The sequence below is a fragment of the Frateuria sp. genome (assembly GCF_035695185.1).
GTDB lineage: Bacteria > Pseudomonadota > Gammaproteobacteria > Xanthomonadales > Rhodanobacteraceae > Frateuria_A.
Genome location: NZ_DASSES010000090.1, coordinates 1 through 56268 on the forward strand (window position 1 = coordinate 1; position 56268 = coordinate 56268).

The 56268-nt window shown below is 69.4% G+C and carries 51 protein-coding genes, 1 tRNA gene and 2 pseudogenes (1 of these 54 only partly in view); 33 read left to right on the plus strand and 21 right to left on the minus strand.

Going from position 1 to position 56268, the window contains the following annotated elements; all coding sequences use genetic code 11:
* Nucleotides 1-250: 250 nt before the first annotated feature.
* Genes VFH59_RS06545 through VFH59_RS06560 form a run of 4 tightly spaced genes read left to right on the plus strand, consistent with a single transcriptional unit; the run spans nucleotide 251 to nucleotide 2696 of the window.
* Nucleotides 251-1015, plus strand: a complete 765-nt coding sequence (locus VFH59_RS06545; RefSeq protein ID WP_325164087.1) for a pseudouridine synthase — start codon at nucleotides 251-253, stop codon at nucleotides 1013-1015.
* Between the two features lie 9 nt (nucleotides 1016-1024).
* Nucleotides 1025-1447, plus strand: coding sequence for an alternative ribosome rescue aminoacyl-tRNA hydrolase ArfB (arfB, locus tag VFH59_RS06550; protein ID WP_325164088.1), 423 nt, complete (start codon nucleotides 1025-1027; stop codon nucleotides 1445-1447).
* Nucleotides 1444-2061: a 1-acyl-sn-glycerol-3-phosphate acyltransferase gene (locus tag VFH59_RS06555; RefSeq protein WP_325164089.1), complete on the plus strand. Its 618-nt coding sequence runs from the start codon at nucleotides 1444-1446 to the stop codon at nucleotides 2059-2061. Before arfB ends, VFH59_RS06555 begins: the two co-directional genes overlap by 4 nt.
* Nucleotides 2061-2696, plus strand: coding sequence for a LysE family translocator (locus VFH59_RS06560; protein WP_325164090.1), 636 nt, complete (start codon nucleotides 2061-2063; stop codon nucleotides 2694-2696). The genes VFH59_RS06555 and VFH59_RS06560 overlap by 1 nt, the downstream gene beginning before the upstream one ends.
* Before the next feature lie 4 nt (nucleotides 2697-2700).
* Here VFH59_RS06560 and VFH59_RS06565 read toward each other — a convergent pair whose 3' ends face one another.
* Nucleotides 2701-3657 carry a LysR family transcriptional regulator gene (locus VFH59_RS06565; protein WP_325164154.1) on the minus strand — a complete coding sequence of 319 codons (957 nt, stop codon included), beginning with the start codon at nucleotides 3655-3657 and terminating at the stop codon, nucleotides 2701-2703.
* 209 nt (nucleotides 3658-3866) lie between these two features.
* Between VFH59_RS06565 and aceB the strand changes: the two genes are divergently transcribed.
* Nucleotides 3867-5486, plus strand: a complete 1620-nt coding sequence (aceB, locus tag VFH59_RS06570; RefSeq protein WP_325164091.1) for a malate synthase A — start codon at nucleotides 3867-3869, stop codon at nucleotides 5484-5486.
* A gap of 99 nt (nucleotides 5487-5585) precedes the next feature.
* Nucleotides 5586-6881, plus strand: a complete 1296-nt coding sequence (aceA, locus tag VFH59_RS06575; protein WP_325164092.1) for an isocitrate lyase — start codon at nucleotides 5586-5588, stop codon at nucleotides 6879-6881.
* A 495-nt stretch (nucleotides 6882-7376) separates the two neighbouring features.
* On the opposite strand, the gene VFH59_RS06580 is transcribed toward aceA, so the two are convergent.
* Both VFH59_RS06580 and VFH59_RS06585 read right to left on the minus strand, forming a co-directional pair.
* On the minus strand, nucleotides 7377-8879 hold the full coding sequence (locus VFH59_RS06580) for a YifB family Mg chelatase-like AAA ATPase (RefSeq protein ID WP_325164155.1): 1503 nt from the start codon (nucleotides 8877-8879) through the stop codon (nucleotides 7377-7379).
* 261 nt (nucleotides 8880-9140) lie between these two features.
* Nucleotides 9141-9395, minus strand: coding sequence for an accessory factor UbiK family protein (locus VFH59_RS06585; RefSeq protein WP_325164093.1), 255 nt, complete (start codon nucleotides 9393-9395; stop codon nucleotides 9141-9143).
* Nucleotides 9396-9568: 173 nt separating this feature from the next.
* Between VFH59_RS06585 and glnK the strand changes: the two genes are divergently transcribed.
* Nucleotides 9569-9907: a P-II family nitrogen regulator gene (gene glnK / locus VFH59_RS06590; RefSeq protein WP_325164094.1), complete on the plus strand. Its 339-nt coding sequence runs from the start codon at nucleotides 9569-9571 to the stop codon at nucleotides 9905-9907.
* 34 nt (nucleotides 9908-9941) lie between these two features.
* Here glnK and VFH59_RS06595 read toward each other — a convergent pair whose 3' ends face one another.
* The gene (locus tag VFH59_RS06595) at nucleotides 9942-10463 is read right to left on the minus strand and encodes a DUF1453 domain-containing protein (protein ID WP_325164095.1); all 522 of its coding nucleotides are present in this window, start codon (nucleotides 10461-10463) and stop codon (nucleotides 9942-9944) included.
* 166 nt (nucleotides 10464-10629) lie between these two features.
* Nucleotides 10630-11373 (minus strand): 2,3-diphosphoglycerate-dependent phosphoglycerate mutase, encoded by a 744-nt coding sequence (gpmA, locus tag VFH59_RS06600; protein WP_325164096.1) that lies wholly within the window; start codon nucleotides 11371-11373, stop codon nucleotides 10630-10632.
* A 139-nt stretch (nucleotides 11374-11512) separates the two neighbouring features.
* Between gpmA and VFH59_RS06605 the strand changes: the two genes are divergently transcribed.
* Nucleotides 11513-12157 (plus strand): hypothetical protein, encoded by a 645-nt coding sequence (locus VFH59_RS06605; RefSeq protein ID WP_325164097.1) that lies wholly within the window; start codon nucleotides 11513-11515, stop codon nucleotides 12155-12157.
* Between the two features lie 60 nt (nucleotides 12158-12217).
* Here VFH59_RS06605 and hemF read toward each other — a convergent pair whose 3' ends face one another.
* From hemF to VFH59_RS06620, 3 genes are all read right to left on the minus strand, one after another.
* Nucleotides 12218-13120: an oxygen-dependent coproporphyrinogen oxidase gene (gene hemF, locus VFH59_RS06610; RefSeq protein WP_325164098.1), complete on the minus strand. Its 903-nt coding sequence runs from the start codon at nucleotides 13118-13120 to the stop codon at nucleotides 12218-12220.
* An 86-nt stretch (nucleotides 13121-13206) separates the two neighbouring features.
* The gene (locus VFH59_RS06615) at nucleotides 13207-13620 is read right to left on the minus strand and encodes a hypothetical protein (RefSeq protein WP_325164099.1); all 414 of its coding nucleotides are present in this window, start codon (nucleotides 13618-13620) and stop codon (nucleotides 13207-13209) included.
* Between the two features lie 84 nt (nucleotides 13621-13704).
* On the minus strand, nucleotides 13705-14406 hold the full coding sequence (locus VFH59_RS06620; RefSeq protein ID WP_325164100.1) for a YdcF family protein: 702 nt from the start codon (nucleotides 14404-14406) through the stop codon (nucleotides 13705-13707).
* Between the two features lie 214 nt (nucleotides 14407-14620).
* Between VFH59_RS06620 and VFH59_RS06625 the strand changes: the two genes are divergently transcribed.
* Genes VFH59_RS06625 through VFH59_RS06640 form a run of 4 tightly spaced genes read left to right on the plus strand, consistent with a single transcriptional unit; the run spans nucleotide 14621 to nucleotide 19088 of the window.
* Nucleotides 14621-15826: a beta-ketoacyl-[acyl-carrier-protein] synthase family protein gene (locus tag VFH59_RS06625; protein WP_325164101.1), complete on the plus strand. Its 1206-nt coding sequence runs from the start codon at nucleotides 14621-14623 to the stop codon at nucleotides 15824-15826.
* Nucleotides 15823-16620 (plus strand): beta-ketoacyl synthase chain length factor, encoded by a 798-nt coding sequence (locus VFH59_RS06630; protein ID WP_325164102.1) that lies wholly within the window; start codon nucleotides 15823-15825, stop codon nucleotides 16618-16620. Before VFH59_RS06625 ends, VFH59_RS06630 begins: the two co-directional genes overlap by 4 nt.
* Entirely contained in the window at nucleotides 16617-17414 is a 798-nt protein-coding gene (locus VFH59_RS06635; protein ID WP_325164103.1) for a glycosyltransferase family 2 protein, read from the plus strand. The genes VFH59_RS06630 and VFH59_RS06635 overlap by 4 nt, the downstream gene beginning before the upstream one ends.
* 57 nt (nucleotides 17415-17471) lie before the next feature.
* A complete protein-coding gene (locus tag VFH59_RS06640; RefSeq protein ID WP_325164104.1) occupies nucleotides 17472-19088 on the plus strand; it encodes an NAD(P)/FAD-dependent oxidoreductase in 1617 nt (538 codons plus the stop codon).
* Between the two features lie 126 nt (nucleotides 19089-19214).
* Here the strand turns inward: VFH59_RS06640 and VFH59_RS06645 are convergent, their stop codons facing one another.
* Nucleotides 19215-21539, minus strand: coding sequence for a S9 family peptidase (locus tag VFH59_RS06645; protein ID WP_325164105.1), 2325 nt, complete (start codon nucleotides 21537-21539; stop codon nucleotides 19215-19217).
* A gap of 133 nt (nucleotides 21540-21672) precedes the next feature.
* Between VFH59_RS06645 and VFH59_RS06650 the strand changes: the two genes are divergently transcribed.
* From VFH59_RS06650 to VFH59_RS06700, 11 genes are all read left to right on the plus strand, one after another.
* Entirely contained in the window at nucleotides 21673-22416 is a 744-nt protein-coding gene (locus VFH59_RS06650) for a glutathione S-transferase family protein (protein WP_325164106.1), read from the plus strand.
* A 173-nt stretch (nucleotides 22417-22589) separates the two neighbouring features.
* Entirely contained in the window at nucleotides 22590-24461 is a 1872-nt protein-coding gene (ctaD, locus tag VFH59_RS06655) for a cytochrome c oxidase subunit I (protein WP_325164107.1), read from the plus strand.
* Entirely contained in the window at nucleotides 24458-25099 is a 642-nt protein-coding gene (locus VFH59_RS06660; RefSeq protein WP_325164108.1) for a cytochrome c oxidase subunit 3, read from the plus strand. Before ctaD ends, VFH59_RS06660 begins: the two co-directional genes overlap by 4 nt.
* Nucleotides 25096-25485, plus strand: coding sequence for a hypothetical protein (locus tag VFH59_RS06665; protein ID WP_325164109.1), 390 nt, complete (start codon nucleotides 25096-25098; stop codon nucleotides 25483-25485). Before VFH59_RS06660 ends, VFH59_RS06665 begins: the two co-directional genes overlap by 4 nt.
* Nucleotides 25482-25853, plus strand: a complete 372-nt coding sequence (locus VFH59_RS06670; RefSeq protein WP_325164110.1) for a c-type cytochrome — start codon at nucleotides 25482-25484, stop codon at nucleotides 25851-25853. The genes VFH59_RS06665 and VFH59_RS06670 overlap by 4 nt, the downstream gene beginning before the upstream one ends.
* A 2-nt stretch (nucleotides 25854-25855) precedes the next feature.
* Nucleotides 25856-27772 (plus strand): PQQ-dependent dehydrogenase, methanol/ethanol family, encoded by a 1917-nt coding sequence (locus VFH59_RS06675; protein WP_325164111.1) that lies wholly within the window; start codon nucleotides 25856-25858, stop codon nucleotides 27770-27772.
* Nucleotides 27756-28610: a substrate-binding domain-containing protein gene (locus VFH59_RS06680; protein WP_325164112.1), complete on the plus strand. Its 855-nt coding sequence runs from the start codon at nucleotides 27756-27758 to the stop codon at nucleotides 28608-28610. The genes VFH59_RS06675 and VFH59_RS06680 overlap by 17 nt, the downstream gene beginning before the upstream one ends.
* A 3-nt stretch (nucleotides 28611-28613) precedes the next feature.
* Nucleotides 28614-29081, plus strand: coding sequence for a c-type cytochrome (locus VFH59_RS06685; RefSeq protein ID WP_325164113.1), 468 nt, complete (start codon nucleotides 28614-28616; stop codon nucleotides 29079-29081).
* A 4-nt stretch (nucleotides 29082-29085) separates the two neighbouring features.
* Nucleotides 29086-30111, plus strand: a complete 1026-nt coding sequence (locus VFH59_RS06690; protein WP_325164114.1) for a cytochrome c oxidase subunit II — start codon at nucleotides 29086-29088, stop codon at nucleotides 30109-30111.
* Nucleotides 30112-30125: 14 nt separating this feature from the next.
* Nucleotides 30126-30938, plus strand: coding sequence for a GlcG/HbpS family heme-binding protein (locus tag VFH59_RS06695; protein ID WP_325164115.1), 813 nt, complete (start codon nucleotides 30126-30128; stop codon nucleotides 30936-30938).
* Between the two features lie 86 nt (nucleotides 30939-31024).
* Nucleotides 31025-32116, plus strand: coding sequence for a beta-propeller fold lactonase family protein (locus VFH59_RS06700; RefSeq protein WP_325164116.1), 1092 nt, complete (start codon nucleotides 31025-31027; stop codon nucleotides 32114-32116).
* On the opposite strand, the gene VFH59_RS06705 is transcribed toward VFH59_RS06700, so the two are convergent.
* Complete coding sequence (locus VFH59_RS06705) at nucleotides 32113-33024, minus strand: LysR family transcriptional regulator (RefSeq protein ID WP_325164117.1); 912 nt, start codon at nucleotides 33022-33024, stop codon at nucleotides 32113-32115. The genes VFH59_RS06700 and VFH59_RS06705 overlap by 4 nt on opposite strands.
* 118 nt (nucleotides 33025-33142) lie before the next feature.
* Here VFH59_RS06705 and VFH59_RS06710 point away from each other — a divergent pair, with 118 nt between their 5' ends.
* From VFH59_RS06710 to VFH59_RS06720, 3 genes are all read left to right on the plus strand, one after another.
* Nucleotides 33143-34135, plus strand: a complete 993-nt coding sequence (locus VFH59_RS06710) for an aldo/keto reductase (RefSeq protein ID WP_325164118.1) — start codon at nucleotides 33143-33145, stop codon at nucleotides 34133-34135.
* 60 nt (nucleotides 34136-34195) lie between these two features.
* A complete protein-coding gene (queF, locus tag VFH59_RS06715; protein WP_325164119.1) occupies nucleotides 34196-35020 on the plus strand; it encodes an NADPH-dependent 7-cyano-7-deazaguanine reductase QueF in 825 nt (274 codons plus the stop codon).
* Nucleotides 35021-35120: 100 nt separating this feature from the next.
* The gene (locus VFH59_RS06720) at nucleotides 35121-35717 is read left to right on the plus strand and encodes a hypothetical protein (protein WP_325164120.1); all 597 of its coding nucleotides are present in this window, start codon (nucleotides 35121-35123) and stop codon (nucleotides 35715-35717) included.
* Nucleotides 35718-35877: 160 nt separating this feature from the next.
* On the opposite strand, the gene VFH59_RS06725 is transcribed toward VFH59_RS06720, so the two are convergent.
* Complete coding sequence (locus VFH59_RS06725) at nucleotides 35878-36324, minus strand: PA2169 family four-helix-bundle protein (protein ID WP_325164121.1); 447 nt, start codon at nucleotides 36322-36324, stop codon at nucleotides 35878-35880.
* Between the two features lie 152 nt (nucleotides 36325-36476).
* Between VFH59_RS06725 and VFH59_RS06730 the strand changes: the two genes are divergently transcribed.
* Complete coding sequence (locus VFH59_RS06730) at nucleotides 36477-36968, plus strand: DUF488 domain-containing protein (protein WP_325164122.1); 492 nt, start codon at nucleotides 36477-36479, stop codon at nucleotides 36966-36968.
* Between the two features lie 34 nt (nucleotides 36969-37002).
* Here VFH59_RS06730 and VFH59_RS06735 read toward each other — a convergent pair whose 3' ends face one another.
* Entirely contained in the window at nucleotides 37003-37962 is a 960-nt protein-coding gene (locus VFH59_RS06735) for an alpha/beta hydrolase (RefSeq protein ID WP_325164123.1), read from the minus strand.
* Between the two features lie 15 nt (nucleotides 37963-37977).
* The gene (locus VFH59_RS06740; protein ID WP_325164124.1) at nucleotides 37978-38547 is read right to left on the minus strand and encodes a hypothetical protein; all 570 of its coding nucleotides are present in this window, start codon (nucleotides 38545-38547) and stop codon (nucleotides 37978-37980) included.
* A 298-nt stretch (nucleotides 38548-38845) separates the two neighbouring features.
* Between VFH59_RS06740 and VFH59_RS06745 the strand changes: the two are divergent.
* From VFH59_RS06745 to VFH59_RS06755, 3 genes and pseudogenes are all read left to right on the plus strand, one after another.
* Nucleotides 38846-39463: pseudogene (locus VFH59_RS06745) on the plus strand (response regulator); the annotation flags it as partial.
* 97 nt (nucleotides 39464-39560) lie between these two features.
* Nucleotides 39561-40850 carry an ATP-binding protein gene (locus tag VFH59_RS06750; RefSeq protein ID WP_325164125.1) on the plus strand — a complete coding sequence of 430 codons (1290 nt, stop codon included), beginning with the start codon at nucleotides 39561-39563 and terminating at the stop codon, nucleotides 40848-40850.
* Nucleotides 40851-41033: 183 nt separating this feature from the next.
* The gene (locus tag VFH59_RS06755) at nucleotides 41034-43241 is read left to right on the plus strand and encodes an ATP-binding protein (RefSeq protein ID WP_325164126.1); all 2208 of its coding nucleotides are present in this window, start codon (nucleotides 41034-41036) and stop codon (nucleotides 43239-43241) included.
* 39 nt (nucleotides 43242-43280) lie between these two features.
* On the opposite strand, the gene VFH59_RS06760 is transcribed toward VFH59_RS06755, so the two are convergent.
* The 3 genes from VFH59_RS06760 to VFH59_RS18490 form a co-directional block, all read right to left on the minus strand.
* Nucleotides 43281-43946 carry a dihydrofolate reductase family protein gene (locus VFH59_RS06760; protein ID WP_325164127.1) on the minus strand — a complete coding sequence of 222 codons (666 nt, stop codon included), beginning with the start codon at nucleotides 43944-43946 and terminating at the stop codon, nucleotides 43281-43283.
* Between the two features lie 893 nt (nucleotides 43947-44839).
* Nucleotides 44840-45349 carry a hypothetical protein gene (locus VFH59_RS06765; RefSeq protein ID WP_325164128.1) on the minus strand — a complete coding sequence of 170 codons (510 nt, stop codon included), beginning with the start codon at nucleotides 45347-45349 and terminating at the stop codon, nucleotides 44840-44842.
* A complete protein-coding gene (locus VFH59_RS18490) occupies nucleotides 45346-45678 on the minus strand; it encodes a tlde1 domain-containing protein (protein WP_414655860.1) in 333 nt (110 codons plus the stop codon). The genes VFH59_RS06765 and VFH59_RS18490 overlap by 4 nt, the downstream gene beginning before the upstream one ends.
* Here VFH59_RS18490 and VFH59_RS06770 point away from each other — a divergent pair.
* Nucleotides 45649-45732: pseudogene (locus VFH59_RS06770) on the plus strand (integrase core domain-containing protein); the annotation flags it as partial. The gene VFH59_RS18490 and the pseudogene VFH59_RS06770 overlap by 30 nt on opposite strands.
* 325 nt (nucleotides 45733-46057) lie before the next feature.
* On the opposite strand, the gene VFH59_RS06775 reads toward VFH59_RS06770, so the two are convergent.
* The 3 genes from VFH59_RS06775 to VFH59_RS06785 form a co-directional block, all read right to left on the minus strand.
* Nucleotides 46058-46134, minus strand: a tRNA-Arg gene (locus VFH59_RS06775).
* A gap of 299 nt (nucleotides 46135-46433) precedes the next feature.
* A complete protein-coding gene (locus VFH59_RS06780; RefSeq protein ID WP_325164156.1) occupies nucleotides 46434-48287 on the minus strand; it encodes a M61 family peptidase in 1854 nt (617 codons plus the stop codon).
* Between the two features lie 160 nt (nucleotides 48288-48447).
* The gene (locus tag VFH59_RS06785; protein WP_325164129.1) at nucleotides 48448-50346 is read right to left on the minus strand and encodes a M61 family peptidase; all 1899 of its coding nucleotides are present in this window, start codon (nucleotides 50344-50346) and stop codon (nucleotides 48448-48450) included.
* 204 nt (nucleotides 50347-50550) lie between these two features.
* On the opposite strand from VFH59_RS06785, the gene VFH59_RS06790 reads away from it, so the two are divergent.
* On the plus strand, nucleotides 50551-51702 hold the full coding sequence (locus tag VFH59_RS06790) for a PQQ-binding-like beta-propeller repeat protein (RefSeq protein WP_325164130.1): 1152 nt from the start codon (nucleotides 50551-50553) through the stop codon (nucleotides 51700-51702).
* Between the two features lie 72 nt (nucleotides 51703-51774).
* Here VFH59_RS06790 and VFH59_RS06795 read toward each other — a convergent pair whose 3' ends face one another.
* Both VFH59_RS06795 and VFH59_RS06800 read right to left on the minus strand, forming a co-directional pair.
* Nucleotides 51775-53304: an amino acid permease gene (locus tag VFH59_RS06795; RefSeq protein WP_325164131.1), complete on the minus strand. Its 1530-nt coding sequence runs from the start codon at nucleotides 53302-53304 to the stop codon at nucleotides 51775-51777.
* Between the two features lie 198 nt (nucleotides 53305-53502).
* Complete coding sequence (locus VFH59_RS06800; RefSeq protein WP_325164132.1) at nucleotides 53503-54789, minus strand: sterol desaturase family protein; 1287 nt, start codon at nucleotides 54787-54789, stop codon at nucleotides 53503-53505.
* 325 nt (nucleotides 54790-55114) lie between these two features.
* Between VFH59_RS06800 and VFH59_RS06805 the strand changes: the two genes are divergently transcribed.
* A protein-coding gene (locus VFH59_RS06805) for a TonB-dependent receptor (RefSeq protein ID WP_325164133.1) crosses the window boundary here: on the plus strand, nucleotides 55115-56268 show its 5' end (the start). It continues 1849 nt past the right edge of the window; the window shows 1154 of its 3003 coding nt (coding positions 1-1154); its start codon is at nucleotides 55115-55117; the stop codon falls past the right edge of the window.

Consider the following 56268-nt stretch of genomic DNA (forward strand, 5'->3'; position numbering starts at 1 on the left):
GGCGTCGCGCGCTGCTGGGCGGGCTGTTTGGCGCGGCGCTGCTCGGCTGCGCCACGCTGCTGTGGATCGCCGGCGGGCCGGACGGCTCGGACTGGGTCGCGCTGGGCTGCCTGGTGGCCGCCCTGCTCGCCTTCCTCGCCAGCGCCCGCCGCTGACCACCACCCACTTCGCAGCGCCCGCTTGTGGGCGTTGCTCCGATGCTCCGGAACCAGGGCCTCGCCCACCCCGTGGGCTCCTGCCAAAACTTTCCATGCTCGACATCCTCTACCAGGACGACGCCCTGCTCGCGGTCAACAAACCCGCAGGCCTGCCCGTGCACCGCTCGAAACTGATCGGCCCCGCCGACGCCTTTCTGGTCGACCTGCTGCGCGAGCAGGTCGGCGGCGAGCTGTTCCTCGCCCACCGGCTCGACCGCGCCACCAGCGGCGTGCTGCTGGTCGCGCGCTCGGCCGCCGTGGCCGCGGCGCTGGGCGAGCAGTTCATGGGCCGCGAGGTGCACAAGCAGTACCTGGCGGTGGTGCGCGGCTGGCCCGAGCCGACCGAGGGCCTGGTCGACTATCCGCTGCCCGGCTCGCGCGAGACCGGCCCGCGCCGCGAGGCGCGCACGCACCACCGGCGCCTGGCCACGGTCGAGGTGCCGATTGCGCTCGGCCGTTATCCGCAGCAACGCTACGCGCTGGTGCTCGCCGAACCGGAGACCGGCCGCTTCCGCCAGATCCGCAAGCACATGGCGCACATCCATCACCCGGTGATCGGCGATTGCCAGCACGGGCGCAGCGACCACAACCGCCTGTACAAGCAGCATTTCGGCTGCCATCGCATGCTTCTGCACGCGTGGCGGCTGCAGTTCGCGCACCCGGTGAACGGTGCGCCGATGGCCCTGGAGGCTCCGCTGGACGCGACGTTCCAGGCGGTACTGGAGCGCTTCGGCTGGAGCACCGCGACCGAGACCCCCCGGGCCGGACCACCGCACGATCGCGAGGCGGGCTTCAGCCGACCCTCGGCGATCCCCTAAACTGCGCCGATGCTGCACATCAGCCGCACCCTCGCCCTCCCCGATACCGAACTGACCGAGCGCTTCCTGCGCGCGGACGGCCCCGGCGGGCAGCACGTCAACCGCACCGAAAGTGCGGTCGAGCTGCGTTTCGACGTCGCCTCCTCGCCCTCGCTGCCCGAGCCGGTGCGCGCGCGCCTGCTGTCGCGGCGTGACCGGCGCATGACCGAGGAGGGCGTGCTGGTGATCCAGGCGCGTCGCTTCCGCGAGCAGGCGCGCAACCGCGACGACGCGCGTGAGCGGCTGGCCGAGATCGTGCGCGGTGCGCTGGTGGCGCCGAAGAAGCGCGTGCCCACCCGTCCCACGCGCGCCTCGCAGGAGCGCCGCCTGGCCGGCAAGCAGCAGCGCGGCAAGCTGAAGCAGAACCGTTCGCGCGACTGGAGCGGCGAATGAACGGACCCATCCTGCCGCCGGTGCCGCCGCAGGCACCGCGGTTCGAGAACCGCTTCTGGCCGTGGGTGATGCGCGGCCTGCTGCGCCTGTCCGGCTGGCGCCTGCTCGGCGAACTGCCGGACTGCCCGAAGCTGATCATCATCGGCGCCCCGCACTCGTCCTACTGGGACGGCGTGTGGGGCCTGATGATGAAGGTCGCGATGCGGCTGGACATCAAGATCATGATCAAGCGGGAGGTGCTGGACAGTCCGCTCGGACTGATGCTGCGACCGCTCGGCATGATCGGCATCAACCGCAAGGCCGCGCTCAACGTGGTCGGGCAGATGGTCCGTCGCTACGCCGACCATCCGCGCATGTGGCTGGGGATCACCCCGGAAGGGACACGCAAGCACGTGGTGCACTGGAAGAGCGGGTTCCTGCGTATCGCGCGCGAAGCCGAGGTGCCGATCCTGCCGGTATTCCTGGACTACCCGACCCGCACCTTCACCCTCGGCGCGCTGCAGTACGCCACCGACGATCCGGAGGCCGACATGGCGCGCATCCGGGCGCTGTTCCACGGCTACCGTGGCAAGCACCGCAATACCGAACAGGCGCAACCGGAACAGGATCTGTAATGGCCACACTCGGCATCGCGCACTTCGGCGCCTTCCTGCTCGCCTGCCTGGCGCTCAACCTCACGCCGGGGCTGGACACCTTCTACATCCTCGCCCGCAGCGGGCGCGAGGGGCGCGCCGTCGGCTTCGCCGCGGCGCTGGGCATCAACGCCGGCTGCCTGGTGCACACGGCAGCGGCGGTGTTGGGCGTGTCGGCGGTGCTGATGACTTCGGCACTGGCGTTCAGCCTGCTCAAGTACCTGGGCGCGGCCTATCTGGTGTGGATCGGCCTGCGCATGCTGCTCTCGCGCACGGCCGAGCGCGCCCCCGCGGCGACCCGTGGCCGGGGCATGGACGCGGCGTTCCGCCAGGGTCTGCTGACCAATGTGCTCAACCCCAAGGTGGCGCTGTTCTACCTGGCGTTCCTGCCGCAGTTCGTCGCGCCGCAAGGCGGCCAGCCACAACTGGCGTTGCTGGTGCTGGGCGTGAGTTTCATCGGCACGGGCCTGAGCTGGTCGCTGGTGCTGGCGCTGCTGGGCGGGCGCATCCACCGGTTGCTGCTCGCCCGGCCGCGACTGGGCGGCTGGATGGATCGCGCCTGCGGGGCGGTGCTGCTGGGTTTCGGCCTGCGGCTGGCATTGCAGCGGCAGGCCTGATCGCCTAGCGACCCGAATGGCCCGGCTCGTCGTGCTCGCGATGGGTCAGCAGGCCCGGCCTGACCATGTCGACGAAGGCGCGCGCCTCCGGGCTGAGAAACTTGCCCTTGCGCATGACCACCCCGTAGCTGCGCTGGGGAAAGTAGCGCTTCATGTTGCGCACGGCCAGGCGCGCGTGATCGGCCGCGGTGATGCAGATGCCGGTGACGATCGAAATGCCGAGCCCGGAGGCGACGTACTCCTTGATCACCTCCCAGCCGCCCACCTCGATCGCCACCTGGTAAGGCACCTGTCGCTGCTGGAACACCAGGTCGACCAGCCGGTAGGTGGACAGCCGCTGCGGCGGCAGGATCAGGCCGTAGGGCGATAGGTCCTCCAGCGCCACGTCCGGCTTGTGCGCCAGCGGGTGGTCCAGCGGCGTGATCAGCAGCGGATCGAAGTGCCGCAGCGGCGCCCAGGCAATGTCGTTGGGGACGTCCAGCATCGAGCCGACCGCGAAGTCGGCCTCGTCCGCGCGCAGCAGCGCCAGGCCGTCGCGGCCGGTGACATTGGCCAGCTGCAGGTGCACCGCCGGGAACGCCTCGCGGTAGCGGCGCACCAGGTCCGGCAGCAGGTACTGGATGGTCGAGGCGCCTGCGGCAATGGTCAGCCGTCCGGCCGTGAGGCCCTTGACCCGCGCCTGGAAGTCGCGGTCCAGGTTTTCCCAGCCCTCGATCAGCGGGCGCGCCAGCTCGTACAGCGCCTCGCCGGCGTCGGTCAGATTGATACGCCGGCGCCGCCGTTCCAGCAGCGGCACGCCGAGTTCACGCTCCAGAGCCTGCAATTGCAGGGTGACGGTCGGCTGGGAGAGGAACAGCGCCTCGGCCGCGCGGGTGAGCGTCCCCAGCTTGACGATGCTGACGAAGGCACGCAGCTGTTTGTGGCGGTTGCCCTTGTAGTAATAGCGCTCGGCGGCTTCCACCGCGCCCTGACCCTTGGCAACCGTCTTGCGGGCCCCTGCGCGACGTACCTGACTCGTTCGGTTCACGGTCGTTGAGCTCCCGGGCTGGCGGATTGGCGCACTTTTGCCGACTACTTTGGTTTTCTCAATAAGAAAGATTGAAACATTCGCTTTGTCAAAGGCGAGCATGCCGTCCTAGCGTGGATGCACCCCCTCACGGAGCTCCACCCATGGCCGTCCCGCAGGAACGACTCGATCCCGGCCCGCTCACCGTTCGCGGCGACGTCACCGCCCACGCCGACCTCCTCACCCACGATGCGCTGGCCTTCCTGGCCGACTTCCACCGTCGCTTCGATGCCCGTCGGCGTGAACTGCTGGCGGCCCGCGCCGAACGCCAGGCCGGCTGGGATGCCGGTGCCCTGCCGGACTTCCGCGCTGACACCCGTGCCATCCGCGAGGCCGCCTGGCAGGTGGCGCCGATCCCTGCCGCGCTGCGCGACCGCCGCGTGGAGATCACCGGCCCGGTCGAGCGCAAGATGATCATCAACGCGCTCAACTCGGGCGCGAAGGTGTTCATGGCGGATTTCGAGGACGCCACCACGCCGACCCTGGCCAACCAGCTGGACGGGCAGCAGAACCTGGTCGACGCGGTCGCCGGCACCATCGCCTGGCGCTCGGCCGACGGGCGCGACTACAAGCTCGGCGCCGACCCGGCGGTGCTGGTGGTACGCCCGCGCGGATGGCACCTGCCCGAACGCCACTTCGAGGTCGATGGCGAGCCGATGGCCGGCGCGCTGGTCGACTTCGGCCTGTTCGCCTACCACAACGCCCGCGCCCTGCAGGCCCGGGATCGGGGGCCGTACTTCTACCTGCCCAAGCTCGAGGCCATGGAAGAGGCCGCGCTGTGGGACGAGGTGATGGCGCACGCCGAAAGCCGGCTCGGCCTGCCGCACGGCTGCATGAAAGCAACGGTGCTGATCGAGACCCTGCCGGCAGCGTTCCAGATGGACGAGATCCTGCACGCGCTGCGCGAGCGCGCGGTCGGCCTGAACTGCGGGCGCTGGGACTACATCTTCTCTTATCTCAAGACACTGCGCGGGCACCACGACCGCCTGTTGCCCGAGCGCGGCCAGGTGCAGATGACGGTGCCCTTCCTGAAGGCCTATTCGGAGCTGCTGGTCAGGACCTGCCACCGCCGTGGCGCCTTCGCCATGGGCGGCATGGCGGCACAGATTCCGATCAAGGGCGACGAGGCAGCCAACGAGGCGGCACTGGAGAAGGTCCGTGCGGACAAGCTGCGTGAGGTCCATGCCGGCCACGACGGTACCTGGGTCGCGCACCCCGCGCTCGTCCCCGTGGCGCAGGAGATCTTCGACCGCTACATGCCAGAGGCCAACCAGCTGCACGTGCTGCGCGAGGACGTGAAGGTCAGCCGCGACCAGCTGCTGGCGCCGGCCTGCGGCACCATCACCCGCGCCGGGTTCGACAACAACGTCGAAGTGGCGCTGCGCTACACCGCGGCCTGGCTCGACGGCCTGGGCTGCGTGCCGATCCACCACCTGATGGAGGATGCGGCCACCGCCGAGATCGCCCGGGCGCAGCTGTGGCAGTGGCTGCACTACGCCGGCGACGTCGTCTCCGATTGCGTGCCGCTGGAATTTCCCGACGGCGCGCCGATCGACATGGCGCTATTCGACCGGGCGCTGGCGGCCCACACGCATCGCCTGCGCGAGAGCACGCATCCGGGCGCCCACCGCGCCGACGACGCCGCCCGGCTGCTGTCCGAGCTGACCCATGCCGACCAGCTCGGCGCCTTCCTCACCCTGCCCGCCTACGCCCGACTGGCCTGACCGCCGCCTTTGTCGGAACGCACTATGTGCGACCCGCGGAATCACGGTCGCGCATCGGTGCGCTCCTACGGGATCCCCGCTCACGGAGCCTAGCAACCCATGAAAACCACTCTCCCGACCGCCGAACAGATCACCCTGGACTGGACCAACAACCCGCGCTGGGCGGGCGTACGCCGCAATTACAGTGCCGAGGACGTCGCACGCCTGCGTGGCACGGTGCCGATCGAGCATTCGCTGGCCCGCCATGGTGCCGAGAAGCTCTGGCACCTGCTGCACAAGGAAGACTTCGTCAATGCGCTGGGTGCGCTGACCGGTAACCAGGCGATGCAGCAGGTCAATGCGGGCCTGAAGGCGATCTATCTCTCCGGCTGGCAGGTCGCGGCCGACGCCAACCTCGCCGGCGAGATGTATCCGGACCAGTCGCTCTACCCGGCCAACTCGGTGCCACAGGTGGTCAAGCGCATCAACAATGCGCTGCTGCGCGCCGACCAGCTGCACCACGCCGAAGGCAGCGACGAAATCGACTGGCTGGCGCCGATCGTGGCCGACGCGGAGGCCGGCTTCGGCGGTGTGCTCAACGCGTTCGAGCTGATGAAGGCGATGATCGAGGCCGGCGCCGCCGGCGTGCACTTCGAGGATCAGCTCGCCGCGGTGAAAAAGTGCGGCCACATGGGCGGCAAGGTGCTGGTGCCCACCCGCGAGGCGGTCGACAAGCTCACTGCCGCGCGCCTGGCCGCCGATGTCTGTGGCGTGCCGACCTTGCTGGTGGCACGCACCGACGCCGACGCGGCCGACCTGCTCACTTCCGACGTCGACGACAACGACAAGCCCTTCCTCACCGGCGAGCGCACCGTGGAGGGCTTCTTCCGCGTCAGGCCCGGCCTGGACCAGGCGATCAGCCGCGGCCTGGCCTACGCGCCCTATGCGGACCTGGTCTGGTGCGAGACCAGCAAACCGAACCTCGACGACGCGCGGCGCTTCGCCGAGGCGATCCGCGGCAAATACCCGGACAAGCTGCTGGCCTACAACTGCTCGCCCAGCTTCAACTGGCGCAAAAACCTGGACGACGCGACCATCGCCAGGTTCCAGCGCGAGCTCGGTGCCATGGGCTACAAGTTCCAGTTCATTACCCTGGCCGGCTTCCACAGCCTCAACTACGGCATGTTCGAACTCGCGCACGGCTATGCGCGCCGCCAGATGAGCGCCTTCGTGGACCTGCAGGAGCAGGAGTTCGCGGCCGCCGAGCGCGGCTTCACGGCCGTAAAGCACCAGCGCGAAGTCGGCACCGGCTACTTCGACCAGGTGACCCAGGCGATCCAGCAGGGGCAGTCCTCGACGGTCGCCCTGAAGGGCTCGACCGAGGAAGCGCAGTTTCAGCGCGCCTCCGCGGCCTGACCCCGGCGCCGTTGCCTCCGTCTCTCCTCCGGGGAGAGGGAGGCAAGGCTCGCCGGGAGCCGGGAAGAACACGTCGATCGCGCGGGTGCCGGAAACAGGCGCCAGGCACCGACCGCCGGCGGGTATCAACGCGATCGCCGGCCAGACCGCTTTCAGTTGCGGCAACCGCAGGCGTCGTCCGCCAGCACCACGCGAGAGCCGGCGTCGGCCAGAACCACGCGGCGGGTGCCGTGGCTGCGGTAGCCGGGCGACCCCGTTCCACGGACCCGCCCCCTCACCGACCGGTGGAGAGCCGGCTGCGCGGAACCGGATACGCCCGCTCCTCTAAGGATCGGGCAAACGGGGGGTGTATCGGGAGGAGAGGCCGGCCCCGGTATCGGGCGAGGGGGGGAGGGGTACCGATACCGGGGCGGCGGGCCGGATGCAATTAAGTACCGGCGAGTGCAGATATTAGACCTCGCCCGGGCGAAGTCAATACCCATCAGTTCAGTAATCTCAGAAGCGGCGGTATTGCAGTGCCTCGGCCAGGTGCGACCGGTCCAGCAGGGCCGACCCACCGTCGAGGTCGGCGATCGAGCGCGCCACGCGCAGGACGCGGTGGTAGGCCCGCGCCGACAGCCCCAGCCGCTCCAGCGACGCCTCGAACCAGCGCCGCTCGGCCGCGCCGAGTGCGCAGTCCCGTTCCAGCTCGCGGGTATTGATCTCGGCATTGGGCCGCCCGGCCCGGGCCAACGCCCGCTCGCGTGCCTGGACTACGCGGGCACGTACGGTGGCTGAGTCCTCGTCGTACACGCTTCGCGGTGCACCCAGTTCGGCAAGCGGCACGCGCGGCACTTCCACGCACAGGTCGATGCGGTCGAGCAGCGGCCCGGATATGCGGCCCCGGTAGCGCTGGATCTGGTCGGGCGTGCAGCGGCAGCGCTCGCGGGCGTCGCCGGCATAGCCGCACGGGCACGGGTTCATCGCCGCGACCAATTGGAACTGGGCCGGGAAGGTCGATTGCCGGGCGGCGCGCGACACCAGAATCTGTCCCGACTCCAGCGGCTCCCGCAACACCTCGAGTACGTGCCGGGTGAACTCGGGCAGTTCGTCCAGGAACAACACGCCGTTGTGCGCCAGCGAGATCTCGCCCGGGCGCGGATGCGAACCGCCACCGACCAGCGCCACCGCGGACGCGGTGTGGTGCGGTGCGCGGAACGGCCGCTGGCGCCAGCGCGCCGGATCCACACGTTGACCGGCGACGGACAGCACCGCGCATGTTTCCAGGGCCTCGCTCTCGCCCAGCGGTGGCAGGATGCCAGGCAGGCGCTCGGCCAGCATCGTCTTGCCGGTGCCGGGCGGGCCTATCAGCAAAAGGTGGTGGCCGCCCGCAGCAGCGATTTCCAGGGCCCGGCGCGCCTGCAACTGGCCGCGCACGTCGACCAGGTCCGACACACCCGGATCGATCGCCTGCCCGTCGTCGGCAGGGCCCGGCAAGGCCAGTTCCCGTGCGTCGCGCAGCCAGCCGCAGACGTCGGCCAGGGTATCGGCCACCAGCACGTCCGCCTCCGGCACCAGCGCAGCCTCGGCAGCATTGGCGCGCGGCACCACCACGCGCCGGCCGCGCGCGCGCGCGCGCAACAGTGCCGGCAGCACCCCGGAGACACCGCGCAGGTCGCCCGACAGCGCCAGTTCACCGAGGAACTCGCATTCGTCCAGTTTCTCGCGCGGTACCTGGCCACCCGCGGCAAGGATGCCGAGCGCAATCGCCAGGTCGAAACGGCCGCCATCCTTGGGCAGCTCGGCGGGTGCCAGATTCACCGTGACCTTGCGGTTGGGATATTCGAACGCGGCGTTTTGGATCGCCACGCGGACGCGATCGCGCGCCTCGCGCACTGCCGCTTCCGGCAGCCCGACGATATGCGTACCGGGCAGGCCACCAGAGAGATGCACCTCGACCATCACCTGGGGCGCGGCGACACCTTCCTGGGCGCGACTGAGGGTGACGGCCAGGCTCACGTCGCCACCGGCACGGGCCAGTACGTGCGTGAACACCACGGGCGGACAATTCCGGTTGGGGTGCCCGGCCGGCCGGCGATGCGGCGGGCAGACGGTCGCACGCTCGCATATGGCGCGTGCCGGCCGTACCGGCCGGAGGCAATGGGGTCGCCAGGATGCATGGTGGAACGCGACTCCATCGACGTCAGGCAAAAAATAACCGCCCCCGATCGCTCTCGGGGTGAGGGTGACGGATCGGGGGCGGCTCCCGGGAGCTGGCGATCAGAGTCCGCGGGCCGCGTCGGCCTCCAGTTCAGCGACGCGCTTTTCCAGCTCGTCAACCTTGGCGCGGGTACGTGCCAACAGTTGGCTCTGGACCTCGAACTCCTCGCGGGTGACCAGCTCGAGGCGACGCAATCCTTGCATCAGGACATCGTGGAAGTTGGTTCGCAAATCCTGCTGCGCCTGTGCCAACCCTGGCGGTACCAGCGACACGAGTCGCAGGGCAATTCGGTCGATTTCCTGCCGATCCATCATGGACGGCGCCTCGAGCGGGTCGGAAGAAAGTCTAGGCAACGTGAACGGGGGTGCACCATCGGCCGGCTCCGCCAGAGAATGTAGGAATTGTCCTACACGTTCGACCGGGGCGACAGGCCGTGGACCGGCAGGCACAATGACGCGAGTGCGGATAAAGCGAGCGAGGAGCAACCATGAAGCTGGTCGTGGCGGTCATCAAGCCGTTCAAGCTCGACGACGTGCGCGAGGCGCTGGCGGAAGTCGGCGTCCAGGGCATCACGGTGACCGAGGTCAAGGGTTTCGGCCGGCAGAAGGGCCACACCGAGCTCTATCGGGGGGCCGAGTACGTGGTCGACTTTCTGCCCAAGATCAAGCTGGAGGCCGCGGTGGCCGACGACCAGCTTGAGCGGGTGATCGAGGCGATCCAGCAATCCGCGCGCACCGGCAAGATTGGCGACGGCAAGATTTTCGTCAGTCCCCTGGAGCAGGTCGTCCGCATCCGCACCGGTGAACTGGACAACGACGCGTTGTAGTCGCCAGGGCACTCCGCGCCCGCCCGCTGCGGCCTCAGCCCTGGGCCCGCTGGAACCGCCGGTGATGCACCAGCAGGCCGGCGTAGTAGCTGAGGTAGTAGCCGATCATCAGGCCGATGACCAATAGCGTCAGTGGACTGCTTCCCGGTTGCTGCAAGCCCGGCGCCACCGGCGCGAAGGCACCCGCTTGCGGCATCAGCACCAGGAAGCGCCATGCCAGCCGGCCAACCAGCAGGGCCGTGACGGTCGCACCGATCCATGGGTTGGGCAGGTACAGGTCGCGGCCATCGGCACCGCGCTCGAAGCGGGTCAGGCGCAGCCCGAGCAGGCCCAGCGCAACCCCACCGAGCAGGCCGGCAAGCAGGCCTTCGAGGAGTCGCGGATCACGCAGGCCGGACAGCGAAAGCACGCCAGCCAGCACGGCGAGGATTGTCACCCGGGCAAGCATCGCGCCACGACGCACGGGCTGGCGGCCGAACTGGCGGCGCGCCCGGCGCCACACCATGAAGGCGAGTACCGGCGAGACCAGAGCCGGCGTGAGCAGATTTGGCGCCATGGTGCGCTCCCGCGGAAATGGTGGTGGAAGCCTAACCACCCGGCAAGCCCGGCGCGATGGGCGGTAGACAGCCGCCGGGGATGACAGGTGTCAGCCACAGGGCGCCGGCTGCCAGGTGTGCCCGGGCGTACCGGCCGGATTGCCCGGCCCCGGGTGCCTTCCGGGGCTACCTGGCCTTGCCCTGGTTCGCCACGGCGGCCATCTTGGCCGCGATCGCGTCGGCATCACCCAGGTAGTAGCTGCGCAACGGCTTCATGGCGTCGTCGAATTCGTAAACCAGCGGCACGCCGTTGGGTACGTTCATCTCGACGATGGCTTCGTCGGAGATATTGTCCAGGTACTTGATCAGCGCGCGCAGCGAGTTGCCGTGCGCGGCCACCAGCACGCGCTGCCCCGAAGCCACCGCGGGCGCCAGCACGTCGTGCCAGTACGGCAGCACGCGGGCGACGGTGTCCTTCAGGCACTCGGTGTCCGGGATCATCGAGGGATCGAGCAGCGCGTAGCGTGGGTCACGCAGCGACGGGTTCTCCTCGCGCGCCAGTGGCGGCGGCGGGATGTCGTAGCTCCGGCGCCAGATCTTGACCTGCTCTTCGCCGTACTTCGCTGCCGTCTCGGCCTTGTTGAGGCCGGTGAGGCCGCCGTAGTGGCGCTCGTTGAGGCGCCAGTCGGTGACGACCGGGAGCCACATCAGATCCATGGCGTCGAGCACGCCCCAGAGTGTCCGTACAGCGCGCTTGAGCACCGAGGTATGCGCCAGGTCGAAGCTGTAGCCGGCCTCCAGCAGCAGGCGGCCGGCTTCCTTCGCCTCGACCATGCCCTGCTCGGTGAGGTCGACGTCGGCCCAGCCGCTGAAGCGGTTGTCGAGGTTCCACTGGGATTGGCCGTGGCGGATCAGGACGAGCTTGTGCATGGCGGGAACCTGGCGCGGAAAACGCGAAATGGTGGGGCGGCCTCGCGACGGCGTCAAATCCGGCCCCTGCCGAAGGTCACGCTAAACCGCGCGGCTCGCCCTGGCATCTGAACGATCATTCCCACGAAGGAGCACCACCATGCGCCACTTGCTCATCGCCCTCGCCCTGACCCTGCCGCTGGCGGCGGTCGCCTCGGACCTCGATGTCGACAAGGTCAACGGCGACATCCGCATCGCCGCCGGCCAACGTGCCGGCGAACTCAGCACCGTCAACGGCGACATTTCCCTTGCCGACGGCGCCGGCGCGCGCAAGGCCGACACGGTCAATGGCGGGATCACCCTGGGCGAACGCACCACCGTCGGTTCGCTCAACACGGTCAATGGCGGCATCGAACTGCGCAGCAACGCCAAGGTCGACGGCGAAATCGAGGCGGTCAACGGGGCTATCGAGCTGGCCAGGGGCGCCGACGTGCGCGGCCATGTGTCCAACGTCAACGGGCACATCGCGCTGGATGCCGCGCACGTCGGCGGCGGGCTGGAGACGGTCGCTGGCGACATCGACGTCGGCGCCAACTCGCACGTCGAGGGCGGCATCCTGGTGGAGAAGCCCAACGGTGGCTGGTTCCACCACAGCCGCACGCCGCACATCGTGATCGGCCCGCATGCGGTTGTGCAGGGCACGCTGGACTTCCGCCGCGAGGTGGTGCTCCAGGTCAGCGACAGCGCGCAGATCGGCCCGGTGAAGGGCGCCACGCCGGTGAAGTTCAGCGGCGACCGGCCGTAAGTCCTGGCCGGGCAGGCCTGGGCGCGACTGGCCTAATCCGCGGTCGCGCCCGGTGCGCTCCTACACCCAATCGCGCGGCTTCAGGTAATCCTGCAACCGCGCCTCGGGCGAGCCGGGTTCGGGGGCATAGCCGTATTCAAAGCGCACCCGCGGCGGCAGACTCATCAGAATGGATTCGGTGCGCCCGCCCGATTGCAGGCCGAACAGCGTGCCGCGGTCCCATACGAGGTTGAACTCCACGTAGCGTCCACGCCGGTACAGCTGGAACTCGCGCTCGCGTTCACCGTAGGGCATGCCGCGGCGGCGATCGGCGATCGGCAGGTAGGCATCGAGGAAGCCTTGCGCCACATCGCGGGTAAAGGCGAAGCAACGCTCGAAACCGCCCTCGTTGAGGTCGTCGTAGAAGAGCCCGCCGACCCCCCGCGTTTCGTCGCGGTGCCTGAGGTAGAAGTAGTCGTCGCACCAGCGCTTGTAGCGTGGATAGAGGTCCTCGCCGTAGGGCGCGCACAGATCGCGCGCGACGGTGTGCCAGTGGCGCACGTCCTCGTCGAACGGGTAGAAAGGGGTCAGGTCGAAGCCGCCGCCGAACCACCACACCGGCTCCACGCCCGGCTTGCTGGCCTCGAAGTAGCGCACGTTGGCGTGCGTCGTCGGCACATAGGGATTGTTCGGGTGCAGCACGAGCGATACGCCGGTGGCGATGAAACTGCCGCCGGCCAGCTCCGGGCGGTGCGCAGTGGCGCTGGGCGGCAGGGTATGGCCGTGCACGCGGGAGAAGTTCACCCCCGCCTGCTCGAACAGCGCACCGTCGCGGAGTACGCGGGTGCGCCCGCCGCCGCCCGCCTCGCGGGTCCAGCGGTCCTCGACGAAGCGCGCGTCGCCATCGAGGCACTCGATCGCACGGCAGATGCGGTCCTGCAGTTCCAGCAGGAAGGTTTCGGCCTGGTCGGCTTGCTGGCTCATCGACATGTCGTTGCGGAGGAAACGGCCGCAGAGCTTAGCAAGCGGGCCCACGCCGGCACTGTGGCGCGTCGACGCGGGCCCCCGGCTCAGCCAGCCGTGGCGGAGATCAGCTCGAGGTTGCGGCCGATGTCGCCGGAGAGGTACTGCATCCAGCCCATGTAGTTGGAATGGATAAGGCGGGTGCCGTCGCGCTCGACCTCGTACTTCAGGTTCTTGCTGTCGACGTAGCGGATCTGGACATGCTTCGTGTCGAAGTCGACGCGGATCTTCGCGACCCACTCGTCGCGGCTGAGCTGGGCGCTGGTGCTGCCGGCCTGCTCGTCGGTGACGGTCCAGCCACGACCGAGCAGCGCGGCCTTGACCGCCTTGCCCACCTGCACATCGTTCATGCCCGCGGGCACGGCGATCGGCGGCGGATCGACCAGCGGCGACTGGCGGAATGCCATCGTCAGCAGCAGAAGCGGGAGCAGCAGGACCAGCAGGAAACGGTTACGGAACATCGGGACTTCCCCTGTCATCGAGTTTGCCGCAAAGCGCGACGCGGCGAGTCTGCCGTGCCCGCCCGAGTCGCACAAGGCGGCGTTTCAGCTGATCCGCGCGGCCATGCGACGGTGACCGATCAGGCCTGCCCAGCGCACGCCCAGGTCGATCCACATCAGGTAGGTCGCCTCCATCAGCAGCAGCGCGATATAGCGCGGCGTGCGGGGCAAGGCATCCTCGGCCGCCACGGGATGGCCGTCGAAGCCCAGCCGCTGCGCCAGCAGCAGGCAGCGCGCCAGGTGATAACGGCTGGTCAGCAGCGCGACCGGGGGCAGCACCTCGGCACGGTCGCCGCCCTGCAGCAGGCCGCGTGCATGCCGGAGGTTCTCCAGCGAGTCGACCGATTCCTGCTCCAGTTCCACCTGGGCATCGTCCGGCAGCCCTTGCCGTTGCAGCCAGGCACGGCCGGCTTCCGCCTCGCTGCGCGTGCCGCCACTGCGTCCGCCGAGCAGCAGTACGCGGCCGGCCATCCGTTGGCGCAGCAGCACCAGCGCGCGGGCCAGCCGGCCGCGATAGTCGCGCTCGGGTTCGTTGGCGACCAGCTGCCGCCCGAACACCAGCACGACCCACCGGCCCGGCAGCGTGGTCGGCGCCCGGCCCGCGATGCGCCATACGTGCACGACGTAACCGATCCAGACCAGGCCCGCGCTCAGCACCACGGCGAGCAGGGTCACCACGGCCGCATGCAGCACGTCCGCATCGCGCAGGTAACGCCAGGGATTGCGTTGGGGTGGAGGCGGCGGCACGGCGGGTTCGGCGAGGACGGAACGCCCAGTGTGCGCAGCCCGGTGCATCGCTGCAAACGCGGTGGCCTCCGCCCGCTGAAGCAAGCGGGCCGCTTCCGTCCGCCGGTGCCGCCCCACCGCGGGCACCGGCGCGGTCCAGGGAAGCGGCGGCCCTTGACTCCGCCATCACGACGCAAGGCTAGGCAAGCCCGTGGCCCGCCGCTAGGCTGATTCGATGTTGGAACCCATCATCCCCCTGGCGGTCAGCGCCTACACCGCCACTTCGGCCCTGGGCCACGGGCTGGAGGCGCACCGTCGTGCCCTCGAGCAGGCCCGTACCGGCCTGCGACCGAATGACTTCAGCCTCGACCCGCTGCAGTGCTGGGTCGGCCGCGTCGACGACATCGAGCAGGCTCCGCTGCCCACGCCGTTCGCCGCCTGGGAATGCCGCAACAACCGGCTGGCCTGGCTGGGCCTGAACCAGGACGGTTTCCTCGACGCCGTGCGCGCTGCGCGGGCGCGCTACGGCGCGACCCGGGTGGCGCTGCTGATGGGCACGTCGACCGCCAGCATCGGCGCCACCGAGGAGGCCTACCGGCGGCTGGACCCCGACGGGGGTTTTCCGGACGACATGCTGCGCCTGGCGATCCACGCGCCGCATTCGCTGGCCGGCTTCCTCGCCGAGGCGCTTGCGCTGGAAGGCCCGTGCCTGACCGTTTCCACCGCCTGTTCCTCCAGCGCCAAGGTTTTCGCCAGCGCCGAGCGGCTGATCCGCCTGGGCGTGGTCGACGCCGCGGTGGTCGGCGGGGTGGACACGCTGTGCGAAAGCACGCTGTTCGGCTTCAACGCCCTGGAACTGGTGTCGCGCGAACCCTGCCGGCCGTTCGACCGCGCCCGCAGCGGTATCTCGATCGGCGAGGCCGCCGGCTTCGCACTGCTGGAACGCGTCGAGGCCGCGCCGGGCGCCCCACGCCTGCTCGGTTATGGCGAAGCCAGCGACGCCCACCACATGTCCACGCCGCACCCGGAAGGCCTCGGCGCGGAGCTGGCGCTGCGTGACGCCCTGGCCCGGGCGGGCCTGGAACCGTCGCAGGTCGACTACATCAACCTGCACGGCACTGCCAGTCTGAAAAACGACGAGGTCGAGGCGGCGCTGATCGGCCGGCTTTTTCCTCCGACCACGCGCGCCAGCAGCACCAAGGGGTTCACCGGCCACACGCTCGGTGCCGCCGGCATCGTCGAGGGGGTGGTTGCCCTGCTCGCGATCGAGCACGGCCTGGTGCCCGGCAACCTGGGTGGCGGTGACCCCGACCCCGCGTGCGGCCCGCATTTCGCCTGGCGCAACGAATCACGCCCGGTCGGGGTGGCGCTCAGCAATTCGTTCGGCTTCGGCGGCAACAACGCCTGCCTGGCCTTTGCCCGGGCGGAGCGCATCGCATGAGCGCGCTGGCCGTCTACGTCGAGGGCATCGGGCTGTGGTCGCCGCAACTGCCCGACTTCGCCGCACTGCGCGCCACCCTGGCGGGCGAAGCCGTGGCGCCGCCGCCGGCCCGCCCACCGGCCGCCCTGCTGCCGGCCGGCGAGCGCCGACGCGCGCCGGAGAGCGTGCTGCTGGCCGTCGAAGTGGCCGGCCAGGCGGTGACGATGAGCGGGCGTGATGCTGCCACGCTGCCCTGCGTGTTCGCCTCCTCCCATGGCGACCAGCCGATCATGGACTACATGTGCGCGACGCTGGCCAGCGCCCCTTCGGAGCTCTCGCCCACGCGCTTCCACAACTCCGTGCACAATGCGCCGGCGGGCTACTGGACGATCGCCACCGGTTGCCACGCCCCCTCGAACGCCGTGTGCGCCCAGCGCGCCAGCGTCGGGGCCGGCCTGCTCGAGGCGGCAAGCCTGGCGCTTGCCGACGGCCAACCGGTGCTGCTGGTCTGCAGCGACACCGCCGGCAGTGGCCCGCTGACCGAAGTGACTGCCAGCACCGCGCCCTTCGGCTGCGCCCTGGTGCTCAGCCCGCAGCCTGGCGCTTCCACGCTGGGCCGACTTGTTCTGCACCTTTGCCCCGGTAGCATCGTCGATGCACCGGTCGTGCCGGGGGTGCCGGCCGATTGGATCGCCAGCAGTCCGGCGGCCGTGGCGCTGCCGCTGCTGGCGCTGCTCGCGCAGGGCGAGGGCCGCTGCCGGCTGATGGCCGCCGGCTCGCTCGGCATGGATGTCCACCTGGAGGAACGTGCGTGAAACCCAACCCGCCCCGCTGGTGCGTGCTGATCCCCTGCCTCAACGAAGAGGCGGCGATCGAGCAGGTGGTGCAATCGGCGCTAGCGTTGAACGTGCCGGTGATCGTGGTGGACGACGGCTCGGACGACCGCACCCCGGAGATCGTCGGCGCGCTGCCGGTCACGCTGTTGCGCCATCCGCAGCGGCGCGGCAAGGGCGAGGCGCTGCGGCACGGTTTCCGCGAAGCGCTGCGCCAGGGTTTCGACGCGGTGGTGACGATGGACGGGGATGGCCAGCACCTGGCCAGCGACGTGCCGCGCATCGTTGCCGCGGCGCAACGTTATCCCGACCACATCGTGATCGGCGCGCGCCTGCTCGAGCGCGAGCAGCAGCCGAAGGGGCGCCGCCGCGCCAACGCCGTGGCCGACTGGGGAATTTCCTGGGGCTGCGGTCTGCCGGTCGCCGACACGCAGAGCGGCCAGCGCTGGTATCCGCGCGCGGCGCTGGAGCTGGTCGACCTGCCGGCGGAGAACTTCGTGTTCGAGGCGGCGATCCTCATCGCCGCCTGCCGCGAGAAAGGCCTGGGCGTGGTCTCGGTGCCGATCGCCTCGCGCTACCACGGCAGCTTCCGGCTCAGTCATTTCAGCCCGGTCCGCGACGTGGTGCGCATCACCGCCTATACCTTCGGCCGTGTCGTGCACTACGGACGCATCGTGGACAGTTACCGCCGCTCGCACGACACGCCGCCGGTCGTGATCGACGACGAGGGCCTGCTCGCGATCGAAACGGGCGAACCGGCACGCGCCAGTCGCTGACGCGGACCGGCCGCCGGGGGGCGGCCTGCCGGGCACATCAACCGCAGGGGGGGCCGCATGTCCGAAGCCAACGTCGTGCACGACGCCGTCATCCTGGGCGGCGGCCTGGCCGGGCTGTGCCTGGCACTGCAGCTGCGCGGCGAGTTTCCGGACCTGGATGTCGTGGTGCTCGAGCGCCAGCGGCATCCGCTGCCCCCGGCGGCGCACAAGGTGGGCGAGTCGACGGTCGACATCGGCGCGCACTACTTCCGCGAAACGCTCGGGCTGCGCGAGTACCTGCACCGCGAGCAGATCTTCAAGTTCGGCCTGCGCTACTTCTTTTCCGACGGCTGCACGGACATCGGCCAGGCGACCGAACTAGGCCCGAGCGAGGCGTTTCCCGCGCCCAGCTACCAGCTCGACCGCGGTCTGTTCGAGACCTTCCTGGGCGAGGAGGCCCGGCGCCGCGGCGTGGACCTGCGTACCGGCGTGACGGTGCGCCAGTTCGATGTCGGCCGGGACGGCGCACCGCACGCGGTGCGCTACACGGATGGCGAGGGCCGGCGGCACCAGCTGCAGGCGCGCTGGCTGCTGGATGCCTCCGGCCGCGCGGCGTTGCTGCGCCGGCGCTTCGGCCTCACCCGCGACGACGGCCACCACGCCAATGCGGCCTGGTTCCGGCTGGACGCCCGCCTCGGCATCGACGACTGGTGCGAGGACGCCGCGTGGCGCAGCCGCTGCCGGCCACCCGAGCGCTGGCGCTCGACCAACCACCTGTGCGGGCCGGGCTACTGGGTGTGGCTGATCCCGCTGGCTTCGGGCGCGCACTCGGTGGGCATCGTGGCCGACGCGGCGATGCACCCGCTGGAGAGCTATCGCGACTTCGACCGGGCGCTGGCATGGCTGGCCCGCCACCAGCCGCAGGTCGCCCGCGAGGTGGCGCGCCATCGCGACGCACTGCTCGACTTCCGCTTCCTGCGCGGCTACTCGCACGGCTGCAAGCAGATGTTCAGCGCCGATCGCTGGGCGCTCACGGGCGAGGCCGGTGCCTTCCTCGACCCGTTCTATTCCCCCGGCAGTGACTTCATCGCGCTGGCCAACACCTTCATCTGCGAGCTGGTCCGGGCCGACCGGGCCGGCCTGCCGCTGGGCCCGCGCGTGCGGCAGAGCGAGCGGCTCTACCAGTCCTTCTATGCCAGCATGCTGGCGATCTTCCGCGAGCAGTACCCGCTGTTCGGCAACGCCGCGGTGATGGCCTGCAAGATCGTCTGGGACCAGGCGTTCTACTGGGGCGTGCTGTGCCAGCTGGTGTTCCAGCGCCGGCTGGCCGATACCGCACTGTTCGCCGAACTGGGACCAGCGCTGGCGGAGGCGCAGCAGCTCAACGAACGCGTGCAGGCGCTGTTCCGCGACTGGCACGCCACGGCGCCCGCCGGAAGGCCCGCGGTGATGCTCGACCAGCGCCGGCTGGACTGGTTCCGTGAACTCAACGAAGGCATGCACGCGCCGCTGGACGATGCAGGCGTGCGAACACGATTGAAGACCAACCTCGCATTATTGCGCGACGTCGCCGCCGCGATCGCCGCCCTGGCGGCGCGCGATGGCGCCTCCATCGACGGCCTCCCCCGCTGCCCGGGCGCCGCACCGGCGCTGTTCGACCTGGCGCCGGCCGCGATCCCGGCATCGGCGGCCTAGGCCCGCCAACGGGCCAGGCCCACCCTTGCGCGACCGGGATGAACGCTGTCGCGCAAGGGTGCGCTCCTGCAGGGACGGCCCCGGCCGCGACCGCAACACCGCCGGCCGCAGCCGGAACCGGGACCTTCAGTCCTTCGGCACCGTGATCCGGAACTCCTTCGGCGGCGTGTCTCCCGCCAGGTGGGTCACGAAGTAGTCCCAGCGCCGGCGCATCGCGTAGGCACCCTTCTCCTGGCCGTAGCCATGGTGCACGTTCGGAACCATCAACAGGTCGAAGTCCTTGTTCGCCTTGATCAGCGCATCGGCGACCAGCAGCGTGTTGGACGGCGGCACGTTGTCGTCGATCGTGCCGTGCACCAGCATCAGCCTGCCCTTGAGGTTGGCCGCGTGGTTCTGGTTGGCCTGGTCGTCGTAGTTGGTGGTGCCGTCCTTGCGGGTGACCAGCGGACCCTGGTACTTCTCGGCCCAATCGTCCTCGTAGTTGCGGTTGTCGTGGTTGCCGCTCTCGGACCAGCCGACCTTGAAGAAATCGGGATAGCGGAACATCGCGTCGGCCGTGGCGTTGCCGCCGCCCGAATGGCCCCAGATGCCGACGCGGCCGAGATCGATCCAGGGGTAACGTTTGGCCAGTTCCTTGATGGCGATGACCTGGTCGGGCAGCGTGTTGTCGCCCATGTTGCCGTAGTACGCGTCGTGGAACGCCTTGGAGCGCCACGGCGTGCCCATGCCGTCGATCGCCACCACGATGAAGCCCAGCTCGGCCAGTGCCTGGTTGTCGCCCCGCGCGGCGAGGAAGCTGCGCCCGCGCACCGAACCGGTCTGCGGACCGGGATAGATGTAATCGACGATCGGATATTTCTTGTGCGGGTCGAAGTGGCTCGGCTTGAACAGCATTCCGTACAGGTCGGTCTTGCCGTCGCGCGCCTTCACCGTGACCGGTATCGGCGGCACCCAGCCGGCCGCACGCAGGCGGCTGATGTCGGCCCGGGCGACGGTGGCGAGCGTGTGCCCGTCACCGCTGTCACGCAGTACGGTCACCGGCGGCGCGGTCGGCGTCGAGTATGTGTCGACGAACGCGTGGCCGTCCGGCGAAAGCGTGATCTCGTGGTTGGCCGCCTCCGGCGTCAGCAGCACCGGCTTCCCGCCATCCAGGCCCACCTTGAAGAACTGCTGGTAGTAGGGGTTCACGCCCGGCACGCGGCCGACGGCACGAAACCACACGGTACGCGTCTTCGGGTCGACCTTGAGGACTTCGGTGACATTGCCGTTGCCGGCGGTGATCGCATGCTTGAGCTTGCCGGTGTCGAGGTCGTACAGGTACAGGTTGCCCCAGTTGTTGCGCTCGGAGAACCAGATCGCCTCGTGGCTTGCGGGCAGGTAGAACCAGTTGACCTGGCCATTGCCGCTCTCGTAGTAGGTCGGCACCTGCTCCTCGAACACCGTGCGCACCGCGCCGGTGTCCGCATCGGCGATGCGGAACCATTCGTGCTTGTGGTAACGCGAGGTGGAGACGAAGGCCAGTGTCCTGCCGTCGCCCGCCCACTTGACGTCGTCCCAGCCGCCCGCGGGGCCGCAGCTGACGTCGTCACACAAAGTCGAGCGGTGCTGGTCCGGCGGCATCCTGAGGCGCACGACCTCTTTCGACGGCACGTCGATGACGACGCGCTCGATCATGGTCACGTCCTTGTCGCCGGCCAGCGGGCCCTTCCAGTGCAGCAGCTCGTCGTGGCCGACCTGCGTCTTGAGCAGGTACATGTCACCGGTCTTGCGCTGGTCCTGCTGGAAGGTGGCGATCTTCTTCGAGTCGGGCGACCACACCAGGATGGCGTTGTCGGTGTGCTTCCAGCCCGCGTTGTCGGTGGCGTAGCCGAAGTTCTCCACGCCGTCGGTGGTCAGCTGCGTTTCCTTGCCGGTGGCCACATCGCGCAGCCACAGGTTCCAGTCGCGGATGAAGGCCTCGCTCTTCTTGTCCGGCGAGAGCACGCCCGGCTCCTTGCCGACCTTCTTCACCACGCATTCGCCCTGTGCCGGCTTGAGGTCGCAGAGGTAGTGCGTGCCTTTCACCTGGACGTCCAGACGGCCATCGGCCGCGACCACGTATTCGCGGATGCCGAGCTTGTCGGCCTTGAACGGCCTGGCCAGGGCCTTGCCCAGCGCGGCGGCGAGGCGGGGCTGGTCGAACGCGTCGGACGCCTTGCCGGTGGCCGCGTCCATCACGCGATAGTGGTCGCCCCTGGCATCGTGATCGACATACCAGAAGTGGCCATCGTCCAGCCAGGTCACGCGCTGGATCGCGTGGTCGACCAGCGGCGCCGAGTTGGGACCCAGGTAGCGCTCCGCGCGTGCATAGTCGTCCCTGGTCAGCGTGTGGCCCTGCGCCAGTGCGCCGGTGGCCACCAGGGCCAGTGCCAGCGCGCCGGCCAGGCGCGGGCTGCCGATCATCGATCCCATCGTGTTCCCCTTTGAGTACTGCGAGCCGGTCGATCCTACCGTGCCTAAAGTCATGGCACCCATGCCATTAGTGGGGGCGTTGACGGCATGGGCGGGCACCGGCACGCTCGCGCCTTCCCGTCCGGAGCGCGCCATGGCCCTTACCGTGATCGGCAACTACGTCTCGCCCTACGTGCGCAAGGTACTGGTGTGCATGGAGCTGAAGGGGCTGGACTACACGGTCGACCCGATCGCGCCGTTCGTCGGCAACGACGCCTTCGAGCGCATCAGTCCCCTGCGCCGTATCCCCGTGCTGCTGGAAGGCGAACGGGTCTTCAACGATTCCTCGGTGATCTGCCAGTACCTGGAGGACACCCATCCGCAGCCGGCGCTGTACCCGACCGATCCGGTCGATCGTGCGCGGGCGCGCTGGCTGGAGGAATACGCCGACACCGCGCTGGCCGACGCGCTGATCTGGCGATTCTTCTACCAGAAGGCGATCCGCCGCCACGTGTTCGGCGAGACCCCCGACGAGGGCGTGGTGCAGGAGGCCCTGGCGATGCACATTCCGCGTGCACTGGATTATCTGGAAGGCGAGCTCCCGACCCGCGGCTTCCTGTTCCAGGCGTTGTCGATCGCCGACATCGCCATCGCCTGCATGTTCCGCACGGCCAGCTTTGCCCGCTTCCACATCGATGCCGAGCGCTGGCCTCGCAGCGCCGCGTACGTGGCGCGCGTGCTCGCGCTCGAACCCTTTTGCAGGCTCGCCGCCCTGGAGGACGCGATGCTGCGCCTGCCGCTGGCCGAACAGCGGGCCGCACTCGCCGCCGCCGGCGCACCGTTGACCGCGCAAAGTCTCGGTACCGCCACACCCCGGCACGGCCTGCCGCGCGGTTGATCCCGGGCCGGTACGCCGGCCCCTGCCGCCACGACCGCTCATCGCAGGTTCTTGCGATGGACGGCCGCACGCCGACTTTTCCCTGACGCCAAGAACGCGCGCCGTTTATGAACGGCCGCTTATGTTGGATGGAGTCCTGCAGGGGGAAACCGGATCGCGGGGAGGCGGTCGGCATGCACGAGGTGGTGCACTCGCGTCTGGAAAAGCTCTGGGAAACGCCGCACACCCTGTACGGCAAACTGTCGTCGGTCGACCACAAGACCATCGGCAAGCGTTACCTGGTCACTGCCATGGCGTTCCTGCTGGTCGGCGGGATCGAAGCGCTGTTCATGCGCCTGCAGCTCAGCCGCGCAAACATGCAGTTGTTCTCGCCGGAGGCGTACAACCAGCTGTTCACCATGCACGGGGTGACGCTGATCTTCTGGTACGCCGCGCCGATCCTGTCCGGTTTCGGCAACTACCTGGTGCCGCTGATGCTCGGCTCGCGCGACATGGCGCTGCCGCGGCTGAACGCCTTCAGCTACTGGACGTTCCTGTTCTCCGGCATCTTCCTCTACGGCGGCATGGTCATCGGCCAGGCGCCGCACGCCGGCTGGTTCGCCTATGCGCCGTACACCGACAAGCCGTTCTCGCCCGCGCTGGGCATGGACTTCTACGCGCTGGCGCTGATCTTCCTGACCATCTCGACCACGGTCGGCGCGGTCAACTTCCTGGTCACCATCTTCCGCCTGCGCGCGCCCGGCATGACGCTCAGCCGGATGCCGCTGTTCATGTACTCGACCGGCACCACCTCGATGCTGTCGGTGCTGGCGCTGCCCTCGCTCACCGCCGCCTGCATCGCGCTGGAGCTGGAGCGCAACTGGGGCTTCCACTTCTTCGACGCCGCGCGCGGCGGCTCGCCGCTGCTGTGGCAGCACTTCTTCTGGTTCTTCGGCCACCCGTGGGTGTACGTGATCTTCCTGCCGGCGACCGGGATGATCTCGATGATCATCCCGGTGATGGCCCGGCGCCCGATCGCCGGCTACAACTACGTGGCGCTGGCCACGGTGATGACCGGCGTGATCGGCATGGGCGTGTGGGTGCACCACATGTTCGCCACCGGCATGAGCCAGGTCGCGATGAGCTTCTTCGCTGCGGCGAGCATGACGATCTCGGTGTTCAGCACGATCCAGGTGTTCGCCTGGCTGGCCACGCTCTGGCACGGCCGGCTGGTGATCACTACCGCCACGCGCTTCGCGGTGGGTTTCATCGCGGTGTTCATCATCGGCGGCCTCAATGGCGTGATCACCGGCTTCATTCCGTTCGACTGGCAGCTGACCGACACCTACTTCGTCGTCGCGCACATCCACTACGTGCTGATCGGCACCAACCTGTTCCCGGTGATGGCGGCCTTCTACTACTGGCTGCCCAAGATGACCGGCCGGCTGATGAACGAGCGCGCCGGCCAGTGGAGCTTCTGGCTGATGTTCGTCGGCTTCAACCTGGGCTTCCTGCCGATGCACATCCTCGGCCTGATGGGCATGCCGCGGCGCATCTACACCTACCCGGCCGGGATGGGCTGGAGCGTGGTCAACCTGATCGTGACGATCGGTGCGTACCTGCTTGCGTTCGGCCTGCTGGTGAGCATCGTCAACATCCTGGTGAGCATCCGCCGCGGTGCGCCGGCCGGCCCCAACCCGTGGGCCTCGGACGGGCTGGAGTGGTCGATGCCCTCGCCGCCGCCGGTGTATGCCTTCGAGCGCATCCCCACCGTGGCCAGCCGCCACCCGCTGTGGGACGAGCACGACGAATTCGCCGATCCGTACGACGAGCGTCGCCTCGACCACGTGCGCTGCACCGTCGCGACCACCGCGCTGGATGCCGCGCCGGTCGCACTGAGCAAGATGCCGGAGGACACCCTGATGCCGTTGCTGCTGGCGCTGCTGCTGACTGGCGTGTTCACCGCCGTCCTGCTCAAGACGCTGGTGATCGCGCTGGTGGTGGTCGGGCTGTGCCTGCTCACCACCGCCGCCTGGCTGTGGCCCGAAGCGGAGAAGCACGCATGAGCGAGCTGGTGGTCCAGGCCGGCGAGGAGCCGCAGTCGCTGCCGGTCGAGTACGTCCGGGTCGCCGGGCTGCCGTGGGACCAGAAGCGCGGCACCCGCGCGATGTTCCTGTTCATCCTCACCGAAGCGATGCTCTTCGTGGCGATGTTCTTCGGCTACTTCTACCTTGGCGCGGGACAGCCGCACTGGCCGATGGACGATCCGCCGAAGCTGCCCAAGGCGCTGTGGATGCTGGCCACGCTGCTGGCCAGCTCCGGCGTGCTCTACACCGGCGAGCAGTTGGGCAAGCGCGGGCACGCGTTCGCCGCGCGCGTGCTGGTGGCGCTCACGCTGTGCCTTGGCGCGCTGTTCATCACCATCCAGGTGTTCGAGTACCGCGACCACCTCAGGACCCTCAAGCCGTGGGACGACGCCTATGCGTCGGTGTTCTACACGATCACCTCGATCCACGCGGTGCACGTGATGACCGGCATGGCCTTCCTGCTGTTCACGCTGTTCCTGCCGCGCCCGGAGCACACCGACCGGCCGCCCTACAAGGCGCTGCACAACGCCGGCATGTACTGGCACTTCGTCGACCTGGTGTGGGTGTTCATCGTCGCGCTGCTGTACGTGCTGCCGCACCTGGAGCTGGCCAGATGAGCCGCGTGCTGCCCGGACAACCGTCGCGCGCCCTGCTCTGGTTCGGCGTGCTCGGCGCGCCTGCCGCCTGGGCGCTGCAGGAGATGCTCGGCTGGTACTTCGCCAGCGCCCCGTGCAGCACCTACATCGCCAACCGGCACTTCCACGGCCAGCCGACCGGGTGGCTGGTGGCGATCCACCTCGTGCTGATCCTGGTCACCGTCATCGCCTTCCTCGCCAGCCTCGCCTGCTGGCGTCGCGCGCGCGTGCTCGACCCGGTGCTGGCGGTGCTGGTCGACCGCTACCTGGGGATGATCGGCATGGTCGTCGCGCTGATCGTCATCGCCGCGCTCATCTGGGGTGGGCTGGGCACGGTGATGCTGACCCCTTGCGAGAACATGCGATGAAGCGCGCGCTGCTCGCCCTGCTGCTGCTGCCGCTCCTGAGCGCCTGCGAGGGTGGGCGCGATACCGGCACGCCGACGCTCGGCCTCCAGGGCAACCCCGCGCGCGGGCAGCGCCTGATCCGCCAGTACAACTGCGGCAGCTGCCACACCATTCCCGGCGTCTACGGCGCCCACGGCGAGGTGGCGCCGCCGCTGTACTGGTTCTCGCGCCGCAGCTTCATCGCCGGGGAACTGCCCAACACGCCGGCCAACCTGCAGCGCTGGCTGCTCGACCCGCCTGCGGTGGAGCCGGGCACGGCAATGCCCAGGCTCGGCCTGAAACCCGACGAGGCGCGCGACATCGCCGCCTACCTATCCACGCTGAGGTGAAGATGAGTCCCGTACGCGACATGGCGCTCGCCGCCGGCCTGCTTGCCCTGCTGGCAGGCGTACCCGTGCACGCGGCACAGCAGGACAAGCAACCGGACCGGCAGCACACCAGCCGCCACCCCGAGCGGAGCAAGACCGCCGCGGAAAAGGACAAGGAGCTGCCGATGGAGTGGCACACCGGCGGCACCGTCACCAGCCCGCCGCCGAAGATCCGCACGATTTCGCCACTGCCCGACGGCGAATGGAAGCTGCCCGCCGGCGACCTGGCCAACACCCGCTACAGCCCGCTGGACCAGATCAACACCGCCAACGTCTCCAAGCTGGTGGTCAAGAGCACGCTCGCCACCGGCATCCCGCACGGCCACGAGGGCCAGCCGCTGGTGGTCGGCCACGTGATGTACATCGTCACGCCCTTCCCCAACAACCTGATCGCGGTGGACCTGACCAAGCCGGGCGGCGCGCTGCTGTGGATCTACCAGCCGCACCCGAACCCCAAATCGGTCGGCATCGCCTGCTGCGACGTGGTCAACCGCGGCGCCTCGTACGCCGACGGCAAGATCATCTACAACACGCTGGACGGCCAGACCGTCGCGGTCGATGCGATCTCCGGCCATGAGGTGTGGCGCGCGAAGCTCGGCGACATCAATGTCGGCGAGACGATCACCATGGCGCCGCTGGTGGTCAAGGACAAGGTGATCGTCGGCAACTCCGGCGGCGAGCTGGGCGTGCGCGGCTGGATCCAGGCGCTGGACGTGAAGACCGGCAAGCCGGTGTGGAAGGCGTACAACTCCGGACCCGACAAGGACGTGCTGATCGGTCCCGACTTCCATCCCTACTACAAGAAGGACCAGGGCAAGGACCTGGGCAAGACCACCTGGCCGCCCAACCAGTGGAAGCTCGGCGGGGGCACCGTGTGGGGCTGGGTTTCCTACGATCCGGAAAGCAACCTGATCTATTACGGCACCGGCAATCCGGGCGTGTGGAATCCGGACGTGCGGCCCGGCGACAACAAGTGGTCCTCCTCGATCATCGCCCGCGATGCCGACACCGGCCAGGCGAAATGGGCCTGGCAGATCTCCGAGCACGACGCCTGGGACTACGACGAGATCATGGAGAACGTGCTGGTCGACATGGAGTGGGGCGGGCGCATGCGCAAGCTGCTGATCCATCCCGGCCGTACCGGCTTCGTGTTCGTGCTCGACCGCATCACCGGCGAGCTGCTCTCGGCGCAGAAGTTCGAGCCGACCAACTGGGCCGACGGCTATGACCTGAAGACCGGCAAGGCGAAGGAGAACCCCGAAAAGCGCACGCACTATGGCACCAACACCCGCTTCATCTGCCCCTCCTCGACCGGCGCCAAGGACTTCATCCCCTCTGCCTTCTCGCCCCGGACCGGACTGCTCTACATCCCGGCGCACAACACCTGCATGGACTACGCCGGGATCGAGGCCAACTACATCGCCGGCACGCCCTACCTCGGCGCCGACGTGCACATGTATCCGGGGCCGGGCGGCTACCAGGGCGAACTGGTCGCCTGGGACGTGGCGCACGCCAAGCCGGTGTGGAGCATCCGCGAGCGCGACCTGCCGATCTACAGCGGCGTGCTCGCCACCGGCGGCGACCTGGTCTTCTTCGGCACCATGGACGGCTGGTTCAAGGCGGTCGACGCGCGCTCCGGCGCCGAGCTGTGGAAGAGCAAGGTGGCCTCCGGCATCGTCGGCGACCCGATCACCTTCCTCGGCCCGGACCACCACCAGTACGTGGTGGTCTACGCCGGCGTCGGCGGCTGGATGGGGGCGGTGGCCTTCCCGTCGGTCTCCGCCGACGACCCGACCGCCGGCCTGGGCGTGGTCGGCGCGATGAAGAAGATCAAGCAGTACACCGGCCCGGGAGACGTCGTCTATGTATTCGGTTTCTGAGCGCCTGCGCGCTGCCGTGGCGGTACTGGCGATCGGCCTGGCGGCCGGCGCGCCCGCGGCGGTGGTGGATCGCCCGGCCGCCTCGCCCGCGCCGCTGCGGGTGTGCGCCGACCCCAACAACATGCCCTTCTCCAACGACGCCGGCCAGGGCTTCGAGAATGCGATCGCGCGGCTGCTGGCCGACGACCTGCAGCGCCCGCTCGCCTACGCCTGGTGGCCGCAGCGGCGCGGCTTCATCCGCCAGACGCTCAAGGCGCACCGCTGCGACGTGGTGATCGGGGTGCCCGACCACTACGGCCTGGTACGCACCACGCGGCCGTACTACCGCTCCAGCTACGTGTTCATTACCCGCCGCGCCGACCACCTGGACATCGACGACATCGCCGACCCGCGCCTGCGCACGCTGCGCATCGGCGTCCACGCAATCGGCGACGACTACGCCAACGTCCCGCCGGCCATCGCGCTGGCGCGCCGTGGCGTGATCGACAACATCCGCGGCTACAGCATCTACGGTGACTATTCGAAGCCGGAGCCGACCCGCTCGCTGATCGACGCGGTGGACGACGGGCAGATCGACGTGGCGATCGCCTGGGGCCCGCTGGCCGGCTACTTCGTACAGCACGAACCACGGCCGCTGGCGATGCAGCCGGTGCAGGGCGAGAACGACCCCGCACTGGCGATGAGCTACGCGATCGCGATGGGCGTGCGCAAGGACGATGCCGCCATGCAGCGCACGCTCGACGGCTTCATCGCCCGTCGCCACGCCGACATCGACCGGGTGCTGGACCGCTTCGGCGTGCCGCGGCTGCCCGTGCAGAGCAACGACGGAGGGCCCTGACCGATGCACGCACCACGGCACGTCTGGCTGCTCGCCGCGCTGTGCCTGGCAGGCACCGTGCTGGCCGGCTGCCACAACCGGGACCAGGAGGGCGGCGACCAGGCGGTCGGCACCGCGCCACAGGCGCCTACCGGCCCGGTCCCCGGTCCCGGCACCTCGCCCGAGCGCTATGCCGGCCCCTACGACAGCGACCCGGTCGCCCTGCAGGAAGGACGCAAGCTGTTCGTCCAGTACAACTGCAGCGGCTGCCACGGCGGCCGCGCCGGCGGCGGCATGGGTCCGAGCCTGCGCGACCAGGACTGGATCTACGGCCACGGCGCGGGCGACATCTTCGACTCGATCACCCAGGGCCGCGCGCACGGCATGCCCGCATGGGGCACCCGCATCACGGACGACCAGGCATGGAAGCTGGTCGCCTACATCCACTCGCTGCGCACCCCGGCCGAACCCGACCCGCCCGAGGAGCACTGAACGCATGGATCGCGTCCGCCATCGCCCCCTGCGCGCATCCGGCGCCGCCGCACTTGCCCTGTTGCTCGGCGGCTGTGGCGCGCCGCAGGATTTCCTGTTCCCCGAAGGCCCGGCCGCCCGTCGCCTGGCCGAGCTGGGCTGGACCGCGCTGATCGCCTTCAGCGCGGTCACCGTGATCGTGTGGATCCTGCTGGTGGTGGTGATCGCGCGACGGCGCGGCAGCTTCAGCGAGCACGCGCCGATCGATACCGCACCCCAGGGCATCGGCTGGATCCTGGTCGGTGGCCTGATCGTGCCGGTGGCGGTGCTCGGCGCGATGTTCGTCTTCACGCTGCACACGCTGGGCCAGTTCCCGATGGGATCGCACTCGAGCGCCGCGGACATCCGGGTGGAGGGCCGCCAGTGGTGGTTCGACGCCGTGTACACCGACCAGGGGCCCGCGGGGCAATTCCATGTGCCGAGCGAGCTGCATATCCCGGTCGGCAAGCCGGTCACCATCGAGCTGGTCACCCGCGACGTGATCCATTCGTTCTGGGTACCCAAGTTGCACGGCAAGGTCGACCTGGTGCCCGGGCTGGACAACCACATCCGCCTCCAGGCCGATCGCCCGGGCGTCTACGAGGGCGAGTGCGCCGAGTTCTGCGGCGCCCAGCACGCGCACATGCGGCTGCGCGTGTTTGCCGACACGCCGGCCGACTACGCGCGCTGGCGTGCCGCGCAAATGGCCGGCGCGGCGCCGCCGCGCACGCCCGCCGCGCGCCGCGGCTACGCCGTGTTCATGGCGGCACCGTGCGCGGCCTGCCACACCATCCGCGGCACCCCCGCGCAGGGACAGGTCGGCCCGGACCTGACCCACGTGGGCAGCCGCACCCGCATTGCCGGCGGCTCGCTGGTCAACGACACCGCCAACCTGGAGGCGTGGATCGTGCACGCGCAGTCGCTCAAGCCGGGCGCGCGGATGCCGGACATCGACAAGCTCACCGGCGCGCAGCTGCGCGACCTGACCACCTATCTGCAAAGCCTCAAATGACCGTGGAGGTTGCCATGACCCGCCCGACCCCTCTTGCCGCCGCCCTGATCCTGGTGCTCGGACTGGCCGCCTGCAGCCACGACAACGACTCGACCGCCGCCGCCCCGCCCTCGGGCAAGGGCACCACCCAGGCCGGCGCCGCCGGCGGCGTGGCCATGCCCGGCCAGGGCGGCCCCAGCAGCTGCAAGGACCTGCCCGACGCGACCCAGCTCAAGCAATGGCTCAACCAGGTGCCGGCCGAGGCCGAGGTCGGCGGGCTCGCCGGCGGGCGCCACGAGTGGGCGGTGGTGGTCGATCGCGAGGGCCGCCTGTGCGCGATCACCGAGACCGATCCGGATCCGACCATGCCCTGGCCCGGCTCCAAGGGCATCGCGATGGCCAAGGCGTTCACCGCCAACGCGTTCAGCAGCGACAAGACACCGATGTCGACCGCGCGGCTGTACACCATGAGCCAGCCGGGCCGCTCGCTGTGGGGCGCCGGGGCCGGCGATCCGTTCAACCCGCAGTGCCTGGAGGCGCCCGACACCAGCAAGGCGGTCGGCAAGGTCTGCGGCGGCGTGATCACCTTCGGCGGCGGCCTGCCGCTGTACCGCGGCAAGACCAAGGTCGGCGGCCTGGGCCTGTCCGGCGACACGCCCTGCGCCGACCACGAGATCGCCAAGCGCATCCGCCACGCGGCCAGGCTCGACCCGCCCGGCGGCGCCACCGTCGACGACATCACCTACAGCAGCAAGGACGGCGCCTCGGTCTACACCCACCCGCTGTGCCCGAACACCTGGCGCAACGGCCAGAAGATCGGCACCGCCCCGCCCGCCCAGGGCTACTGATCACCCGCTGGGGCGTGCGGGGACCGTCCCGCAGGCCACGCGCCGCAGCCCCACAGCGCTTCGAATACAGCCACCGGATACCCCGCATGCCATCGACCCGTCGCCTCCTCGCCCTGCTCGCCGGGCTGCTGCCCATCGCGGCCGCCCAGGCCATCACCCATCCGCGCCAGGCCATCTACGCCACCAACGAGGCGGACGGCACGCTCAGCGTGATCGATGCGCGGACGCTCCAGGTGGTCGACACCATCCCGCTCGGCAAGCGTCCGCGCGGCCTGCAGCTGTCGCCCGACCAGCGCCTGCTGTTCGTGGCGCTGAGCGGCTCGCCCGTCGCCGGCCCCGGCGTGGACGAGAGCAAGCTGCCGCCACCGGACCACGCCGCCGACGGCATCGGCGTGGTCGACCTCGCCCGGGGCAAGGTGGTGCGCACGCTGCGCGGGGTGTCCGATCCGGAGCAACTGGCGCTGAGCCGGGACGGCGCGCACCTGTACGTGGCCAGCGAGGACTCCGGCAAGCTGGCGGTGTTCGACGTCGACTCCGGCCACATCGTGCGCACGCTCGCCGTCGGTGGCGAACCGGAGGGCGTCGGCACCAGTCCGGACCAGCGATGGGTCTGCGCCACCTCCGAGACCGCCGGCACCGTGGCACTGATCCGTGCGCTCACGAACACCGTCGTACACACGGTCAAGGTCGGTGGCCGACCGCGCAATTGCCGTTTCGCTGCCGACAGCCGCCGGCTCTACGTCCCTTCCGAAACCGACGCCACGCTGAGCGTGGTGACCGTGCCCGACGGCAAGGTCGAGCGCGTGATCAAGCTGCCGGGCGCCGGCACCCGGCCGATGGGGCTGGTCCTGTCGCCCGATGGCGGTACCGCGTTCGTCACCACCGGCCACGGCGGAAGCGTGCTGGCGGTGGACCTGGCGCAGGGCCGGGTGCGTGCCGCTGCGCGCGTGGGCGAGCGGCCGTGGGGACTGGCGCTGTCCGCCGACGGCAAGCGGCTGTTCACCGCAGACGGGCCGTCCGACACGGTGTCGGTGGTCGAGGTCGATGGCATGCGCACGCGCACGGCGGTCAAGGTCGGCGGCAAGCCATGGGGCGTGGCCACCGGCCCGCTCGTGCTGGATCCCAGGCAGGCGCACGGCGGCAGCCACGGCACGGCGGCAGAGCCGGCGACCCGCTAGCGCGGGCGACCGAACTGCGCGGCGGCCCGTTCGACCAGCCAGTCGATGAACACGCGCAGCCGCGCCGGCATCTGTTTCTGCGGCGGATAGAGCACGGTCATCGGCAGCGCCGGTGGCCGGGTCTGCGGCAGCAATTCGCACATGCGCCCGTCGGCCAGCTCGTCGGCGATGCGGTAGTGCGAGAACTGCGCGATGCCCAGCCCCGCCCGGCAGCAGGCGAGATACGCATCGGCACCGTTGACCGTGATCCGCCCGGGCAGCCGCAACTCGCGCCGCCGCCGGCCGACCACGAACTCCAGCGGCTCGGGCCGGCGCGTGGTCGGCGAGGCCCAATGCACCGCGTAGTGCCCTTGCTGGAGCTCGGCCAGCGTCTTCGGCTTGCCGTGCCGGCGCAGGTAGCCGGCGCTGGCCACGGTGATCTGCGGCAGCATGGCGATCCGCCGGCCGACCATGCCGGTGTCGCCCGGGTCGCCCACGCGCAGCGCGCAGTCGACGCCCTCGCGCACCAGATCGACGAAGCGGTCGCCGGTGCCCAGGTCCAGCTCGATCTGCGGAAAGCGGGCGAGGAACTCGGGCAGCGCCGGGATCACCATCAGCCGCGCCAGCGCCGCCGACAGGTCCACCCGCAGCCGGCCGCGCGGCACGACCGAGGCCTCGCGGAAGTTGGTTTCCACCTCGTCCACGTCGGCCAGCAGGCGCACGCAATGCTGGTAGTAGGTCTGGCCCTCGCTGGTCACGCGTACGCGGCGCGTGGTCCGCTGCAGCAGCTGCGCGCCCAGCCGCGACTCGAGCGCCTTGATGGTGTGGGTGACGGTGGCGCGCGGCAGCGCCAGGTCGTCGGCCGCCGCGGTGAAGCTGCCCAGCTCGACGATGCGGGCGTACAGGCGCATGGCGTGCAGACGGTCCATTGTTGATCCTGCTTGAAAGGTGTTGGTGATTATTGAGCATTTATCGATGCGCCGCCGGCGCGCACGATGCGCATACCTTCCACGGCGCAGGTTCGCCACTTTTCGAGGAGTACACCCTATGCAAACGCGCACGCTCGGCCGCAACGGCCCGCAGGTTTCCGCCCTCGGCCTCGGCTGCATGGGCATGAGCGACTTCTACGGCGCGCACGACGATGCCGAATCGATCGCCACCATCCACCACGCGCTCGACCGCGGCGTCACACTGCTGGACACCGCCGACATGTACGGGCCGCACACCAACGAAGAGCTGGTCGGCCGCGCCATCAAGGGGCGCCGCGAGCAGGCATTCGTCGCCACCAAGTTCGGCATCGTGCGTGACCCGGCCAACCCGCAGTCGCGCGGCGTCAGTGGCCGGCCGGAGTACGTGCGCGCCGCCTGCGAAGGCAGCCTCAAGCGCCTGGGCATCGAGACGATCGACCTCTACTACCAGCACCGCGTCGACCCGTCCGTGCCGATCGAGGAGACCGTCGGTGCCATGGCCGAGCTGGTCAAGGCCGGCAAGGTCCGCTACCTGGGCCTGTCGGAGGCTTCCGGACAGACGCTGACGCGCGCCTGCACCGTCCATCCGATCGCAGCGCTGCAGAGCGAGTTCTCGCTGTGGACGCGCGACCCGGAGGAGAACGGCATGCTCGCCGCCTGCCGCCGGCTCGGCGTGGCGCTGGTCGCCTACTCGCCGCTGGGCCGCGGTTTCCTCACCGGCGCCATCCGCTCGCCGGACGACTTCGAGGCGGACGACTTCCGCCGTCAAAACCCGCGTTTCCAGGGCGAGAACTTCGCGCGCAACCTGGCGCTGGTCGACGAGGTGAAGCAGCTGGCCGCCGACAAGGGCTGCTCGCCCGCGCAACTGGCGCTGGCCTGGGTGCTGGCGCAGGGCGAGGAGGTGCTGGCCATCCCCGGCACCCGCCACCGCTCGCGGCTGGACGAAAACCTGGGCGCGCTGGACGTGCAGCTTTCCACCACCGAGCGCGCGGCGATCGATGCGGTCTTCCCGCCCAACGCGGCCGCAGGCGCGCGCTATGCCGGCCCCTCGATGCAGATGGTCAACGCCTGACCCGGCTCTGGCCCCCTCTCCCCGACGGGGAGAGGGGGCAAAGCCTCTACACTTGGCGCCATGAGTACCCCCGAACATTCCCCCCTCGGCAAGGCCACTGTCTACGCCGACCGCTACGACCCGTCCCTGCTGTTTCCCATCCCCCGCCAGCAGAAGCGCATCGAGATCGGCGTCCTCGAGCCGCTGCCTTTCAGCGGCGTGGACATCTGGAACGCCTACGAACTGTCCTGGCTCGACGCGCGCGGCAAGCCGCAGGTGGCGTTGGCCGAGTTCCGGGTGCCCGCCGACTCGCCCAACATCATCGAGTCGAAGTCCTTCAAGCTTTACCTGAACGGCTTCTCGCAGGAGAAAACCGATACCGCCACCCTGCGCGAGACGCTGGCGCACGACCTCTCCGCCGCCGCCGGCGCCACGGTGACGGTCGCGCTGGCCGCCCCCTCCGCGCTGGGCCACGCCATCACCGACCTCCAGGGCGAACTGCTCGACGAACTGCCGCTGGAGATCGACGACTACGGCCCGCCCCATGCCGGCTATCTCAGCGCCAACCACAACGCCGCGCCGGTGGAGGGGATCCTGCTCTCGCACCTGCTGCGCTCGAACTGCCCGGTTACCGGCCAGCCGGACTGGGGCAGCGTGCAGATCGCCTACCGCGGCGCGCCGATCGACCGGGCCGGCCTGTTGCGCTACCTGGTGTCCTTCCGCACCCACAACGAGTTCCACGAGCAGTGCGTGGAACGCATCTTCGTCGACCTGATGGCGCGCTGCGCACCCGAGCGGCTGAGCGTGTACGCGCGCTACACCCGTCGTGGCGGGCTGGACATCAACCCGTTCCGCAGCACCGACCCGGCCGCCGTGCCGGCCAACCTGCGCGCGGCGCGCCAGTAGCACCCAGGCGGGCGCCCGGTAATCGTCGCTTCAGATCGGCGGCGCTAGCCTTTTCCGACCGGCCGCGCCGCGGCCCCGGACGATCGCACGGAATACCGCCATGAAGATCCAAGCACGCTCGCTCGCCCTGCACGGCGTCGCCCTGGCCGGCCTGCTGCTGCTCGCCGCCTGCGGCAAGCACGAGAACGAGACCGCCACCACGCCACCGGCCGCCGCCAGCGCCCCGGCACCTGCCGCCGCGCACACCGCTCCGGCGCCGGCCGCCACCGCGCCGGTCCCGGCGACCAGCGGCACCACCGCCGCCCCGGCCACCGCCGGCACCAGCGCCTCCGCCGCGCCCTCGGCCACCGATGAGGTGTTCAAGGTCGACCAGGTGCAGATGGGCGAAGCGGTCACCGCCGGCTACAAGATCGCCAAGCCGACCACGACGTTCGACGCCTCGCAGAACACCATCTACGCCAGCGTCGCCACCACCGGCAGCACCCCCGGCGCCACCCTGAGCGCGCACTTCAGCTACCTGGAGGGCAAGGGCCAGGACGTCACCACGATCAGCCAGACCATCGCCACCGACGGCCCGGCCACCACCACCTTCAAGCTGCGCAACCCGAACGACTGGCCGGCGGGCAAGTACAAGGTGGAGATCGCCATCGACGGCAAGCCGGCGACGAGCCAGACCTTCGAGGTGAAGTCGGCCTGACGCCGGACAAGTACGGCGCTTTGCACTCGCTCCTCTCCCCTCCGGGACGAGGATCGAGCTGAGGGGCCGGGGCTCGCGGGAAACCACACCGCAGCCAGGCTTCTAACCCAGGCCCCCGCAGAAGCCACCTTTCAGCCCTCGAAAAAAAGCCGCCGCCGGTTCAATGCGCACGGTGCGCAGCCCGCTTGAGGCCGCGCATCTGGTCGTGCCCCGCGCGCACCGATCGAAAGGTATCGGCGATCAGCGCGCGGGTCGGCGGACTGACGTCATCGTCGTCCAGTGCGTCCTCGAACTTGTGCTTGATGTGGTCCTCGCCGCGCTCGACCTCGTCGATGACCGCGGTGTCGTCATGCAGGCTCTTGCGCAGGTTGGTGAACATGCGGTGCGCGGAGGCGAGCACGCTGCCCTCGTCCTCGGGCGTGCCACCCAGCTCCTCCACCTTCTGCTGCAGGCGCGTGGCCACCAGCCGGCGTTCGCTGGCGCGTTCGTGGAAAGTCACGCTGTAGCGGGGACTGGGCGTTTCGCGGGCGGCCTCGGCATAGCCTTCGGCGCTGTCGATGGTCGTTTCGATCAGGTCATTGAGCACGCGGATGTCATGGTTCTGCATGGGGGGAACACTCTCGTCATCGGATGGGCGGGGAAGCGGGCGTCGATGAACGACGGGGATGCCGCCAGGTCATCGTAAGAACCCGCGGCGATGGCCCCGTGAACCGACACACCGTCGCGCGACAGCCACACGCACGGGTGCATGCTTCGTTCATGCAAGACGATCCGCTTCCGCCGGTTTTCGGCATCGGTCACTCCACGCACTCGCTGGAGGCGTTCGTCGCGCTGCTGCAAATGCATGCCATCGCTTGCGTGGTCGACGTGCGGCGCCTGCCCGGTTCGCGGCGCCACCCGCAGTTCGACGGGCCGGCGCTGGCCGCCTCGCTGCAGCCGCGGGGCATCGGTTACCTGCACCTGGCCGCGCTCGGCGGCCGCCGCGGCCGCAGCCTGCCGGCGGGCACCTCGCCCAACGGCTTCTGGCAGAACGCGAGCTTCCGCCGCTACGCCGACTACGCCATGGGCGGCGACTTCCAGGCCGGGCTGGCGGAGCTGCTGGAGCTGTCCGCGCACCGGCGCTGCGCGCTGATGTGCGCCGAGGTGCTGTGGTGGCGCTGCCACCGCCGGATCATCATCGACTACGTGCTGGCCGCCGGCCGCGCAGCCTGCCATATCGACGGCAACGGTCGCGCCGACCGGCCCGGATGACGCCGGCGGCCCGGCCCGCCGGCGCGCACCTGGTCTATCCACCCGTGCCCTGACGGCCGTTGAGCCGCCGCGCCACCACCGGGTCGAGCGAGGCGAGGAAGGTTTCCACCTGCGCGGTGTAGTCACCGGGCGTGCCGAGTTGCTCGTTGATCTGCCGGTGCGAGAGGTCCTCGCCCAGCACCTGCGCGCGCATGTGCAGTCCGTTGGCCTTCATCGCGAAGTTGCGCGCCTGCGGACAGGACTCGCGCCGTCGCGTCGAGCACACCGCCAGGAACGGCGCGCCGCGCGTCTTCAGCTGCTGCAGCGGCGAGGCCGCGCGCCAGTACGCCGGATCGTCGCCGAACGCAGCGTCGTACAGCGGCAGGTGCGGGCCCTGCATGATCGCGACCACATCGAGCGCGGCGCTGTCCAGCGATACCGTGCCCAGCCACGGCAGGGCGCCACGGTCGAAGGCCAGCTCCGGCTCGGCCCCCAGCAGGCCCACCAGGTGCGCCCCGGCCGAGTGCCCCATCAGGATGAAGCGGTCGCGGTCGGCGCCCCAGCCGGCGGCGCGTCCCTGCGCCACCGCCAGCGCGCGCGCCACGTCGCGCGCCTGCTCGATCGGACGTGTGCCGGGCAGCATGCGGTAGTTGGTCGAGATGAACACGAAGCCCCGCGGCACCCAGCGTGCGACCTTGTTCTCGACCACGCTGCGCATGGCCTTGTCGCCCCGCGCCCAGCCCCCGCCGTGCACCATGAAGATCACCGGCGCATGCGCCGCGCCCTGTGCCGGCAGATAGACGTCCATCCGCTGTGCCGGGTCGCCGCCGTAGGAGACGTCGCGCAACACGCGCACGCCGGGCGGCAGGGTCGCCGGCGTGGTGTCCTCGGCCTGCAGGCCCGCGCCGGCGCGACGCTGGGCGAGGCGCTCGCGCAGGCTGCCGGCCGCTGCCGGCACGCAAAGGGAGACCAGCAGCGCGGCCAGCAGGCCCGTGCGCAAAGGATTCGGCTTCATCGTGTCCACTCCCTGTCACTTGCACTCGAAGGTCCGGCCCTGCGCGTCGGTGCAGGTGCCGGTATGGCTGAGGCCCTCGCCACGCGTGAAGCGGGTCTGGCCCTGATAGGTATTGCCATTGGCGCCGGTGATCGTGCTGTCGTGGTCGAGCGTGCCGTCGGCGCGGGTGGTGCTGCCGGCATAGCTGCCGCGCGCGCCGCTGGCCTGGGTCTGGCGGCTCGCCATGCGCTCGCCGTCCGCGCTGCGCGTGCGGCTGCCACTCCGGCTGATGCTGCCGCCCGCGGCGCCCTGCATGCTCACCGCGTAGCCGGCCTGCAGCGAGCCATCCGGATGGCGCTGCACGCTGCGCCCGCCCCGCACCGTGCCCCCGTTCGCCCCCTGCGCCACGACACCACCCTGGCGGGTGATCGTACCGTCCGCGCCCACCACGGTGTGGTGCCCCGCGGCGGCGTGGCCGTCCGGGCCGGCCACGCCAGCGGCGCGTGCGTGGACGAGGGTGCCCTCGCCATCACGCGCGGCGCCGCCGGCGTGCCAGGCACGGCGCCCGTCGGGACCGCTGGCGAGGCTGGCGTGGGTGCGCACCACGTTACCGTCGCCGCGGTGCACCGCCGCACGATGGTGGACACTGGCTGGCGAGGGCGGGGCGACGAGCAGACAGGCAAGACCGAGCGATACGATCGACAGGCGCATGGCAGGCTCCTTGGGCCGGGGCGTCCGGACGGGACGTGTGGCGGATCGTCCGCCCGCCGCGCGCCGCAGGTGTTTCGCGCGGGCACGCCGATGTGAGCAGGTGTTGCCCGGGCCCGCCGCGGAAACATCCGCTTACACATCCACCCCCCGCCCGCTTGCCGCCTGCCCCGGCACCACGCGATAGTCCGCGCCCATGGACCCGGCCCACATCCTGGTCGTCGACGACGACCTGCGCCTGCGCGACCTGCTCGAGCGCTACCTCGTGCAGCAGGGCCTGCGCGCCACTGGTGCCGCCAACGCCGCCGGCATGCGCCGGGCGCTTGCCGCGCACCACCTGGACCTGATCGTGCTCGACCTGATGCTGCCCGATGCCGATGGCCTGGCGCTCTGCCGCAGCCTGCGCGCCGAGGGGGTGGACACGCCGATCATCATGCTCACCGCCAAGGGCGATGACGTCGACCGCATCGTGGGCCTGGAACTGGGCGCGGACGACTACCTGCCCAAGCCGTGCAACCCGCGCGAGCTGGTCGCGCGCATCCGCGCCGTGCTGCGGCGCCGCCCGCGCGCGCCCGTCGGCGCGCCGCAGAACGGGCAGGCATCCTTGCGCTTCGGCCGCTTCGTGTTCGATCCGGCCACGCGCCAGCTGCTCGACGGCCAGACGCCGGTGAAGCTCACCAGCGGCGAGTTCGCCGTGCTCGCCGCGCTGGTGGCGCATCCGTTCCAGACGCTCAGCCGCGAGCGCCTGATCGCCCTGGCGCGCGGGCGCGGCCACGAGGCCTTCGACCGCAGCATCGACGTGATGGTCTCGCGCCTGCGCCGCTGCCTGGAGGACGATCCGCGCCAGCCGCGCTGGCTGCAGACGGTGTGGGCGAGGGCTACGTGTTCGTACCCGACGACGATCGCACGGCATGAAGCGCGCGCCGTCCACCTTCGCGCTGGTGCTGGTGCTGGTGGCCGCGGCGCTCCTGCTGGCGCTCGCGCTGTCGGGCGCGTTGCAGCGGCGCTTCGGGCGACAGGTAGTGAGCGACAGCTACGGCCGCCTTGCACTGGCCACCGTGCTGGCCACCGACGAACTCGCGGCACGGCCGCAGGATCCGGCGGCGCGCCAGGCGCTCGATGCGCTGCGTCGGCTCGGTGTCCAGGTCAGCGATGCGCAGCCACCCGCGCCGAGCGTGCGTCGCCTCGCGCCCGCACTGACGGCGGTGGCACACACGGTCGGCAGCTGGTTGGGCGACCCGTCGCGGGTGGTCGCCACACAGACGCCCGACTCACAACTGTGGGTGCGCAGCGCGCGCGATCCGGACCGCTGGATCGTGTTGCGCACGCCCAGCTACCGCCCTCGCCTGCTCGACTCGGCCCTGCTGCTCAGCGCCCTCGCGGGGCTGATCGCACTGGCCGCCGCGGGGCTCGCCGCGCGCCTGCTGACCCGCCCGCTCGAACGGCTTGCCGTACAGGCGCCGGCGTTGCTGGCCGGCACATCCACCGACCCCGGCCTGGATGGCAGCCCGCGCGAGGTACGCCGCCTCGCCGGCGCGATCGGCGAGGCCGGCGAGCGCCTGCGCGCCGCCGCCCGCGAGCGCGAACTGATGCTTGCCGGCATCTCGCACGACCTGCGCACGCCCTTGGCGCGGCTGCGGCTGGCGCTGGAACTGGGCGACGCCGCCGACACCACTCGTCGTGCCGCCATGATCGCCGACCTGGAGGAACTCGACGGCGCACTCGAGCAGTGCCTGGCCTTCGTCCGCGAGGGTCGCGACGAGGTACTGCGGCCGACCGATCTGGCGACCCTTGCCGGCCAGCTGCTGGCCTTGCGCCTGCAACCGGACGACTGGCAGCTGGACGGACCCGCGGAGCTCACCGCCCCGGTGCGCCCGAGCCTGCTGCGCCGCGCCGTGGGCAACCTGATGGACAACGCCGAACGCTATGGCCGGCCGCCGTTCGCCGTGGAGCTGGCCCGCGACGCGACCACCCTCCGGATCGGGATCACCGACCAGGGCCCGGGCGTGCCGCCGGCGTTGCTGGCCCGGCTCGGCCAGCCCTTCCTGCGCGGCGATGCCGCCCGCGCTGGCGGTGGCAGCGGCCTGGGGCTCTCCATCGCCGCCCGCGCCGCCCGCCTGCATGGCGGCGAGCTGACCCTGGCCAACCGGCCGGGCGGCGGCTTCAGCGCGACCCTGCGGCTGCCCGTTCCATCGCGGTGAGTCGCCCGGCGCGCGCGCCGCGCGACGACGGGGCGCGGGGACCTCGGCGTCCTCCGGCCAGCCCGGCCGGGCCGGCGCCGGCCTCCTAGGAAACATTCCGGGCCACGCCCCGCCTTGCCTGTGCGTACAATGCCTCCCCAGCGGCACCGGCCCGCCGGTGCCCGCCAAGCAGGGGGACAACCTATGAATCCTGGGACCGCGCAAGCGCCGCCCAGCTCGCTGCGCGTGATCGCCCAGCGTTTGCGCGACGGACGGTTGGCCCGGCTGGTCGCAAGCTACGGCGAGTACCACGTCTCGGTGCGTCGCGCCCTGCTGCTGGCCCTGACCCTCCTGTGGTGCCTCTACTGGCAGTACCTGGCCGGCCCTTCGCACTCGCGGACCGTCCTGGCGCGGGAGGCCCAGCTGCTGCGCCCCTGGGCGGAACTGTTCTTCATGCTCGGCCTGGCCTGGATGGGGGCGGTGCGGCTGCGCGTGGTGCGCACCACGGAGCTGGCCGACGGCATCGGCGCGGCGGTGAACGTGCTGGGCATCGGCGTGCTGCTCGGCCTGGCCTGGAACCTGTGCATCTCGATGATCACGCTGCTGCCGCTGGCGACCATCATGGTCGGCACGCGCTTCGGCCGGGGCATGTTCTTCGGCTTCATGGCCGGCTCGGTGGTGGTGCTGGGGTTCGCCGCGCCACCCCACTACTGGGTCGACCGGCCCGCCTTCATCCCCTTCGCGCTGGTGCTGCTGGTCGGCCTGCCGCTGACCGTCTACCGCCTGCTCGGCACCATTTCGGGCATCTCGCAATCGGCGCTGCGCTCGCGCGACGCGCAGAGCCGCTTCATCGCCACCATGAGCCACGAGCTGCGCACGCCGCTCAACACCGTGGTGCACGCCGCCTCGCTGATCGACACGGCGGCGCTGGAGGCCTCCGACCGCCAGCTGATGCACGCGCTGCGCGCCAACGCCACTGCGTTGCTGCAGCGGGTCAACGACGTGCTCGACGTGGCGGCGATCGACGCCGGCCGGCTGCACTTCGCGCGCGAGCCGTTCCTGGTCGCCAACGTGCTCGGCCAGGTGCGCGACGTGGTCGGCCCGCTCGCGCACCAGCGCGGCGTGCGGCTGCGCACCGTGCAGGGCCGCGGCCTGGATGACGCCATGCTCGGCGACCCGGGCCGCATCGCGCAGGTGCTGATCAACCTGGGCACCAACGCGGTCAAGTTCAGTCCGGCCGGCGCCGATGTGAGCATCGAGTTGCGCCTGGCCGACAACGGCCTGGTCCAGCCGCGCCTGCTGTGCACCGTCACCGACACCGGCAGCGGCGTGCCGGACGAGATGAAGACGCGCATCTTCGAGCCGTTCTACCAGACCAGCGATGGCCTGGTGCGCCGCCACGACGGCACCGGCCTGGGGCTGCACATCGTGCGCAGCATCTGCCAGCAGCTGGGCGGACGCGTCGCGGTGGGCGACAACCCCGGCGGCGGCAGCATCTTCACCGCCGCGCTGCCGCTGGAACGCGCCGCGCCCGAACAGGCGGTCACCGAACCGCTGGACACCGTCAGTGCGCTCGACGCCCACCGCGCCCGCGTCCCGGCGATCACCTGCCTGGTGGTCGACGACAACCGCTCCAGCCGCGACACCCTGGGCCACCTGCTGCGCCGCGCCGGCCATCGCGTCATCTTTGCCGGCAGCGGCGAAGAGGGGCTGCAGGCGATGGAAGGCCCGCACCGTCCGCAACTGGCGCTGCTGGACATGCATATGCCCGACCTTTCCGGGCTGGACGTGCTCGCCCGCTATCGCCAGCGCCACCCTCACGACGGCATGGCCATCGTGATGCTGAGCGCCGACTCCGACCCCGAGGCGATCGAACAGGCGCTCGCCACCGGCGCTGCCGCGTACCTCACCAAGCCGGTCTCGATCGAACGCCTGCTCGGCCTGCTGCGCCAGGTCGGCACCCGCGCGCCCGGCCTTCCGGCGAGCGCCGCGCCGCCCGCCGTCGCCGCCACGCCCGCGGCGCTCGATCCTTCGGCCCGGCCGACCGAGAGCTCGCTGGCACTGATCTGTCGCATTGCCTCGCCGGAGCAGCGCCGCACCTATCTGCAGAGCTGGCAGAGCGAGCTGCAGCACGACAACGAGGAGCTGCTTGCCGCGTTGCGCGCCCATGACCGCACGGCCGTCGCCGCGCGCCTGCACCGCCTGCAGAACGCGTTCCTGGTGATGGGCCGCAGCCAGGGCGTCCTGTTGTGCACGCAGCTGCGCGAGTCCATCCGCGGGGAGCGCGGCCTGGAACCTGCGCTGGGCGCGCTCCAGGCGGAACTCCAGGCGACCGCCATGATGCTGCGGGAGCTGCTGGCGGAAACCCCGCTCTCCAGGAAAGACACGACGGCCAGCGCGCGTCCGGCCTAGCGCGTCCCCCACGGTTTCCAGCCAGCCATGGGCGGGGCTTCAGGCCGGCCGGTAGACGACCGCCACGGCCCCGGAGTCGAAGGGCTTCACGCTGACCAGCCGCAGGTCGGCCGGGCTGGCCAGCCCGGCAAACAGCGGCTGGCCCTGGCCCAGGACGACCGGATGGATGGCCAGCCGGTACTCGTCGACGAGCCCGGAGGCGACCAGGCTGCGGGCGAACCGGGCGCCTCCGTGCGCGAGGATGTAAGGGCCCGGCTGCGCCTTCAGCCGCTGGATCTCTTCCGCAAGATCGCCATGCGCCACCGTGGGCTCGGCCCAGGAGCGCAGGGCCGCATCGGTCGGCGTGCGCCCATCCCGGGCGGCGTTGCGGGCCCCGGCTTCCTCCAGCGCCGCGGTCGTGCGGTCCCGGCACGTACCGTCCTCGAGCCCGCTGCGCGAGAAGATCACCTTGGGGACGTCGTTCATCGGCGCCGCGATCGGCATGTCCGAATAGGGCCAGAACGCCGCCATGTCGGAATAGCTGCCGCTGCCCATGATGTGCACGCCGGCACCGCGCAGCGTCTCGAGCAGCCACGCCGTGGAATCGGCGCCGCCGGACGTCCGGAATACCCAGTCGGCCTCGCCGTTGGGGCCGGCAACAAAGCCGTCCAGCGAGACCGACATCTTCAATACCAGTTGCCTTGCGGTTGCTGTCGGGGCGGTCATCGTTTTCTCCCAGGTCGTCCGGTGCGCGTCGCGCCCACGGGCGCGCTGATGAAGGGACGACGGATGGCGGGCGCCCGGTTCGACATCAGGTCGAACGGGAGAACAGATCCGCCATTGGGCGAAGGGGCCATTAGCGGCGGCGTGCGCGATCCGTCGAAGTTTGGCCACATAGGACAGTCTTTCACAGACGTCCGACAATTTTGTCTCTTCTGTGCATCGCACACCTGCGTCCCGCTTGGCTCGCGAGATCAGGCCGCCGAAGATTCCGGGTGGATCGTGTCGATGCCGCCTGGACCCTGCGGAGTCTGCTTGGGGCCTGCGGCTCAAGCAGGGGCAGCGGACGCTGGTCTTTCGTGTGGTGTGGGCGCTCCAGTCTCTCGAAGAGGCTGATGGGGCGCGGACCTTGAGGGATGCGCAGGCAGTAGCCAACCTGCGACGTCCATCCGCCTTTGAGGGGCACATCGGTTCGGAGTCCAATTCCCCATCCGAACGAGATTGAAAAGCCAGCGATCCGCAGACGTTCATGGCGATAACCACTCGTGCCTGAGAACGCGACCACCGCAACATCGACGGCGCCTTGGTGTGACCTAATAGTCCAAGGCGGAGGCGATCGATGCTCCCTGCAGACACGGATCATACTTTCTTATTGCAGGACTTGGTGTCTCCAGATAGTTCGGCACCTGCAATTCGTCACTTAATCCGGTATCGCCAATCCCGTCCGGGGTGGCTCCCCTGAGAAATTCTCGCTGCCCTTGTACGGGCGCGCCATGCGTATGGTAGATGCCAGCTTCTTCATGAAACAGAGGCGCCACCCCTGAGCGTCCTCGGGCGACCCGTAAATCGCACAAGTTTCTAAAGCTGGACCGGCAAAGCTGCGATGGGCCGCGACCAAGCTAATCAATATCGATAAGTTTATAGCTCGCTTCCTCGGAGGGTTCGTCTGCCTCGCTCCCTGGAAAGAAGCTTCTGTGGAACACCAGGTCCTTATTGAAATACAAGTCAACCTGATACGCTTCAGATGCGTCGCCCCCCGCTAGTCTTAAAATAAAATAACCATGCTCCCGGGAGACATCAGCGCTTCGCAGATCCGAGAGGTCTGCAAAAGAGGCTCTGGGTACAAAAACGGACTTGCCATCTACTGATATTGCAATGTTTTCCACAAGCGAGCACGGATACCTAGTATAGGTGCATGAATCGAGCCTTTTCGTCGGTGGCTTCCCGCTGGGTGAACCGATGTCCTTCTCTCGCGTCATTACTTCTACTTTTACGGTCTTTTTGTTGATCACGGTAGAAAAGACCGTGAGGCCGCTGCCGTGAATCGGCGCCCGTGCTGGCGTTGCAAGCGCATTCGTTGAGAACAGTAAAGCCGCGTACAGCGCTGGAACACAGTAGATTGCTCTCATTGCACGGGGCCTGAAAAGAAGGGGGGAGGCATCACGATGGGTTCGAACACGTGGAGTACATTGTCACCACTATGGCCGATAATCGACCTAATGCTTGGCTTTAGCACAATGCAGCCCTCTGAGGCGCTGTGATTTGCGCGGGAATTGTCACCATGAATCAGAAAGCCGCCCCGACCAAACATCTCGTTGAAAGGGCTGGGTGTGAGACGCATCGATTGCAGCAGTCGGTGACCAGAGTTCGTTACGTTATCTTGTATGGGTCCGATGGTGTAGGTGCCCTGGGGTAGAGGGCCGACACCCGGCTGCGCGATGAGTGCCTCAACGAGCACTGGTTCACCCACCTGCTTCACGCCCGGGCTGTGATCGAGACCTGGCGGCGGGAGCGACGCCCCCCACCTTTGAGTAGCACGCCGGCTGGAAAGCTGGACCATGGCAGCGAGCGGTCGAGTGCGCGGGACGATCGACCGCGCTCGCATATCACTTGCTCTTGGTGGGCAGACGGTCGATCGACCCTTGGTTCCGCCCGGATTTGTCCCGCAGCCTTTTTCGCCTACCGAGCTGTCCCGAAGGGCATGGGTCTCTTTACAGCTGGCGCGCAGACGGGGAGACAAAAAGGCTCCGTCGAGGGAATCGGCGGAGCTTTGCTAGTACGGAAGATTCTGACCAGAGCGCCGCAATGTGCGGCAGCGGGCTATGACCTGTGGAATGTGGCGCGCCTGGAGGGATTCGAACCCCCGACCAATGGCTTCGGAAGCCACTACTCTATCCGGCTGAGCTACAGGCGCGTGGTATTGCGAGGTGCGCGCGGGATCGGGTCGATCCTCGGCGGACGAGCAGTATAGCGGAGTTGGGTGGGGAGGTTCATGCGGTTTCTCCGCTCGGGAGAGCGGTGCCCGGTGGGCGGGTGAGGACTTGGGCGGGGCGGGGTGCCTGAGGTACTCCCGGACCCTCTCCCCCCACCCCTCTCCCGAAGGGAGAGGGGCTTTTGTTTCTGGCATGGGTGGGGCTTCGGGCGAGCCTTGGCCCCTCACCCCGGCCCTCTCCCCCAACGTTGGTAGGAGCCGGGGGAGAGGGAGCCAAAGGCTTACAGCGGCTTGATCAGGTCGGACAGGGTGTCCGGCTTGCTGTCGTCCCGGACCAGGTGCGGGTACTTGAGGCCGCCGTGGTAGTCGATGCGGACGGTCTTGTACTCGTCGAAGTTCTTCACCAGCAGTTCGACCGGCTGGCTCTTGTCCTTTGCTGCCGCGGTGACCGCATCCTTGACGGCGTCGGCGGAGTATTCCTTGCCGTTGACCGCGACGATGGTCATCGCCGGCGAGAGGCCGGCCTTGAACGCGGGGCTGTCCCACAGCACGTCGCCGATCGAACCGTCCTTGCCGACCGACAGGCCCAGCGAGTAGGTCAGGTCGGCGGCGTGGCGGCGCGATTCCATCGCCTTGACGGCCTTGGAAGGCTTGTCGGTGTAGACCAGTTTCCAGCCATGGGAAGCGATGCCGCCGATCAGCGGGCCGTGGCCATCCAGGCGCGTGCGCAGGTAGCTCTTCCAGTCATACGGGGCGATGTCGTTGAGCGTCCTGACCACGTCCTCGAAGGTGTAGGTGTTGACCTTCCAGTCGCCGTTGTTCATGCCGAAGAAGGCGCGCGCGAAGTCGTCGATCTTCTTCCTGCCGCGGGTGAGTTCGCGCAACTTGCCATCGACGTCCAGCCAGATCATCGCGCCCGCCGAGTAGTAGTCCTCGCTCGCCTGGTAGTTGCGGTAGGGCAGCGGGCGGCGCTGGGCGATCGTCGGGTCGTTGGTGGTGTCCTGCACGTTGCGCCAGCTGGCCAGGCCGGGGCGGCCCCGGTCGTAGGTGGCGGCGACGAGGGCGAACATGTCCAGCGTCTCGTCCTTGTTCCACAGGCCCGCGCGGGCGGCGATGACGGTGCCCCAGAACTGGGTCTGGCCCTCGTACACCCACAGCAGGGTGTCGCTCATCGGCACGTTGAAGTTGGGCGTGGTCAGATCCGCGCCGCGGCGGTACTTGCCGTCCCAGGAGTGGTTGAACTCGTGCGAGAACAGGTCGCGCTCGTAGACGTTCTTGTCCCACTCGGTGAAGTAGTCGGCGCCCACGCCGTCCTCGCTGGAGCGGTGGTGCTCCAGGCCGTTGCCGCTCATCTTGTCGCTGAGCGAGACCAGGAAGTCGTAGTGGTCGTAGTGGTGCGCGCCGTAGAGCTTGTACATCTGCTGGATCAGCTCGCGGTGCGGCTTCAGTTGCTCGGGCTTGATCTCGAGGTACTTCGGCGCGTCGGCGACGATGTTCATGTAGACCGGCGTCTTGGCGCCCGGGTCGAGGTCCACGCGCTTGAAGTACTTGCCGGCGTAGATCGGCGAGTCGACCAGCGTGTTGTAGGTCTGTGGCTTGTAGGTGACCGTGTCGCCGTGGGTGGAGGCCACTTCCAGCGCAGTGCCGGCCTTCCAGCCGGCCGGGTAGGTGACGCTGCCCTGCGCCGGGATCTTGCGGATGTTGTAGCCGGCCGGATACAGGCTCATCGCATCCCACTGCAGGTTGAGCATCTCCGGCGTCATCACCACGCGGCCCTGGCGGGTGCTCTGCGGCGAGAGGAATTCGAAGTAGGCCTGCACCTCGTTCGCGCCCTGCGGTACGTCGACGTGGAAGGCATAGACGTTGAGCGGGTCGCGTGTCCACGGCAGTACCTTGCCGTTGGCCTTGATCACCAGGCCGGCGAGCTTGTCGATCGGGCCGGTCGGCGAGTGGTGGCCGGGGATCCACTGCGGGAACAGCAGAGTCAGCGGGCCGGGCTGCGCAGGGATGGTCTCGTTGACGCGGAACACGCGGTGGGTGACGTCGGTAGCGTCGACATCGATCTTCAGCGTGCCCTGGAAGGGCGCATCGCCGATCGGCGGTACGTCGGCGAAGGCGGGCACGGCGGCCAGCATGAAGCCGGCGGCGAGCAGGGCGGAAGCGAGGGGTCTGATTTTCACGGAACGGACTCTCCGGTGGTGGTGCCTCGAATTCCGTTCACCCTGAGCGCAGGGCCGGGAGGGCCGGAGCCGAAGGACGCCCTTCGGCTGCGCTCGGGGTGAACGGCTGTGCAAGCTATTTGCGCGGGGTGGTGATGGCGGTCAGCAGGTCCTTGCCGTCGGCGCGGACCAGGTGCGGGTATTTCAGGCCGCCGTGGTAGTCCACCGCGATAGTGGTATAGACGTCCACGTTCTTGACCAGCAGTTCGATCGGCGCCTTGCGGGTCTTCGCGGCCTTGACGGCGTCCTTCAGCGCCTCGGGCGAGTAGTCCTTGCCGTCGACCGCGACGATGTCCAGCCCCGGCACCAGCCCGGCCCGGAACGCGGGGCCGCCCCACTGCACGTCGTAGATGTTGCCGTTCCTGGCTGCGGACAGGCCCAGCGAGTAAGCCAGGTTGACGTTGTGGCGCAGCGCCTCGGCGGCTTGGGTCGCGGCATTGGGCGCGTCGGTGTAGGCCAGCTTCCAGCCGCTGCGCTCGATCCCGTGCTCGGGCAGCGCGTCGCCGGTGTAGTCCAGGCGTGTGCGCAGGAAGGTGGCCCAGTCGTAGGGCTGCACCTGGTCGAGCGTGTCGATCACATCGTCGAAGGTGTAGGTCCTGGTGACGTAGCTGCCGTTGTCCATGCCGAAGAAGGCGCGGGCGAAGTCGTCCAGCGAACGCCGGCCGTGCGAGAGCGCGCGGATCTGCGTGTCCACGTCCAGCCACAACAACTGGCCTTCCGGGTAGAAGTCGGTACCGCGGCGGTAGTTGCCCCAGCCGCTGCCGCCGAAATAGGTGAGCGGTGCGGCGTCGGCGGTGTCCTGCAGCGAGCGCCACGCGCGGCCGGTGCGCGCCGACATCGCCGCGGCGATGTCGACCATCGAGTCGCGGTACCGCGCGGCGCTCCACATGCCCGAACGCGCGGTCAGGACGCCGGCCCAGTAGTCGGTCAGGCCCTCGTAGACCCACAGCAGGTCGTCTTCCTCGACCGTGTTGAAATCCGGCGCCCACAGCTTGGCCGGACGGCGGAACTTGCCGCACCAGGAGTGCACGTACTCGTGCGGCATCAGGTCGGCGGTGAGGGCGTACAGCTTGTCGTCGGCCAGCATGTCGGCCGGCAGGCGGTCGTCGCTGGACTGGTGGTGCTCCAGGCCGAAGTGGCCGGTGTGGTCGGACAGCGTGAGCAGGAAGTCGTAGTGCCGGTAGTGGTGCGCACCGAACAGCTTGTCGGCCTGGTCGACGAGCTTGCGGTGCTGCCTGAGCTGGTCATCGCTGAGCTCGACCTGGTCGGCTGCGTCGGCCACCACGTTGAGGTGCACCGGCGCCTTGCCCCCGGGGTTCAGGTCCACGCGGTTGAAGTGCTCGCCGGCGATCAGCGGGGAGTCGACGAAATCATTGAAGCCGACCGGCTTGAAGGTGGTGCTGGCGCCGTCGCGCGACTGCACCTCCATCGCGGAGCCGAACTGCCAACCCCTGGGCAGGATGATCGTCGGCTGGATCCGGATCTGCCGCGTGTAGTAGCCGGCCGGATAGAACGCCACCTGGTTGAACTCCACATCCACCAGGTTGGGCGTGGACGAGGCGCTGGCGCCGAACATGCCGCCCTCGCCCGGCGAGAGGAACTGGAACTGGAGCTCGAGCTGGCTGGCGCCCCCGGGCACGGCCAGGTGCAGCGCGTACATGTCGCGCCGGTCGCGGCGCCACGGCACGCGCTTGCCGTTGGCGGTGATGACCAGGCCGGCGAGGTTGTCGATCGGGCCGGAAGGCGAGTGCTCGCCGGGGATCCACTGCGGGTAGTACAGCGTGAATGCACCGGGCCGGGCCGGGATGGTCTCGTGCACGCGGAAGATCTTCTTCGGCGCGTCGGTGAGGTCGACCTTCAGTGTCAGCGTGCCCGGATAGGGCTGATCGAGCGGCGCCGCCTTTTCCGCGTGTGCACCCAGCGAGAAGGCCGCACCCAGCGCGGCCACCAGCAACTTCGAACCAATTTCCTTCAAGGACCTACCCCCAACCGACCACCACGGCGCACGTGCGCGCCCTCACCTGCGCACGCCGGCCAATAGCCGACATGACAACCATCCGATGGTAGGACGAAGGTCATGCCCCTCCCCCCTGCCAGAGGTCACGCCCGCAGCGTGGCCTACCATGGGTATGGCGTGGCGGGTGGCCGCCACGTCTACCCTCGATGCAAAGGAGACCTCATGGCTGCAAAGCCCTGGATCATCGCCCTGCTCGCTGCATGGCTGCCGTTGGCCTCGCCCTCGTCCGCGCAGGCCGCCGTGCCCACCGTGCGCTGGACGTTCGGCGCCGACGGCGCCCTGTGGGGATCGCCGACCCTCGCCGGCAAGACGCTGTATTTCGGTTCCGACAGTGGAACGGTTTACGCACTGGACGTCTCACGCCACGTGCCCCGCTGGACGTTCAGAACGGGAGGGAAGGTACGCGCGCGGCCGCTGCTGGCCGACGGCAAGCTGTTCGTCGCCAGCGACGACGGCGTTCTGTACGCCCTGGATCAGGCCACCGGCAAGCCGGCCTGGACGCTCGATCTGCACAGCGGCGATCTGTGCCGCCGACTGCCCTCCCCCGACAACCCGTTCTACGACTACAAGGCATCTTCGCCGGTCTTTGCCGACGGCAAGGTCTTCGTCGGCACCGCGGGGGCCCGGCTGTACGCCATCGATGCGACCACGGGCAAGCCGGCCTGGATCGCCGGCGCCAACGACATGTTCCGGGCCACGCCGGTGGTCACCGACGGCGTGGTCTACATCGGCAGCTGGGACCATGCCCTGTACGCCTTCGACGCCGCCAGCGGCAAGGCCTTGTGGCACTACGACACGGGCGGCATCGTGCAGAGCACCGCGGCCCTCGGCGCCGGCCGACTGGTGGTCGGCAGCCGCAGCCACAAGCTGTTCGCGCTCGACCCGAAGCGTGGCAAGCCGGTGTGGATCGCCGACAATGCCAGCGGCAGCTGGGTCGAGTCCTCCGCGACATACGCCGGCGGCCTGTTCCTGGTCGGCAGTTCCGATGACCTGGCTCTGAAGGCCTACGACCCGGCCGATGGCCGCCTGCGCTGGTCGTTCGCCACCGGTGGCTGGACCTGGGCCACGCCGGTGCTCGCCGACGGCACGGTCTACATCGGCGCGGTCAGCGCGTCGCCCTATTACGTGCCCGGTATCACCTTGCAGCGCGGCCTGTTCGCCGTGGACGCACGCACCGGCAAGGCGCGTTGGCATCTGCCGACCGGCACCATCCACGGCTACGTGACCGGCGGCGTGATGGGCACGCCTGCCGTGGGTCGGGACACGCTCTACGCCACCGCCCTGGATGGCAACGTCTACGCCATCGCCCGCTGACCCTCCGGGCGCCGGCACGGCCGTGCGCCCTGCAACGGCAAAGCCCCCGCGACTGCCGGGGGCTTCCTGGTATCAGCTACCGTCGGCCAGCTTGGGCGCAACCGGCGAGTCGTCGCTGTCCGGTTTCGCCAGCCGGCTGTGCCACATGCCGTAGCCGAAATAGATGACCAGGCCGATGCCCATCCACACCACGAAGCGGATGATCGTCACCATCGGCAGGCCGCCGATCAGCGTGAGGTGACCATCGCGCAGCCACGGCCAGCCGATGATCAGGAACAGCGAGAACAGCATCCCCGCGGGCGCCACCAGCCACAGCGCCGGCGTGCGGAAATCGCGCTTCACGTGCGGCTGGCGCACGCGCAGGATCAGTACGGATGCGCAAATCACGATGAACGCCGAAAGCGTCCCGATGTTGACCAGCTCCGCCACCTCCCCGATCGGCAGGAACCCGGCGACCAGCGCGGTGAACACGCCCAGGATCATGGTCGGTCGGGCCGGTGTACCGTACTTCGGGTGGATCTTCGCGAACCACTTCGGCAGCAGGCCATCGCGGGCGAGTGCGAACCAGATGCGCGCCGCGCCCAGCATGAACGCGAACATCACGCTGGTGATGCCGGCAATCGCAGCCACCGAGATGATGCCACGCACCCAGTGCAGGCCCAGCGCCTTGAACGCGGCATCCACCGGCGCCGGCGAGTCCAGCTGCGTGTACGGCACCATGCCGGTAAGCACCAGCGAGACGGCCAGGTAAAGGACCATCGACACCGCCAGCGAAAGCAGCACCGCGCGCGGCAGGTCGCGTTGCGGCTGCTTCGCTTCCTCGGCAGCGGTGGTCAACGTGTCGTAGCCGAACACCGCGAAGAACACGACGCTGGACGCGGCAAGCACGCCGCCCCAGCCGAAATGGGATTCACCGTCCACCGTGGTCAGCGGCGGAATGAACGGGTGCCAGTTGGCGGTGTTCACGTAGAACGCGCCGACGCCGATCACCAGGGCCACGCCGATCACCTTGATCGTGACGATCAGCGTGTTCATCCGCGCGCCCCACTCGGTCTTGACCGTGAGCATCCACGCGATCAGCAGCGAGATCGCCGCGGCGATCACGTTGAACACCTTGCCGCTCCCGGGATGGTGCGGATCGTACGCACCCTGCGCCCACACCGGCAGGTGCACGCCGAACAGCTGGTCGATGAGTGCCTGCACGTAACCGGACCAGCCGATCGCCACCACGCCGACGATCAGCGCGTACTCGACCAGCAGATCCCAGCCGATGATCCAGGCGAACAGTTCGCCGAGCACCGCGTAACCATAGGTGTAGGCGCTGCCGGTCACCGGGATCATGCCGGAGAACTCGGCGTAGGCCAGCGCCGCGCAGGCGCTGCCCAGGCCCGCGACGATGAAGGAAAGGATCACGGCCGGCCCGGCATTCACCGCCGCCTGCTGCCCGGCGAGCACGAACACGCCCACGCCGATGATCGCGCCGACGCCGATCGCGGTGAGCTGCCATAGCCCCAGTACGCGGCGGAAATCCTTCGAGCCGCCGGCATCGGCCTGCAGTTGTTCGATCGACTTGTGGCGCACCAGCTTGGAAAGAAAACCCATTCGGCTGTCCCCTTGAAAACAAGCCCCGATCATAACGTGGGGGTTGCAAGTGGCCGCAAGCCGTGTTTGGGTGATGAGGTCCCTTGTCCCCTTTCGAGAAGCGCCGCCCGCTTCCTTTGCCGCCGGCGCGGCCGGGCTTCCGCGCCGGACTGGAAGCTGCCCCAGCGCCGGTGGGCGCCACCGCCAAGCGCTTCCGGGTCAATGATCCGTACTGCCCTCCGTGCCGGTCGCGCCCCGGGGCGCTGCTGCACGGGACGGCGGTCGGGCAAACCACGGCAGCGCCATTGCGCTCGCCCCGAACACGACCAGCACCGCCAGTGCGATGCGCGGATCGAGGTGATCGACGCCGAACCAGCGGCCGCTTGCCCAAGGCAGCACGGCGGTGGCCAGCACGCGCACCGCCTCGATCCGGCGTGCCGCGCGGCGCCCTTCCATCAGGGCACCGAGCACGGTCAGGCTGCCGACCAGGTAGGCGGCATAGGCCAGCAGCGTCGGCAGGCCGGCGCGGGCGCTCAGGCCGAGGAACTGCGTGGCCATCCCCAGCAGCAGCGCGAACTGGAACAGGCAGTACACGGCCAGTGCGCGCGACATCGGCGGCGCGAAGCGCTCGCGCCGGATGTCGAAGGCCGGCCTGGGAAAGCGCGCGGCGACATCGGCCGGGCGCCAGCCGGGCGGCTTGAGCCAGACCAGCAGCTTGTCGCGCCAGCGCCGCGCATGCCACATGTCGGCGGCCGCCGCCCAGTACACCTCGGCGTTGGCCCACAGCGGGTTCCAGCTGCGCAGCGGCGCGCGGGTGCCGTACACCGGCGGGTCGGCATCGTCCTCCTCGACGAAGGTGCCGAACAGCCGGTCCCAGACGATTAGGATGCCGCCGTAGTTGCGGTCCAGGTAGCGGTCGTTCACCGCATGGTGCGCGCGATGGTTGGACGGCGAGCAGAACATGCGGTCGAACCAGCCCAGCCGGCCGACCTGTTCGGTGTGCACCCAGAACTGGTAGAGCAGGTCGATCAGCGCGACCACCACGAACACCTCGGTGGGAATGCCCGCCAGCGCCATCGGCAGGTAGAACAGCCAGCCCAGCAGCACGCCGCTGCCGGTCTGGCGCAGCGCGGTGGAGAGGTTGTAGTGCTCGCTCTGGTGATGCACCACGTGCGCCGCCCAGAGGATGTTCACCTCGTGGCCGGCGCGATGCAGCCAGTAGTAGAGGAAGTCGTAGGCAAGCAGCGCCGCCACCCAGACCACCAGGCTGTCGGCCGGCAGGCTGAAAGGCGCCAGGTGGGTGGCCACCCAGGCGTAGATGCCGATCGAGAGCAGCTTGCCGAACACGCCCGCGACCTGGGAAATCACCCCCAGCCCGATACTGCTGATCGCGTCGCCAACGCGGTAGGCGTCGCGGCCGCGGCGGCGCGCGATCCACAGCTCCAGGCCGATCAGCACGAAGAACACCGGCGTGGCCCAGCGGATGATCAGTTCCTGCACGTGCATGGAGCAGCCCCGGAAGTAGGCAAGCAGACTCGGCTGTGGCGAGCGTCGCGCGGGGGCCAAGGCGTGCGACCCGCGGTACTCGACAACACCAGTATCGCAAAGTGCGACTTCGCGCCGGCAGCAGGCAGAGAGGCGCCTTGCGCTTGAGCGGCGCTTTGACTTAACTTCGAACTTACATCGTCACCTCACAAGCTCGACGATGCCCGTGGCGCGCAGCTTTTCCCCAAAGCCCCGCGCCGTCTCATTCCCTCAAGACCAGCCGCAGACGCTGGCCGAGGGCTGCTGTTCGTAGTATTTGGAGTACCCCGTAGTAATGAAGCACGCATTGTTCAATCGCCGCTCGGCGATGGCGCTGGCCGTGGGCATGAGCCTGGCCGGTCTGGCCTACGGCCAGGCCACCACCGGTGCCATCTTCGGCCAGGCCGCTGCCGGCCAGACTGTCCAGATCCAGAGCACGTCGGGCGTGACCCGCCAGGTCCAGGTGGACCAGAGCGGCCGCTATTCCTTCGCCTCGCTGCCCCTGGGCACGTACACGGTGACTGTCGTCCAGGACGGCAAGACGGTCGATACCCGCAACAACGTGACCCTGCGCGTCGGCGCAGGTACGGAAGTCGATTTCGCTTCCGCCGCCAACGCGCAGAACCTCGGCGCGATCACGGTCTCGGCCAGCGCCCTGCCGGCCATCGACGTGTCCGCGGTCGACTCGCGCACCGTGGTTACCCAGCAGCAGCTCCAGCAGCTGCCGCTGGGCCGTAGCGCCGAAGCCATCGCCCTGCTTGCCCCGGGCGTCGCCCAGGGCGCCACGGGCACCGGCTTCGCCAGCCCGACCGGCCAGGCGCTGGTCTCCTTCGGTGGCTCCTCGGTCTCCGAGAATGCCTATTACATCAACGGCATGAACACCACCGATCCGATCAACGGCTACGGCGGCATGGTGCTGCCCTACGGCGCGATCGACCAGGAAGAAGTGCTGACCGGCGGCTATGGCGCCATGTACGGCCGTTCCGATGGCGGCGTCATCAGCATCGTGGGCCGCCGCGGCACCAACGAGTGGCACTTCGGCGGGCAGCTCCTCTACACCCCGCAGTGGGGCAAGGCCGATCCGAGGAACACCTACTTCGCGGACGGGTCGAGCAACGCCGGCGAGCTGTATCGCTACAACAACGAGAACAAGACCTGGAACGGCGTCGCGTCCGGCTATGCCGGTGGCCCGCTGATCAAGGACAAGCTGTTCGCGTTCGTCGCCGCCGAAGGCGAGAAGACCGCCGGCAAGAGCATCGCCAGCGTCGCCGCGGACCACCAGACCAACTACTCGTACACCGATCCGAAGCTGTACGCCAAGCTGGACTGGAACATCGACGACAACAACCTGTTGGAAGTGACCGGCGCCAGCTACAAGGACACCTACGCCGGCAACATCTACAACTACGACAACGAGACGCGCACGCGCGGCGACTTCGTCAACGCCGCCACCGAGGAAGC

Bases quoted from the DNA above. Each gene is read 5' to 3' on its own strand.
- VFH59_RS06735 (WP_325164123.1), bottom strand. From the start codon at position 37,962: ATGAAGCCGAATCCTTTGCGCACGGGCCTGCTGGCCGCGCTGCTGGTC.
- VFH59_RS06630 (WP_325164102.1), top strand. From the start codon at position 15,823: ATGAGCGCGCTGGCCGTCTACGTCGAGGGCATCGGGCTGTGGTCGCCG.
- VFH59_RS06720 (WP_325164120.1), top strand. From the start codon at position 35,121: ATGAAGATCCAAGCACGCTCGCTCGCCCTGCACGGCGTCGCCCTGGCC.
- VFH59_RS06725 (WP_325164121.1), bottom strand. From the start codon at position 36,324: ATGCAGAACCATGACATCCGCGTGCTCAATGACCTGATCGAAACGACC.
- VFH59_RS06555 (WP_325164089.1), top strand. From the start codon at position 1,444: ATGAACGGACCCATCCTGCCGCCGGTGCCGCCGCAGGCACCGCGGTTC.
- VFH59_RS06790 (WP_325164130.1), top strand. From the start codon at position 50,551: ATGGCTGCAAAGCCCTGGATCATCGCCCTGCTCGCTGCATGGCTGCCG.
- VFH59_RS06765 (WP_325164128.1), bottom strand. From the start codon at position 45,349: ATGAGAGCAATCTACTGTGTTCCAGCGCTGTACGCGGCTTTACTGTTC.
- VFH59_RS06670 (WP_325164110.1), top strand. From the start codon at position 25,482: ATGAAGCGCGCGCTGCTCGCCCTGCTGCTGCTGCCGCTCCTGAGCGCC.
- VFH59_RS06710 (WP_325164118.1), top strand. From the start codon at position 33,143: ATGCAAACGCGCACGCTCGGCCGCAACGGCCCGCAGGTTTCCGCCCTC.
- VFH59_RS06750 (WP_325164125.1), top strand. From the start codon at position 39,561: ATGAAGCGCGCGCCGTCCACCTTCGCGCTGGTGCTGGTGCTGGTGGCC.
- VFH59_RS06560 (WP_325164090.1), top strand. From the start codon at position 2,061: ATGGCCACACTCGGCATCGCGCACTTCGGCGCCTTCCTGCTCGCCTGC.
- VFH59_RS06585 (WP_325164093.1), bottom strand. From the start codon at position 9,395: ATGATGGATCGGCAGGAAATCGACCGAATTGCCCTGCGACTCGTGTCG.
- VFH59_RS06595 (WP_325164095.1), bottom strand. From the start codon at position 10,463: ATGGCGCCAAATCTGCTCACGCCGGCTCTGGTCTCGCCGGTACTCGCC.
- ctaD (WP_325164107.1), top strand. From the start codon at position 22,590: ATGCACGAGGTGGTGCACTCGCGTCTGGAAAAGCTCTGGGAAACGCCG.
- aceB (WP_325164091.1), top strand. From the start codon at position 3,867: ATGGCCGTCCCGCAGGAACGACTCGATCCCGGCCCGCTCACCGTTCGC.
- VFH59_RS06675 (WP_325164111.1), top strand. From the start codon at position 25,856: ATGAGTCCCGTACGCGACATGGCGCTCGCCGCCGGCCTGCTTGCCCTG.
- VFH59_RS06665 (WP_325164109.1), top strand. From the start codon at position 25,096: ATGAGCCGCGTGCTGCCCGGACAACCGTCGCGCGCCCTGCTCTGGTTC.
- VFH59_RS06730 (WP_325164122.1), top strand. From the start codon at position 36,477: ATGCAAGACGATCCGCTTCCGCCGGTTTTCGGCATCGGTCACTCCACG.
- VFH59_RS06795 (WP_325164131.1), bottom strand. From the start codon at position 53,304: ATGGGTTTTCTTTCCAAGCTGGTGCGCCACAAGTCGATCGAACAACTG.
- VFH59_RS06545 (WP_325164087.1), top strand. From the start codon at position 251: ATGCTCGACATCCTCTACCAGGACGACGCCCTGCTCGCGGTCAACAAA.
- glnK (WP_325164094.1), top strand. From the start codon at position 9,569: ATGAAGCTGGTCGTGGCGGTCATCAAGCCGTTCAAGCTCGACGACGTG.
- VFH59_RS06680 (WP_325164112.1), top strand. From the start codon at position 27,756: ATGTATTCGGTTTCTGAGCGCCTGCGCGCTGCCGTGGCGGTACTGGCG.
- VFH59_RS06660 (WP_325164108.1), top strand. From the start codon at position 24,458: ATGAGCGAGCTGGTGGTCCAGGCCGGCGAGGAGCCGCAGTCGCTGCCG.
- VFH59_RS06780 (WP_325164156.1), bottom strand. From the start codon at position 48,287: ATGCTGGCCGCCGTGCCCGCCTTCGCCGACGTACCGCCGATCGGCGAT.
- VFH59_RS06755 (WP_325164126.1), top strand. From the start codon at position 41,034: ATGAATCCTGGGACCGCGCAAGCGCCGCCCAGCTCGCTGCGCGTGATC.
- VFH59_RS06685 (WP_325164113.1), top strand. From the start codon at position 28,614: ATGCACGCACCACGGCACGTCTGGCTGCTCGCCGCGCTGTGCCTGGCA.
- VFH59_RS06760 (WP_325164127.1), bottom strand. From the start codon at position 43,946: ATGACCGCCCCGACAGCAACCGCAAGGCAACTGGTATTGAAGATGTCG.
- VFH59_RS06700 (WP_325164116.1), top strand. From the start codon at position 31,025: ATGCCATCGACCCGTCGCCTCCTCGCCCTGCTCGCCGGGCTGCTGCCC.
- VFH59_RS06690 (WP_325164114.1), top strand. From the start codon at position 29,086: ATGGATCGCGTCCGCCATCGCCCCCTGCGCGCATCCGGCGCCGCCGCA.
- VFH59_RS06645 (WP_325164105.1), bottom strand. From the start codon at position 21,539: ATGGGATCGATGATCGGCAGCCCGCGCCTGGCCGGCGCGCTGGCACTG.
- VFH59_RS06625 (WP_325164101.1), top strand. From the start codon at position 14,621: ATGTTGGAACCCATCATCCCCCTGGCGGTCAGCGCCTACACCGCCACT.
- aceA (WP_325164092.1), top strand. From the start codon at position 5,586: ATGAAAACCACTCTCCCGACCGCCGAACAGATCACCCTGGACTGGACC.
- VFH59_RS06605 (WP_325164097.1), top strand. From the start codon at position 11,513: ATGCGCCACTTGCTCATCGCCCTCGCCCTGACCCTGCCGCTGGCGGCG.
- queF (WP_325164119.1), top strand. From the start codon at position 34,196: ATGAGTACCCCCGAACATTCCCCCCTCGGCAAGGCCACTGTCTACGCC.
- arfB (WP_325164088.1), top strand. From the start codon at position 1,025: ATGCTGCACATCAGCCGCACCCTCGCCCTCCCCGATACCGAACTGACC.
- hemF (WP_325164098.1), bottom strand. From the start codon at position 13,120: ATGAGCCAGCAAGCCGACCAGGCCGAAACCTTCCTGCTGGAACTGCAG.
- VFH59_RS06650 (WP_325164106.1), top strand. From the start codon at position 21,673: ATGGCCCTTACCGTGATCGGCAACTACGTCTCGCCCTACGTGCGCAAG.
- gpmA (WP_325164096.1), bottom strand. From the start codon at position 11,373: ATGCACAAGCTCGTCCTGATCCGCCACGGCCAATCCCAGTGGAACCTC.
- VFH59_RS06640 (WP_325164104.1), top strand. From the start codon at position 17,472: ATGTCCGAAGCCAACGTCGTGCACGACGCCGTCATCCTGGGCGGCGGC.
- VFH59_RS06705 (WP_325164117.1), bottom strand. From the start codon at position 33,024: ATGGACCGTCTGCACGCCATGCGCCTGTACGCCCGCATCGTCGAGCTG.
- VFH59_RS06615 (WP_325164099.1), bottom strand. From the start codon at position 13,620: ATGTTCCGTAACCGTTTCCTGCTGGTCCTGCTGCTCCCGCTTCTGCTG.
- VFH59_RS06800 (WP_325164132.1), bottom strand. From the start codon at position 54,789: ATGCACGTGCAGGAACTGATCATCCGCTGGGCCACGCCGGTGTTCTTC.
- VFH59_RS06695 (WP_325164115.1), top strand. From the start codon at position 30,126: ATGACCCGCCCGACCCCTCTTGCCGCCGCCCTGATCCTGGTGCTCGGA.